The 57,224-nt window shown below is 45.1% G+C and carries 62 protein-coding genes, 1 tRNA gene and 1 pseudogene (2 of these 64 cut by a window edge); 55 read left to right on the top strand and 9 right to left on the bottom strand.

Going from position 1 to position 57,224, the window contains the following annotated elements; translation table 11 throughout:
- The 20 genes and pseudogenes from H8R94_RS02870 to H8R94_RS02780 form a co-directional block, all read left to right on the top strand.
- Nucleotides 1-1,037: the 3' portion of a phage portal protein gene (locus H8R94_RS02870; protein WP_186853820.1), read on the top strand. It extends 325 nt beyond the left edge of the window; only the last 1,037 of its 1,362 coding nucleotides appear in the window; its start codon lies beyond the left edge, outside the window; its stop codon occupies nt 1,035-1,037.
- Nucleotides 1,038-1,068: 31 nt separating this feature from the next.
- Nucleotides 1,069-2,193 (top strand): annotated as a pseudogene (locus tag H8R94_RS02865) (phage minor capsid protein); the annotation flags it as partial.
- A 54-nt stretch (nt 2,194-2,247) separates the two neighbouring features.
- A complete protein-coding gene (locus tag H8R94_RS12265; protein WP_330592982.1) occupies nt 2,248-2,718 on the top strand; it encodes a polymorphic toxin type 50 domain-containing protein in 471 nt (156 codons plus the stop codon).
- Nucleotides 2,711-2,920: a hypothetical protein gene (locus tag H8R94_RS02860; protein WP_186853818.1), complete on the top strand. Its 210-nt coding sequence runs from the start codon at nt 2,711-2,713 to the stop codon at nt 2,918-2,920. The genes H8R94_RS12265 and H8R94_RS02860 overlap by 8 nt, the downstream gene beginning before the upstream one ends.
- Nucleotides 2,921-3,031: 111 nt before the next feature.
- Nucleotides 3,032-3,196, top strand: a complete 165-nt coding sequence (locus H8R94_RS02855) for a cysteine-rich KTR domain-containing protein (RefSeq protein ID WP_330592974.1) — start codon at nt 3,032-3,034, stop codon at nt 3,194-3,196.
- A gap of 34 nt (nt 3,197-3,230) precedes the next feature.
- Nucleotides 3,231-3,301, top strand: a tRNA-Arg gene (locus tag H8R94_RS02850).
- 56 nt (nt 3,302-3,357) lie between these two features.
- A complete protein-coding gene (locus H8R94_RS02845) occupies nt 3,358-3,954 on the top strand; it encodes a phage scaffolding protein (RefSeq protein WP_186853817.1) in 597 nt (198 codons plus the stop codon).
- 12 nt (nt 3,955-3,966) lie between these two features.
- Complete coding sequence (locus H8R94_RS02840; RefSeq protein WP_186853816.1) at nt 3,967-4,836, top strand: hypothetical protein; 870 nt, start codon at nt 3,967-3,969, stop codon at nt 4,834-4,836.
- A 10-nt stretch (nt 4,837-4,846) separates the two neighbouring features.
- On the top strand, nt 4,847-5,047 hold the full coding sequence (locus tag H8R94_RS02835) for a hypothetical protein (RefSeq protein ID WP_186853815.1): 201 nt from the start codon (nt 4,847-4,849) through the stop codon (nt 5,045-5,047).
- 18 nt (nt 5,048-5,065) lie between these two features.
- Nucleotides 5,066-5,422, top strand: a complete 357-nt coding sequence (locus H8R94_RS02830) for a head-tail connector protein (RefSeq protein ID WP_186853814.1) — start codon at nt 5,066-5,068, stop codon at nt 5,420-5,422.
- On the top strand, nt 5,422-5,784 hold the full coding sequence (locus H8R94_RS02825; protein WP_186853813.1) for a DUF6751 family protein: 363 nt from the start codon (nt 5,422-5,424) through the stop codon (nt 5,782-5,784). The genes H8R94_RS02830 and H8R94_RS02825 overlap by 1 nt, the downstream gene beginning before the upstream one ends.
- A gap of 85 nt (nt 5,785-5,869) precedes the next feature.
- Nucleotides 5,870-6,142 (top strand): hypothetical protein, encoded by a 273-nt coding sequence (locus tag H8R94_RS02820; protein ID WP_186853812.1) that lies wholly within the window; start codon nt 5,870-5,872, stop codon nt 6,140-6,142.
- Nucleotides 6,139-6,549, top strand: coding sequence for a hypothetical protein (locus tag H8R94_RS02815; RefSeq protein ID WP_186853811.1), 411 nt, complete (start codon nt 6,139-6,141; stop codon nt 6,547-6,549). The genes H8R94_RS02820 and H8R94_RS02815 overlap by 4 nt, the downstream gene beginning before the upstream one ends.
- Nucleotides 6,527-7,039, top strand: coding sequence for a hypothetical protein (locus H8R94_RS02810; RefSeq protein WP_186853810.1), 513 nt, complete (start codon nt 6,527-6,529; stop codon nt 7,037-7,039). Before H8R94_RS02815 ends, H8R94_RS02810 begins: the two co-directional genes overlap by 23 nt.
- A 3-nt stretch (nt 7,040-7,042) precedes the next feature.
- Entirely contained in the window at nt 7,043-7,453 is a 411-nt protein-coding gene (locus H8R94_RS02805; RefSeq protein ID WP_186853809.1) for a hypothetical protein, read from the top strand.
- On the top strand, nt 7,450-7,986 hold the full coding sequence (locus H8R94_RS02800; RefSeq protein ID WP_186853808.1) for a Gp15 family bacteriophage protein: 537 nt from the start codon (nt 7,450-7,452) through the stop codon (nt 7,984-7,986). Before H8R94_RS02805 ends, H8R94_RS02800 begins: the two co-directional genes overlap by 4 nt.
- A 98-nt stretch (nt 7,987-8,084) precedes the next feature.
- Nucleotides 8,085-10,094 carry a phage tail protein gene (locus tag H8R94_RS02795; protein ID WP_186853807.1) on the top strand — a complete coding sequence of 670 codons (2,010 nt, stop codon included), beginning with the start codon at nt 8,085-8,087 and terminating at the stop codon, nt 10,092-10,094.
- Nucleotides 10,094-10,942: a phage distal tail protein gene (locus H8R94_RS02790; protein ID WP_186853806.1), complete on the top strand. Its 849-nt coding sequence runs from the start codon at nt 10,094-10,096 to the stop codon at nt 10,940-10,942. Before H8R94_RS02795 ends, H8R94_RS02790 begins: the two co-directional genes overlap by 1 nt.
- Nucleotides 10,943-10,944: 2 nt before the next feature.
- A complete protein-coding gene (locus tag H8R94_RS02785) occupies nt 10,945-11,982 on the top strand; it encodes a siphovirus ReqiPepy6 Gp37-like family protein (protein WP_186853805.1) in 1,038 nt (345 codons plus the stop codon).
- Nucleotides 11,983-11,995: 13 nt separating this feature from the next.
- Nucleotides 11,996-13,270 (top strand): phage baseplate protein, encoded by a 1,275-nt coding sequence (locus tag H8R94_RS02780; RefSeq protein ID WP_186853804.1) that lies wholly within the window; start codon nt 11,996-11,998, stop codon nt 13,268-13,270.
- A 13-nt stretch (nt 13,271-13,283) separates the two neighbouring features.
- Here the strand turns inward: H8R94_RS02780 and H8R94_RS02775 are convergent, their stop codons facing one another.
- Nucleotides 13,284-13,589, bottom strand: coding sequence for a hypothetical protein (locus tag H8R94_RS02775; protein ID WP_186853803.1), 306 nt, complete (start codon nt 13,587-13,589; stop codon nt 13,284-13,286).
- Between the two features lie 107 nt (nt 13,590-13,696).
- On the opposite strand from H8R94_RS02775, the gene H8R94_RS02770 reads away from it, so the two are divergent.
- From H8R94_RS02770 to H8R94_RS02760, 3 genes are read left to right on the top strand one after another with little or no spacing between them, the layout of a single operon-like run.
- Complete coding sequence (locus H8R94_RS02770; protein WP_186853802.1) at nt 13,697-14,131, top strand: phage holin family protein; 435 nt, start codon at nt 13,697-13,699, stop codon at nt 14,129-14,131.
- Complete coding sequence (locus H8R94_RS02765) at nt 14,118-15,263, top strand: GH25 family lysozyme (protein ID WP_186853801.1); 1,146 nt, start codon at nt 14,118-14,120, stop codon at nt 15,261-15,263. The genes H8R94_RS02770 and H8R94_RS02765 overlap by 14 nt, the downstream gene beginning before the upstream one ends.
- Nucleotides 15,190-15,855, top strand: coding sequence for a phage baseplate protein (locus H8R94_RS02760; RefSeq protein ID WP_186853800.1), 666 nt, complete (start codon nt 15,190-15,192; stop codon nt 15,853-15,855). The genes H8R94_RS02765 and H8R94_RS02760 overlap by 74 nt, the downstream gene beginning before the upstream one ends.
- A 13-nt stretch (nt 15,856-15,868) precedes the next feature.
- On the opposite strand, the gene H8R94_RS02755 is transcribed toward H8R94_RS02760, so the two are convergent.
- Entirely contained in the window at nt 15,869-16,213 is a 345-nt protein-coding gene (locus tag H8R94_RS02755) for a hypothetical protein (protein WP_186853799.1), read from the bottom strand.
- A gap of 278 nt (nt 16,214-16,491) precedes the next feature.
- On the opposite strand from H8R94_RS02755, the gene H8R94_RS02750 reads away from it, so the two are divergent.
- The 11 genes from H8R94_RS02750 to coaBC all read left to right on the top strand — a co-directional run bounded on the left by H8R94_RS02750 (nt 16,492) and on the right by coaBC (nt 25,604).
- Nucleotides 16,492-17,262: an adaptor protein MecA gene (locus H8R94_RS02750; protein ID WP_118534591.1), complete on the top strand. Its 771-nt coding sequence runs from the start codon at nt 16,492-16,494 to the stop codon at nt 17,260-17,262.
- Between the two features lie 106 nt (nt 17,263-17,368).
- Complete coding sequence (locus H8R94_RS02745) at nt 17,369-17,620, top strand: helix-turn-helix domain-containing protein (RefSeq protein ID WP_118280863.1); 252 nt, start codon at nt 17,369-17,371, stop codon at nt 17,618-17,620.
- 11 nt (nt 17,621-17,631) lie between these two features.
- On the top strand, nt 17,632-17,919 hold the full coding sequence (locus H8R94_RS02740; RefSeq protein ID WP_118280864.1) for a hypothetical protein: 288 nt from the start codon (nt 17,632-17,634) through the stop codon (nt 17,917-17,919).
- A 24-nt stretch (nt 17,920-17,943) separates the two neighbouring features.
- Nucleotides 17,944-19,383 carry an RsmF rRNA methyltransferase first C-terminal domain-containing protein gene (locus H8R94_RS02735; RefSeq protein WP_186853798.1) on the top strand — a complete coding sequence of 480 codons (1,440 nt, stop codon included), beginning with the start codon at nt 17,944-17,946 and terminating at the stop codon, nt 19,381-19,383.
- Nucleotides 19,384-19,610: 227 nt separating this feature from the next.
- A complete protein-coding gene (locus tag H8R94_RS02730) occupies nt 19,611-20,168 on the top strand; it encodes a DUF3793 family protein (RefSeq protein WP_243069514.1) in 558 nt (185 codons plus the stop codon).
- 39 nt (nt 20,169-20,207) lie between these two features.
- A complete protein-coding gene (locus tag H8R94_RS02725; RefSeq protein ID WP_186853797.1) occupies nt 20,208-20,630 on the top strand; it encodes a flavodoxin in 423 nt (140 codons plus the stop codon).
- Between the two features lie 663 nt (nt 20,631-21,293).
- A complete protein-coding gene (locus tag H8R94_RS12330) occupies nt 21,294-22,259 on the top strand; it encodes a Rossmann-like and DUF2520 domain-containing protein (RefSeq protein WP_330592972.1) in 966 nt (321 codons plus the stop codon).
- Nucleotides 22,234-23,061, top strand: coding sequence for a 3-methyl-2-oxobutanoate hydroxymethyltransferase (panB, locus tag H8R94_RS02715; protein ID WP_186853795.1), 828 nt, complete (start codon nt 22,234-22,236; stop codon nt 23,059-23,061). Before H8R94_RS12330 ends, panB begins: the two co-directional genes overlap by 26 nt.
- Before the next feature lie 19 nt (nt 23,062-23,080).
- Nucleotides 23,081-23,926 carry a pantoate--beta-alanine ligase gene (gene panC / locus H8R94_RS02710; RefSeq protein ID WP_186853794.1) on the top strand — a complete coding sequence of 282 codons (846 nt, stop codon included), beginning with the start codon at nt 23,081-23,083 and terminating at the stop codon, nt 23,924-23,926.
- Between the two features lie 13 nt (nt 23,927-23,939).
- On the top strand, nt 23,940-24,332 hold the full coding sequence (panD, locus tag H8R94_RS02705) for an aspartate 1-decarboxylase (RefSeq protein ID WP_118280870.1): 393 nt from the start codon (nt 23,940-23,942) through the stop codon (nt 24,330-24,332).
- A 72-nt stretch (nt 24,333-24,404) separates the two neighbouring features.
- Nucleotides 24,405-25,604 carry a bifunctional phosphopantothenoylcysteine decarboxylase/phosphopantothenate--cysteine ligase CoaBC gene (coaBC, locus tag H8R94_RS02700; protein WP_186853793.1) on the top strand — a complete coding sequence of 400 codons (1,200 nt, stop codon included), beginning with the start codon at nt 24,405-24,407 and terminating at the stop codon, nt 25,602-25,604.
- Here the strand turns inward: coaBC and H8R94_RS02695 are convergent.
- A complete protein-coding gene (locus H8R94_RS02695) occupies nt 25,558-26,334 on the bottom strand; it encodes a YdcF family protein (protein WP_186853792.1) in 777 nt (258 codons plus the stop codon). The genes coaBC and H8R94_RS02695 overlap by 47 nt on opposite strands.
- Before the next feature lie 362 nt (nt 26,335-26,696).
- On the opposite strand from H8R94_RS02695, the gene H8R94_RS02690 reads away from it, so the two are divergent.
- The 11 genes from H8R94_RS02690 to H8R94_RS02640 all read left to right on the top strand — a co-directional run bounded on the left by H8R94_RS02690 (nt 26,697) and on the right by H8R94_RS02640 (nt 39,888).
- On the top strand, nt 26,697-28,511 hold the full coding sequence (locus H8R94_RS02690) for an aminopeptidase P family protein (RefSeq protein WP_186853791.1): 1,815 nt from the start codon (nt 26,697-26,699) through the stop codon (nt 28,509-28,511).
- Nucleotides 28,492-31,254: a DNA polymerase I gene (gene polA, locus H8R94_RS02685; protein WP_186853790.1), complete on the top strand. Its 2,763-nt coding sequence runs from the start codon at nt 28,492-28,494 to the stop codon at nt 31,252-31,254. The genes H8R94_RS02690 and polA overlap by 20 nt, the downstream gene beginning before the upstream one ends.
- A gap of 40 nt (nt 31,255-31,294) precedes the next feature.
- Nucleotides 31,295-31,885: a dephospho-CoA kinase gene (coaE, locus tag H8R94_RS02680; RefSeq protein WP_118280875.1), complete on the top strand. Its 591-nt coding sequence runs from the start codon at nt 31,295-31,297 to the stop codon at nt 31,883-31,885.
- Between the two features lie 25 nt (nt 31,886-31,910).
- Complete coding sequence (locus tag H8R94_RS02675) at nt 31,911-34,100, top strand: cell division FtsA domain-containing protein (protein WP_186853789.1); 2,190 nt, start codon at nt 31,911-31,913, stop codon at nt 34,098-34,100.
- A 1-nt stretch (nt 34,101) separates the two neighbouring features.
- Nucleotides 34,102-34,899: an MBL fold metallo-hydrolase gene (locus H8R94_RS02670; RefSeq protein ID WP_118280877.1), complete on the top strand. Its 798-nt coding sequence runs from the start codon at nt 34,102-34,104 to the stop codon at nt 34,897-34,899.
- Between the two features lie 90 nt (nt 34,900-34,989).
- Nucleotides 34,990-35,274 (top strand): ACT domain-containing protein, encoded by a 285-nt coding sequence (locus H8R94_RS02665; RefSeq protein WP_118280878.1) that lies wholly within the window; start codon nt 34,990-34,992, stop codon nt 35,272-35,274.
- A gap of 11 nt (nt 35,275-35,285) precedes the next feature.
- Nucleotides 35,286-36,650 carry a PFL family protein gene (locus H8R94_RS02660; RefSeq protein ID WP_186853788.1) on the top strand — a complete coding sequence of 455 codons (1,365 nt, stop codon included), beginning with the start codon at nt 35,286-35,288 and terminating at the stop codon, nt 36,648-36,650.
- Between the two features lie 11 nt (nt 36,651-36,661).
- Nucleotides 36,662-37,534, top strand: a complete 873-nt coding sequence (locus H8R94_RS02655) for an N-acetylmuramoyl-L-alanine amidase (protein WP_186853787.1) — start codon at nt 36,662-36,664, stop codon at nt 37,532-37,534.
- Between the two features lie 155 nt (nt 37,535-37,689).
- Nucleotides 37,690-38,148, top strand: a complete 459-nt coding sequence (locus tag H8R94_RS02650) for an S-ribosylhomocysteine lyase (protein ID WP_118534618.1) — start codon at nt 37,690-37,692, stop codon at nt 38,146-38,148.
- 29 nt (nt 38,149-38,177) lie between these two features.
- A complete protein-coding gene (locus H8R94_RS02645; protein WP_118534619.1) occupies nt 38,178-38,864 on the top strand; it encodes a 5'-methylthioadenosine/adenosylhomocysteine nucleosidase in 687 nt (228 codons plus the stop codon).
- 43 nt (nt 38,865-38,907) lie between these two features.
- Complete coding sequence (locus tag H8R94_RS02640) at nt 38,908-39,888, top strand: diaminopimelate dehydrogenase (RefSeq protein ID WP_186853786.1); 981 nt, start codon at nt 38,908-38,910, stop codon at nt 39,886-39,888.
- 77 nt (nt 39,889-39,965) lie between these two features.
- Here H8R94_RS02640 and H8R94_RS02635 read toward each other — a convergent pair whose 3' ends face one another.
- Entirely contained in the window at nt 39,966-40,130 is a 165-nt protein-coding gene (locus H8R94_RS02635) for a hypothetical protein (protein WP_186853785.1), read from the bottom strand.
- Between the two features lie 207 nt (nt 40,131-40,337).
- Here H8R94_RS02635 and H8R94_RS02630 point away from each other — a divergent pair, with 207 nt between their 5' ends.
- From H8R94_RS02630 to H8R94_RS02615, 4 genes are all read left to right on the top strand, one after another.
- Nucleotides 40,338-41,495 carry a PucR family transcriptional regulator gene (locus H8R94_RS02630; protein WP_118280885.1) on the top strand — a complete coding sequence of 386 codons (1,158 nt, stop codon included), beginning with the start codon at nt 40,338-40,340 and terminating at the stop codon, nt 41,493-41,495.
- 144 nt (nt 41,496-41,639) lie between these two features.
- Nucleotides 41,640-41,870 carry a polya polymerase gene (locus H8R94_RS02625; protein WP_118280886.1) on the top strand — a complete coding sequence of 77 codons (231 nt, stop codon included), beginning with the start codon at nt 41,640-41,642 and terminating at the stop codon, nt 41,868-41,870.
- 153 nt (nt 41,871-42,023) lie between these two features.
- A complete protein-coding gene (locus H8R94_RS02620; protein ID WP_243238437.1) occupies nt 42,024-44,174 on the top strand; it encodes an ATP-dependent helicase in 2,151 nt (716 codons plus the stop codon).
- A gap of 293 nt (nt 44,175-44,467) precedes the next feature.
- The gene (locus H8R94_RS02615) at nt 44,468-46,099 is read left to right on the top strand and encodes a tetratricopeptide repeat-containing diguanylate cyclase (protein ID WP_158575144.1); all 1,632 of its coding nucleotides are present in this window, start codon (nt 44,468-44,470) and stop codon (nt 46,097-46,099) included.
- A gap of 25 nt (nt 46,100-46,124) precedes the next feature.
- Here H8R94_RS02615 and H8R94_RS02610 read toward each other — a convergent pair whose 3' ends face one another.
- A complete protein-coding gene (locus tag H8R94_RS02610; RefSeq protein ID WP_186853783.1) occupies nt 46,125-47,465 on the bottom strand; it encodes a carboxylesterase family protein in 1,341 nt (446 codons plus the stop codon).
- A gap of 216 nt (nt 47,466-47,681) precedes the next feature.
- On the opposite strand from H8R94_RS02610, the gene H8R94_RS02605 reads away from it, so the two are divergent.
- Nucleotides 47,682-49,097, top strand: coding sequence for an MFS transporter (locus H8R94_RS02605; RefSeq protein WP_158573022.1), 1,416 nt, complete (start codon nt 47,682-47,684; stop codon nt 49,095-49,097).
- A 230-nt stretch (nt 49,098-49,327) separates the two neighbouring features.
- Complete coding sequence (locus tag H8R94_RS02600; RefSeq protein WP_186853782.1) at nt 49,328-50,206, top strand: DegV family protein; 879 nt, start codon at nt 49,328-49,330, stop codon at nt 50,204-50,206.
- Between the two features lie 40 nt (nt 50,207-50,246).
- Here H8R94_RS02600 and H8R94_RS02595 read toward each other — a convergent pair whose 3' ends face one another.
- The 3 genes from H8R94_RS02595 to H8R94_RS02585 form a co-directional block, all read right to left on the bottom strand.
- Nucleotides 50,247-51,581, bottom strand: a complete 1,335-nt coding sequence (locus H8R94_RS02595; RefSeq protein WP_178009969.1) for a uracil-xanthine permease family protein — start codon at nt 51,579-51,581, stop codon at nt 50,247-50,249.
- A gap of 63 nt (nt 51,582-51,644) precedes the next feature.
- Nucleotides 51,645-52,226, bottom strand: coding sequence for a xanthine phosphoribosyltransferase (locus tag H8R94_RS02590; protein ID WP_118534628.1), 582 nt, complete (start codon nt 52,224-52,226; stop codon nt 51,645-51,647).
- 87 nt (nt 52,227-52,313) lie between these two features.
- Entirely contained in the window at nt 52,314-52,760 is a 447-nt protein-coding gene (locus H8R94_RS02585) for a DUF2383 domain-containing protein (RefSeq protein ID WP_118534629.1), read from the bottom strand.
- A 145-nt stretch (nt 52,761-52,905) separates the two neighbouring features.
- Between H8R94_RS02585 and H8R94_RS02580 the strand changes: the two genes are divergently transcribed.
- Nucleotides 52,906-53,562, top strand: a complete 657-nt coding sequence (locus tag H8R94_RS02580) for an HAD family hydrolase (RefSeq protein WP_118281354.1) — start codon at nt 52,906-52,908, stop codon at nt 53,560-53,562.
- Between the two features lie 137 nt (nt 53,563-53,699).
- The gene (galT, locus tag H8R94_RS02575) at nt 53,700-55,202 is read left to right on the top strand and encodes a UDP-glucose--hexose-1-phosphate uridylyltransferase (RefSeq protein ID WP_186853781.1); all 1,503 of its coding nucleotides are present in this window, start codon (nt 53,700-53,702) and stop codon (nt 55,200-55,202) included.
- Between the two features lie 340 nt (nt 55,203-55,542).
- Here galT and H8R94_RS12250 read toward each other — a convergent pair whose 3' ends face one another.
- Nucleotides 55,543-55,665 (bottom strand): hypothetical protein, encoded by a 123-nt coding sequence (locus tag H8R94_RS12250; protein WP_256386574.1) that lies wholly within the window; start codon nt 55,663-55,665, stop codon nt 55,543-55,545.
- A gap of 434 nt (nt 55,666-56,099) precedes the next feature.
- On the opposite strand from H8R94_RS12250, the gene H8R94_RS02570 reads away from it, so the two are divergent.
- Nucleotides 56,100-56,657: a TetR/AcrR family transcriptional regulator gene (locus H8R94_RS02570; RefSeq protein ID WP_118280896.1), complete on the top strand. Its 558-nt coding sequence runs from the start codon at nt 56,100-56,102 to the stop codon at nt 56,655-56,657.
- Between the two features lie 16 nt (nt 56,658-56,673).
- On the top strand, nt 56,674-57,224 hold the 5' portion of the coding sequence (locus H8R94_RS02565) for a glycoside hydrolase family 2 protein (protein ID WP_186853780.1). 1,894 nt of this gene lie beyond the right edge of the window; only the first 551 of its 2,445 coding nucleotides appear in the window; the start codon lies at nt 56,674-56,676; its stop codon lies beyond the right edge, outside the window.

The raw sequence follows: 57,224 nt of genomic DNA, 5'->3' as shown, positions 1-57,224 counted from the left end.
TGGAATCGGCAGACGGGACCGTGTCGATAAGAGGCGGTGATATCCGCATCAATTATTGCGATGCTGATTGCATTATCCCTCTTACAGTGGAAAACAAACTTGTCACAGAGTGCGCCTTTAGTGCAACGAATACGGTTAAAGGTAAAGAAAAGACTACGCTTGTCATTTTCACTCTTGAGAATGGCAGATACAAGGCAGATACGGTTGTATTTGATGAGTTTGGTCGGAAATTGGATGCGGAATCATCCAGCATTCAACTCGGAGATATCAAGCCATTTTCCATTATGACGAATGCGGATGTGAACAATCTCGACAATATGGATGGGTATGGATTACCGAAGATTTACAATTCCATCCCACTGTTTAAGGCGGTAGACCTTTGTTATAACATCCTGTATGGTGATTTGGACAAGGGCCAGAAGTTGGTATTTATCAATGAGTTACTTGCTTGCATCCAGAAGGATAAAGACGGAAATCCGTATTTGACAAAGCAGCAGAAAGAGATTTTCATTTTGCTCGGTGAAAATGGCGGAAAGTTTCCGGAGGAAAAGACGCTGGTGCAGGAGTATAACCCGGAGATTCGCGTGGAGCAGATTACAAAGGCATTTGAACTTGTATTGTCTCTCCTGTCGATGCAGTTCGGCTATGGCAGTAAGAAGTACACCTTCGAGAATGGGAAGATTACCACTGCAACGGAGTACATTGGCACAAAGCAGGATTCTATGCAGGAACTCAACAAACAGCGGAAACAGGCGAGCGATTATATAGAGGATATCATCCATGCAGCCATGTGGTTCTCCAACCAATTCTCTGGTACGTCATATGATGTAGAGGAAGAATTGTCTATTGAGTTTGATGATTCCTACGTTGAGGACAAGCAGACGAAACTGGAAGCCATGAGAGCAGATGCGATTTCATTTGTAGATGTGCCGATTTTAAAGGTGTGGTATCTTATGGAGAAATACAACATCCCGGAAGACGAGGCGAAGAAGTATATACAGTATACAGAGGAACCGGTTGACGATATGGAAGATTAAGGCGGTGATTTAAAGGGCATTATCAGAAGAACAGATTGATACTCTAATTGACAAGTACATAATGGGGCTATACCAGAATTTAGAGGATGAGGTTATTGCTGATATTGCCCGCCGTGTGAAGAATACCGGGAGATACACCGAGACCGCAGAACTTATGGCGAAATCTATGGTTGAGCAGGGGTACTCTGCCGAAAAGATACAGGCAGATGTCATGAAGATGCTCCGCGCAGACAAAAACTATAAGATGGCAGTTGCCGAAAACACCGCAGCCTATAAGCAGGAAGTGCAGGACATCATCAACAAGACCGTGAAAGAGGCAAAGGCCGCAGGTAATGACCTTGTTGCAGAAGCAGGCAATATGGCATGGAACAATGACCTTTCCATGTGGCAGGAGCATGGTGTTGACTTAAAGAAGCCGAACAGCATGAGTCAGTTGCTTTTGGCATTTCAGAAGCAGACGGCCGGCGAACTTAAGAACCTTACACGTACAATGGGATTTAAGAACACTGTGTTTGGTACGACTGGAGTTCTAAATGCGTATCAGCGAGAGATGGATCTGGCACTTCTTAAGGTAGCAACAGGGACATTCTCATATGATCAGGCAGTAAATGATTGTGTCCACCGACTCGCTCAAAGTGGATTGCGGTCTATTGATTATGCGAATGGCCGCTCTTATCAACTTGACACGGCTGCCAGAATGTCAGTGCGGACAGGGTTAAGTCAGTTGTCCGGTAAGATTATGGAGGAGAACCTTAAATCATCCGGGCAGGATCTTGTCATTACCTCACAGCACATGGGAAGCCGACCGGAGCACGCTGTTTGGCAGAATAAGGTTTTTTCGTATTCTGGTAAGAGCAAGAAGTACCCGGATTTCTTCAAAGAGACAGGATATGGGATGGCTACCGGTCTTAAGGGGGTAAACTGTACGCATGACTTCTATCCGTTCTGGGAGGGCGCATCAATTATACCGGATGATTTGGAAGAGCCTGATCCGGTCAAAATCAATGGCAGAGAGTATGACTATTACCAGGTATCACAGCAACAGCGGAAGATGGAGCGCGGCATCCGGGCTACCAAGCGTGAGATTGAAGCGCAGAAAGCCATCGGTGGTGAAACCGCGGAGTTACAGAGCAAATTACGGAAACAGAATTCGGATTATAAGCAGTTCAGCGCGGCGGCCGGTGTTAAGACTAAGAATAATAGGCTTAGAATTGCAAGTGGAAGTAGCGACCTTAACAAACAAATAAAAGGGTTCGATAAGGTAAAAAGTAATAAAGGACTGACAAGAATACCGCAAATTCCGGCAAGTAGCATTACGAAAAAGATTGAGATAGGAGAATATTCAACAAAACTCAAACAACAGGAATATCAAAAACACGTATATGGAACAGTTAAATATAAAGAGTATTTAGAGACTAGAACGTCCAAAGGTGGAAATCCACAGAGCATTTTAACAATTAGCCTAGAAGAAGCACAAAATATCATTGATAATAAGGCTGGAACTGGTATAATAAAGGTAGATAGAAATGGAAATCCAAGACCACAGGAGCAAATCACTTGCGATAATGTTATCGGTAGATATTATTGCAAAGGAGATTATATTGAGACAAAGAAAGCCGTGATTCATTATTCAAAGCGTGGTGCTCATATCGTTCCAATAAGGGGAAATAACTATGATTAATATATGGAATTTTGAGTATTGTGGAAAAGTGAAGATTGTTGATATAGATGGTAATGAGTTCACTGGAGAAGCGCAGGAGATTACAGATGAGAGCGAACGCTCAGATGACGAAAAAGCAGAAGATGGGATTACCATATTGTCAGATGGTAAACTCATAGAGTTTTATCAAAGTGATATTCAATCTATTGAGAAAGTTAACTGATATAATGCCATCGCAGGAATGCGGTGGCTTTTTCTTTGTCAACATACAAAAATAGATTTTTATTGCATTGTATATTCCACGGTATTACAATAATAAAGAGGAGTCATTCTAGTGAAATATACATACTTGTGGAAAGAGTGTCCACACTGTGGGAATCCAAAGATGATTCGATTGAGGTCGGACACTCAATTAAAAAATTTCCCAGCATATTGCAAATATTGCAAGCGGGAAAGCATAGTTACAATAGAGCCTAAGAGCCAAATAGTGAATTCTTGATATGAGAATTTGTTATTTGGCTCTTTTTTATTGCCGCGGATTGATGCAAAGGTAGCATATCGGCCTCCTAAGCCGACTATGGTGGTTCAAGTCCGCCGTCCGCAATTATCTGTGGGTGATTCCCCCACGTTAAATAAATCATCGTTAAAGGAGATAAGAGAATGAAGAGAGAAGACTTAGAAGCACTTGGATTGTCCAAGGAACAAATTGACAAGGTGCTTGATTTGCACCACGAAGAGTATGATCCAGTCAAAAAGGATCTGGAGCAGGCGCAGGAAGATTTGAAATCTGAAAAGGAAAAGACTTCCACGCAGTCAACCACCATTAAGGATTTGAAAAAGGACCTTGAAGAGTTCAAGGACGCAGATGTCAGCGGTATGAAGCAGAAGATTGCTGATCTGGAGCAGGACATCAAAGAAAAGGATGAGAATCACCAGAAAGAAATCGCTGACAGAGACTTCAACGACATTCTGAGAGAGGCTATCACATCTGCCAATGGAAAGAATGCAAAAGCAATTACGGCACTTCTCGATATTGATACCCTTAAGGCATCAAAGAATCAGAAAGAGGATATCACCGCAGCGCTTAAGGCACTGACAGAAGCGGAGGATAGTAAGATGCTGTTCGGGGAACCGGAGCCTAATGTTTTAGGCAAAGGAGATCCGATCGGATCAGTAACCAAGACGGGTAATCAGGACAGCGATGCTGCTATGCGCGCCGCTATGGGATTGCCGCCTGTAACAACAGAACAGAAATAGGAGGAAAACTAAATGCCAAACACAATCGCTTTAGCAAAAAACTATACCAGTTTGCTTGATGAGGTATACAGAAGTGCATCCGTAACAGCGGATTTGACTTCTGACGCGACTATGTCAAGGGCTGGTGCCAATGCAAATGAAATCGTATATCCGCAGATCAGCGTCACTGGTCTTGGCGAGTATGATCGTAACAGCGGCTATACCACAGGGGCAGTAGACCTCAAGTGGAAGACCGCCACATTCAACTATGACAGAGGTACAAAGATCTCTGTTGATGTTATGGACAATGAGGAATCCAGAAACCTTGCCTTTGGAATGGCAGGTGCAACGCTTATGCGCGAGAAGGTGGCGCCGGAGGCGGATGCGTTCACGTTTGCCACACTGGCATCTTTGGAAAGCATTTCAAAGGACACAGGGACGATTGACAATGCTTCACAGTTCTTGGACGCTCTGCTTACTGCATGGTCTAAGATGGACGAAGACGAGGTGCCGCAGGAGAGTCGTATCCTTTATGCAACCGCGACACTGCTTAACAGTGTTATGTCTCTCGATACGACAAAATCAAGAGAGGTTCTTGGAAAATTTGCTGTAAAGAAGGTCGTTCCGCAGGCACGATTCTATACAGCCATTGATTTGCTTGATGGTAAGACCTTAGGAGAGGAAGCAGGTCATTATAAGAAGGCTAGTAATGGTGCAGACATCAACTTTATGATCGTGCATAAGCCGGCAATTATCAAGTTTGACAAGCATACGGCCAGCAATATCATTCTTGCTTCAAGCAACCCAGATGCAGATGCAGATATTGTTAAGTATCGTAAGTATGGGATCGTAGACGGTTACGTCAACAAGCGCGCAGGTATTTACATGAACAGCAAAGCGTAGGAGGTGGCACATGAGAAGAGTAGGTGTAGGGGCTGAAAAGCCGGAGAAAAAGAGTACAGATGCAAAACTGAAAAAGGAAATTAAGGATCTTAAGGCTTTGAATGAGCAATTGCAGGCAGAAAATGCCACACTCAAAGAGGAAAATAAGAAGTTACAGGCAGAAAATGTCGCACTCAAAGAGGAGAATGAGAAGTTGCAGCCTAAGAAGTAAAAGAAAGGAGGGAGCGAGATGGCAAAAGTAACATGGGAGCAGTATCGCTCCCTTCATCATATTGTGAGCGAGGAAGAGTTTGATATCGCCGAAGCCATTGCGGAAAATGAAGTGCAACGTGTTATCGGTATTATTCGGTGGGGACAGATCACTGAGGAAACATACGGATATAGTCAGTTGCAGGAGTGCATCTGTAATGTCATTGATAAGATGGCGGACGATGCCAAGAGTGTCAAAGGGCAAGGCTTGGCATCCGTTAGTAATGATGGATATTCAGAAAGTTACGTGATTCAGACGGCAGAGCAGCTAAGAGAAGAGTTGCGAGGGTCGATATGTGCGTGGCTGTCTGGGACAGGGTTAGTAGGTGCGTATTGATGTTTGAAGATGTAATCACATTGTTCCATAAGGTGTCAGACATCGAATGGAAAAGGATAGTTATTCATGGTGTGCAATGGTCTGAACATACGGAAAAGACGGTAGATTCCAATGGAGTTGTAAATGTGGCACGAACTGTAACTATTACATTTCCAAAGGGGACGTATGAAGATATTGTACTAGATGCAACTAACGAAGAGGATTGCATTGTATATGGCGAGATAGCCTTTGATGTGCAGGATGTTAAGGGCAGCCGTATTTCTGATTTGAGAAAGCAATTTTCGAGAAGCGGAGCAATTAAGAGTGTTAATGACAATTCTAATCGTAGGTTTTTACAAAATGTAAAGGTGGTGCTTTTCTAGGGCGGCAGATTTATTTAGATTGAAGGCAGTCCAGTGCAATCCAACAGAGATTATCCATAAGCATGGATTGGGAGAATATGAGCGAGTGCAGCAGTATGTAGATAATGAGTGCCTGCGACTCTGTAAGCCTATGGTGCCAAAAAATGCCAATATCCTGATTAAGTCAGCTGAGACAAATACCATCGTTGGGAGCGGAGAGTTGCGATACCGGACACCATATGCGAGACGTTGGTATTATATGCCGGCTAATTTTCAGGAAGCACCAGAAAGAGGCAATTACTGGTTTGAGCGAATGAAGCAAAAGTATAAAAAACAGATTCTGGCAGGCGCACAAAAATTAGCGGAGGGAAAAGCGTGACAATAGCAAAGTATATCGTAGATCTGCTCAAAGAATATGGCAAGATGCAGATAGACATCAACCATGTGGCAGATGGTTCAGACAAATATGGTCTGTTTCGTAGTCCAAATAGGGATGTGCAAGAAAATAATGATGGCTCTTATGAAATCACAGAGGGTTATCAGTTTTTCGTAAGGCAATCAACAACATCGAAATCAGAACGCATGGAAGTGGATGAGTTCCTGGAAGAGTTGACCTATTGGGCTGATGACTTGGGTACTACATATGCATTTCCAAGTATTGATGGAAACAGACGTATTCTTCGGATAGAGATCACTGGCAATCCATATCCGATGGAAACAGATTCAAAGGACACGTTATATCAGTTATCATTATCTGTCACTTATGAACGAGAAAGAGAGGTATAAGACAAGGGCTTTAGAGAGATTAAAGAAGTATAAAACAATTCCATTCTTAAATACAGCAACAGATGTTGCTCCAGAGTATGCAAGAATTGGAAAATCAACCATTTTTGATTTGGTTTTGAATGCACAGACAGAGGAAAATGATTTTATTGAAAATGAAATGCCTACAACAGATGTGCAGTACTACAAACCAGAATTGGCGCAGGAATTACAGTGTAACAAAGGAGATGCTGCATTCGACTATTTGTATGATATGTTTATGAATTTGCCAACAGGCGAAGATGTAAAGAAAAATCTTTTGATTGTGTTTGCCGGCAATGTTGGAACAACAGATGCCGAGAAATTCAATGCATGGAATACAAAATCTACCTTGATTTTGGATCATTTTGATTCTGTTGCAGAAAAGATTTATTTCAAATTCAGTATCTACGAAATCGAGAGAGGAACATGTACCGTGTCAGAAGGGACACCGGTGTTTGCAAAAAAGGAGTAAGCGATGGTTTATACAGTTATTATCAATGATCGGTCGTATGATTTGCCGAGTAAGACGTTAAAAGTTGTTGAAGAAATGGAAAGAGTGTCAAGGATTGACGAGCAGAAAGGATTGAGCATCCGAGAAAAGTACAAGAAATTGTATGGATTTATCGTTGGTCTTGTTGGGACAGAGAATGCTAATGAAATTCTTGGTTCAGATAACATTGATGAGGTAGATTTGTGTGAGGTGACATTGACATTCAAAAAGATTATGGATGCCTATGACAAGCCTCTCGAAGAGTATCAGACACAGCAGATGGAAGATCACATGCGACGCATTCCAGTTGAACAAATGGCAGGAATTACACATGCACTTGACAGCATTGCAAGAAGTGGCATTGCGCAGGGCAATGTTACCCCATTTAGCCGATGATTGATTTAACAAGAAAGACCCTGCCAAACACAGTTACAGTGAATGGCAGGGCTTATTCCATACACACAGACTTCCGGATGTGGCTGAGGTTTTTTGAGGATGTAAAAACGATGAGAAGCGGGCAGTTGGTTGATGTGTCGTATCTGTTTAAGAATGATATGCCAATTCGATGCGATGTCGCATCACTTATGGAATTTGCATCGCCTCATAATGAGGTACCAAGAGGTAGTGGATCAGACGAAATTATTTTGGACTATAGGATAGATTCAGATTTTATCGTCGCAGGTTTCTGGGAACACTATCAGATTGACTTGACGAGTATAGAATATTTGCATTGGCACGTATTTCTGGCGCTTATGAGAGGCCTGACAATTCAATTACGAGATATCATGCAGTACCGGTCCTATAAAAAGGAAGATAGGAAAGATATTGATGTTTATGAGGAATTGAAAAGAACCTGGGAAATCATACCACCACTTACGGAAGAGGAGCAAGAAGAATTAGACGAGTTTAGTAAGACCTTCGGAGGGTAAAGAGAAGGGCTGATGGATCATTATTATTTGATACAAAATTAAATACAGACGGAGTTACTACCGGCTTAAAGAAGATCGGCAGTGTTGCTACGACCGGTATGGTGGCAGTCGGAGCGGCAGTAGGTGCAGCAGCAACCGGATTGGGAATATTGACCAAGCAGGCTGTGAGTGCTTATTCAGCATATGAACAGTTGACAGGTGGTGTAGATACACTATTCAAGACGGCATATGATCAGGTTATGCAATATGCAAATAATGCATATAAGACAGCCGGATTATCGGCGAATGCCTACATGGATACGGTGACATCCTTTAGTGCATCGCTGATTGCATCATTAGATGGTGATACTGCTGAGGCAGCAGAAAAGGCAAACGGTGCCATTACCGATATGGCGGATAATGCAAATAAGATGGGTACCGCTATGGAATCCATCCAGAATGCTTATCAGGGATTTGCCAAGCAGAATTATACTATGCTGGATAACCTAAAATTAGGTTATGGCGGCACGAAGGAAGAAATGGAGAGGTTGCTTGCTGATGCGGAGAAGATCACAGGCATTCATTATGATATATCTTCCTTTGCAGATATAACGGATGCCATTCATGTGATCCAGACCGAATTGGATATAACAGGCACTACTGCGAAAGAAGCGGCAACGACTGTCGAAGGTTCCATCAACATGACGAAAGCATCCTGGGAGAATCTGGTTACCGGCTTAGGTGATTCCAATTCGGATATTGAGAGATTGGTTAGTGAATTTACGACCTCTACAGAAACAATGCTATCCAATCTGTTGCCTGTGATTGAAAATATTCTACCCAAGTTATCAGTAGGAATCACGGAACTGGCGGCAAACCTGTTACCTAAACTACCACCGATCATATCTAGTCTGCTTCCAGCATTAGTTGACGGTGCAGTTAGTCTGATCAATAGCCTTGTTTCTATACTGCCAGCATTATTGCAGGCGGTGATCAATGTGATACCGAGTGTTTTGAGTGGAATCGCGACCATTATAGTACAGGGTGTGCCGACACTGATACAGGGCATTACACAAACGATACCTATGCTTGTTGAGGCACTGGCTAGTATTATGCTTCAGATTGCAGAGAGCCTGCCAGAACAGTTGCCGGTTTTTATAGAGCAGATGCTTACATTGATACAAGATCTGGCAACGACCATAGCAGAGAATGCACCGATACTGATCGATGTGGGTATCAAGTTGATGCTGGCATTGGCGGAGGGGATAGTAAAGAGTCTGCCAACTATTATAGAGATGCTGCCGACCATTATCACGACGATTGCTAATGTTATCAATGATAATATGCCGACGATCCTTATGGCAGGTGTGCAGATCCTCATGATGCTGATAGAGGGGATTATCCAGTCTATACCGGTGCTGATAGAAAATATACCCAAGATCATAGAAGCTATTGTGGCAGTGTGGTCGGCGTTCAACTGGTTGGAACTGGGGAGCAAGGCAATCACACTTCTAAAAAATGGTATTGTCGGTATGGTATCAGCATTGAAAGGTGCCGGAACAATGATTTTTGAGGCTGTAGAAGGGGCGATAAAGTCATTACCACAGACCTTAAAGAACATTGCAGCCAACGGCATCAAGAGTATGATCAGTGGCTTTATGGGAATGCTGTCAACCTTACTGAATACAGTTGGGACGTTATTGATATATATGGTCCAGACATTTGGCAGTGTCTCGTTAAAAGATATAGGCAAGAACGTGATCCAAGGATTTATTGATGGAATCCTAGGAATGGGAGGTATCTTGCTAAAAAGCGTGGGTGATCTCATGGGAAATGTGATCAGCAAGGTCAAAGGAGTCTTTGGTATCCATTCGCCATCAAGAGAGTTCAAATACATTGGTAAGATGTGCGTGGCTGGTATGGATGATGGTATGGAAGGTTTTGGAGATTCCATCGTAAATACAGCACAGGCAAGCCTTGGAACATTAAAAGCCAATGTGACAGGCAGATCCATGATGGGATATGGAAATAGCCAAACGTTTAACTTTTATGATACACAGACAAGCCCGGATGCTATCCGGCGCACGTTTGAAAATACAATGACATTTGGATTGGCAGGTGGAATTTGATGAAGACAACAACGGTACGATGCGTTAGAAGTGACAATAAAGAATTTACTATAGGTCTTTCTGATTGGAAGATAACCAAATTAGAGGGCGTTGATGCACCGAACATATCTATATTTTCAGATAAGAATGCGGTGGGTGATGGAGCAATCGTATCAGGAGATCGAGTTGATGATCGCGATATTTATGTTGAAGCGAAGTCACGTTTTCCCATGAGAAATGAAGAACTGCGTTCCAGAGCAGTGCGGTTTTTCAATCCGAAGTATACCTATAAGATACATGTGACATATCAAGGGGTAACAAGGTGGATTGAGGGGAAAATAGAAGGTTTCTCCATTCCGGCCGGGAATGTATACCGGAATATGACAATGAAGGTCAAATTCTATTGCGCTGATCCGTACTTTAGATCAGAGGACAACTTCGGCAACGATATTGCAAGTGAGACGAAAATGTTTGGTTTTCCGTTTATTCAAACGGCAAAGATTAAGACAGTTGCATCTGCATATAACTTTGCCAAGTTGGTACAGATCAGCAATGATGGAGATGTTGGTACCTATTGCACGGCAAGAGTGAAATTCAATGGCGATGCTACCAACCCAAAGATTGTGAAAGATGATTATTTTGTCCGAGTAATCGACAGTTTTGTCGCTGGAGATATTCTGGAGATTGATTTTTCCAACGCTACAATTCGTAAGAATGGAGAGAACATCATACAGAAGATTGATCGGCAATCTACATTCACATCTATGAATTTGGATGTTGGAACATCTCAAATCGGATTTGCGGCCGATACAGGAGATGCAAATATGTCGGTAACGATATATTATAACAAATTGTACTTGGGGGTATGATCATGCAGTTGTTGGCTTTAGATGCAGATTTTAATCCAATTGGATATATCAAATATCTGAATCTTCAATGGATTCGTAGGTATTATGAGCCGGGTGAGTACAGTGTTCAGATTCCAATTAAATACTATAAACCGAATATGGCATACATATACACCAATGAACGGCCGGAGACTGGGATTGTTCAAAAATCGGAGTACAAGACAGATTATCAAGGTGCGTATATGCAAGTGTCAGGGTACTTCCTCGAGTACAAATTGAATGACAAGATTATCTATCCTCGCTACATCAAAAGCGGAAAACTGGAGGATGTAGCGGTAGATATGGTTACAAAGTTCAAGGAAGATATTCCTTTGCTCCAGGTGTCGGATGGTGAACATCGCGGTGATACCATATCGATTCAATCCACCGGGAAGAATCTGGCATCCCAATTGTATGAGATGTTGCAGACGCAGGATATGTCATTCCGCACCCGGTATGACTACGAAAATAATCAGATCCGGTTTGAGGTGTGGCAGGGATTAGAGCGGACAATGGACCAGACGATCAATCCGTTTGCTGTCTTCTCTGGTCAACTTCGTAATATAAAGAATGAGAAGATTACAATTGATAATTCGGCTGCCAAGAACTATGCCGTTGTTGTAGGAAACGGACAGTATGAGGATGGTAACCAGATCGAGGTAATCATCGACCAATCGAATGGCGGCTATAAAAATAAGGTGTATCTGGATAAGACATCAATGAAATACGATTCAGATAGTCAGACGCTTGAGGAGTACAAGCAATCATTGGCGCTGGCCGGACTTGAAACGATGCAGAAATCATACAGCCAAGTTACCAGCATATCGGTTGAAACAGTCGATCGAGGAATTAAATATCTGGAAGACTATGATCTGGGCGATAAGGTTGAGATTGTGGTAGATGCATTGCAGACAAATCTGGCGACCAGAATCATAGAAGTGAATGAAGTATTTAAGGAAGGTCAACATACCGCTGTACCTACCTTTGGAACAAAAGTTCCGAAAGTATATAGAAAATTTTAAGGAGGTAATCACAATGCAATCATTTCCATTTACATCACAGGTAACATATGATGAAGCAGGATATCCAGAATATGATAGGGCAGTAGATTCTGATATTCTTAGAAATTTATTCAAAAATTATTATTCTAATGGGGTATTTCCAAACCCATCCACAAATTTTCAAGTGGTAGCAGACGAGGGTATGCAGGTTGTTGTTAAACCTGGCGCATGCCTTATTGAAGGTGCAACAGGCTATGAAACAGAGAGTAGAACGATGGTTGTTCAAGCTGCAGGTACTACAGACAGAATAGATAGTGTTGTACTTCGTTTAAATGACAATATTGATTTTCGTGATATCGACTTGTATGTCGTTAAAGGTAACTCTTCTACAGAGCCGCCGCAATTGACTAGAACAGGTGGAATTTACGAAATAGGTCTTGCCAATCTCTATGTCTCTGCAAATTCATCAACAATCACAACTGAACGTATTACCGATACACGACTGGTCACAGAACGCTGTGGCTATGCTATGCCAGTACAGGAGTTTGATACAACAGCATTGTTTGACCAATTACAGGCACAGGTAAATGAAAACATCGAGCTGATTCAAAGAGCAATTAATCAAACAGAGGCGGCACACTTGCAAGAACAGATTGATTCAATTAGTTCAGACATAGGAACGACAAGTATAGCTGGCATATCTGACGGAACAATCAAAGGTGCTGTGGCAAAGCATGAGCAGGATGTTAATTCACTAAACTTAAAGATGGAATTAGTCAGATCCCATGTTGGCATGATAGTCCAATCTACTACTCTTGATACCGAAGCCAAGGTAATCGCCATTTATGGCGGTACATCCTGGTCTAAGGTCGAGGGGAGATTTCTGCTTGGCACTTCATCTTCCTATGCTGTCAATTCTATCGGAGGTGAAGCCGCGCACACTTTAACAACGGCTGAAATGCCATCGCATACACATGGATTAAATGGACATACTCATAGCATTCCTGAGTTGAGTGGTTCAACGAGTGCCGCAGGTAGCCATGTTCACAATTCTAAAGATTACTATACATTTAATTCTGGAAATGGTACGAGAGGTATCATCAGTGTTAGTGGTGGTAGTGCAGCTAATCTATGCCTTGCGGACATAATGGATATAATGCATATAGCCGGAAATCATAATCACAAGGTAGTCACAAACCAAAGCACCACAGGTGGAAATAGTGGTAGTACATCCGCCAATGGCAGCGGAAATGCACACAACAATATGCCGCCATACAAGGCTGTGTATATTTGGGAACGTACAAAATAAATATATAGGATGTCTACAACTTTATATATCTTATCCGTGCACCAACGTACAAGGTATTTGTGTCAGTGGGGTGTGCATTAGTCACATCTATTTTCACATTGCCATTACCATCCAAGAAATGATTAGTAATATGTGCCAGTGCCTCACCGACAACATAAGGCTCAATACTGATTACAATGTAGTTTCCTGTAATGCCAAGCGAAATCGTAACTTCCTTGAAAGAGTACGGATTCACAGAGGTAGTAATCTGCACAGTTTTTGCCATGATATGAGATGTCAACCAGGTTGCAATATTATTGGTTGTAATAGCGGATTCCATCTTTAAGTTTAGTGAATAAAAAAGGAGGAAAAGCAAATAAAAAACATAATGCCTTGAAAAATAGGTTTGATCGAATAGATAAAAAATAGAAAAGGAGAGAAGTACTTATGAAAGGAATTATATGTACAGCCGCGGGAATCGTGGGCGCAGCAATCAGCACAGCCTTTGGAGGTTTGGATGCTGGAATCAAGACACTTATCATTTTTATGGCAATCGACTATATCACCGGGTTAATCGTTGCTGGAGTTTTCAAACAGTCAACCAAGACAAAGACCGGAGCCTTGGAGAGCAAGGCAGGTTGGAAGGGCTTGTGTCGAAAATGTGCAACACTTGCACTGGTGCTGGTGGCTTATAGGTTGGATCTAGTGATTGGGACAAACTACATACGAGACGCGGTGATTATAGCGTTTATCGCGAACGAGACGATTTCAATAGTTGAAAACGCAGGACTAATGGGTGTCCCTATGCCACCGGTAATCATAAAAGCAATTGATATTTTAGAGACAAAAGCAGAAGGAGGAAAAAAGAATGAGAGTGATTGATTTATCAAAATACAACACTGTGACAGATTGGAGCGCTGTGGCGCAGAATGTATCAGGTGTTATTATCAGATGTGGCTACAGAGGATATGTGGTTGGTGTGATTTCAGAAGATAACAAGTTTAGAATGTATGCAGAACAGTGTAAGGCTGCAGGAGTTCCGTTTGGTGTGTATTTCATGTCACAGGCTATAACAGAAGATGAAGCGAGAGAGGAAGCTGATTATGCGGTAAGCATGGCAACAGCATATGGAGCAACCCTTCCTATTTTTATTGATTCAGAGGATGGTGATGGTACTGCAAGGGAAGTACGTGCAGATGGATTATCACAGGATCAGAGAACAGCAGTTGTAAGAACTTTCTGTAAACAGGTACGTTCACATGGATTGCAGGCAGGTGTTTATGCGTCTGAAAGTTGGTTTAAGACAAGGCTTCATTATGAGATGATAAAAGGCAATTTGATTTGGGCGGCTAAGTACGGAGTAAACGATGGAACGGCACACGATCAGCCGGCGCTTGAAAAGGTAGATATGTGGCAGTATTCTAGCCGTGGAACTGTTCCGGGAGTAGCAGGATCAGTAGATGTGAACGAATGCTATTTTGAATTGCCATCAGTTGCACCGGTGCAGCAGCCAGAGGTCTTACCAGCAACAAATACATCAGTAGATGCTTTTTATCGTGTTGCTGTAAAGGACAAAGCAACAGGAAAGGTCTCATGGCTTCCGGAAGTTAAGAACCTGGAGGATTATGCAGGGCTTAATGAAAAGAAAATTATTGTAGGTATTATGGCAAAAGCATCACAAGGTCAGATACGTGTGCAGGCACATGTCAGAGGTAAAGGCTGGTACTCAGTGGTTACTGGTTATGATGTCAATGATAGAAAAAATGGCTTTGCCGGAGATCTAGTGAACGAAATTGATGCAGTGATGATGTATTACGTTACACCAGATGCATTACATAGAGCAATCGGAGGCTATAAAAAAGCAAAGTACAGCGTATCAGTTGATAAGAACAGCAACTTTTACTCGTGGCAGTACGACAATGAAACAGGAATTTCCCCAGATGGAAAGAAACAAGATGGTTATGCCGGAACCTATGGCAAACCTATTGATGGAGTGTATTTGTGTTTTGTGTAAGATACAGGAGAGGGCTTCGGTCCTCTCTTTTTCATTACTAAACTTAAAGATGGAATTAGTCAGATCCCATGTTGGCATGATAGTCCAATCTACTACTCTTGATACCGAAGCCAAGGTAATCGCCATTTATGGCGGTACATCCTGGTCTAAGGTCGAGGGGAGATTTCTGCTTGGCACTTCATCTTCCTATGCTGTCAATTCTATCGGAGGTGAAGCCGCGCACACTTTAACAACGGCTGAAATGCCATCGCATACACATGGATTAAATGGACATACTCATAGCATTCCTGAGTTGAGTGGTTCAACGAGTGCCGCAGGTAGCCATGTTCACAATTCTAAAGATTACTATACATTTAATTCTGGAAATGGTACGAGAGGTATCATCAGTGTTAGTGGTGGTAGTGCAGCTAATCTATGCCTTGCGGACATAATGGATATAATGCATATAGCCGGAAATCATAATCACAAGGTAGTCACAAACCAAAGCACCACAGGTGGAAATAGTGGTATTACATCCGCCAATGGCAGCGGAAATGCACACAACAATATGCCGCCATACAAGGCTGTGTATATTTGGGAACGTACAAAATAAATATATAGGATGTCTACAACTTTATATATCTTATCCGTGCACCAACGTACAAGGTATTTGTGTCAGTGGGGTGTGCATTAGTCACATCTATTTTCACATTGCCATTACCATCCAAGAAATGATTAGTAATATGTGCCAGTGCCTCACCGACAACATAAGGCTCAATACTGATTACAATGTAGTTTCCTGTAATGCCAAGCGAAATCGTAACTTCCTTGAAAGAGTACGGATTCACAGAGGTAGTAATCTGCACAGTTTTTGCCATGATATGAGATGTCAACCAGGTTGCAATATTATTGGTTGTAATAGCGGATTCCATCTTTAAGTTTAGTGATATAAAAAATATAATTTGCCCCATTTTTGCCCCATTTCGAAAAAAAGTGAACAATAAAATCGCTGAAACCATTGATTTTACTAGGGTTTAGGAGAAAGTGTGTTCTGCCCACCGCCGGCATTGTATTATAGAAACCTCGAATCCAAATGGGTTCGGGGCTTTTTTTCTATAAGGGGCTGGAATTTCAGTGGAATTTTTGCGGTAAACTCTATGATCCGAAGACAAGAGTGTTATATATTGCATTTTTTATACATATCAATTATTATATTGTTATTTGAAGAGACAGGAAAGTAGGTGAGCATATGCAGTTTCGCAAGATTGATGAACACAAGATCCATTGCATAATTTCGCAGGAAGAGATGAGCCAAAAGGGCATCCAGATTGAAGATTTCCTAGATCATCGAGACAAGACAGAGGCGTTCTTGCGTGAGATTCTTGCAGAGGCTAAATATGAACTGAACCTTGATGAGGATATGGGACGCTGTTTTAGTGTTCAGATGGCGGTTATGCCGGAAGGTGATGTTTCGCTTGTCATTAGTGGCGAAGATCACGGTAGCACCGAGGAGACGCTGACAGAGTTCGGCAAACGTCTGCAGGATTTCAAGGAGATCATGGAAGAAGCCAAACGAAAGTTAGATGCGAAAAAGGAAAAACTGCAAAAAGAAGCAGATGCGCTCGAAGGTGTTGAGACAGAGGAAGCCGGGCTGACAGCAGAGGAAGAAAAAACAACAGAGACCAGCCCGCAGGAGCAGGCACCACAAGAGGCGAAAAAGGAGAGGACGGTCTTAAATACACCGATCTGGGTCGCTTTTTCTAATTTAGATGATTGTATTAGTGCCTGTCATCATTTACAGTCACAAAAGGGGCTTTCCAGTGCTGCATACAAATATAAAGATACATATTATCTGCGTTTTCAGTTTTCAGAGGAAGAACATCAGGTGGCAGGTGTGATTCTGGTGGTGTCAGAGTATGGCAAGGAGATCCTGACGGATGATCATGGTGGAGCCGTGATCGCTGAGCATGGAAACATACTTTGCAAGGAAAATGCGGTCGAGACATTGGCTCGTTTATAATGCATGATAAGAGGTGGAGAAATGGCGAAAACACCGCCGTTTTCTCTATCTTTTTTATTGACAGAATGTTATCATATATGATAATATAAAAGAGGCTGGTGATGAAATGAAAAAGAGATACGAAGATGGCATAGTGCCACAGATGAATCAGGATATTCGAGCAGATTTTGCCAGACAGATCCGTGCGATCCGACAGAGTCAGCATTTGACGCAGCAGGTCTTGGCAGATCGTGTCGGCACGAAGAAATCCAATATTTCCCGGATGGAGAGCGGCCGATACAATCCTTCTTTGGATTTTATGGTACGGGTGGCTGCCAGCATGGGGAAGCAGGTTACGATCACAATAGAGGATGAGTAGAGGATATTTACATGAGACAGAGAGCACCAAAATTGGATAAGCATGTAGACAAGGATGTTGTTTTATGCAGCACGACGAACCGACGCGTGAGTAATCACACGACAGATATTTTATTGCAGGATGCGATTCCTTTTACCAAGAACTGGAAGCGGATCCCTTTTTACAAACGCGAGGAATATCGAGGTGCGGATCAGATCTGTGTCTTTTCGATCAACCGCAATCTGTACGGCAGGGCGAGACGCAGTATTTCGCAGTTGGATCGTATGGATCGCAATCGTTTGCTTTTAAATGTGATATAGGGCTTGTTGGGATAGGAGCAGATTATGTTACCACTTGCATTTTGTGAGAGAATGAGGAGAATGTTAGGGCAGGCAGAGTATGAAGCTTTTTTGAAAAGTTATGATGAGAATAAATACCAGGGCTTGCGCTTTAATATAGGAAAGGGAAAACAGGAGGATTTTCTGGCATTAGCAGAGGATGCGTTTTCTCTGGAAAAGATCCCGTGGGCAGAGCATGGATTTTATTATGGTGCGGAGGCTGCACCGGGCAAGCATGCTTACCATGAGGCGGGTGTCTATTATATACAGGAGCCGAGTGCTATGGCACCGGCGGCTTATCTGCAAGCCAGACCGGGTGAGCGAGTGCTGGATCTTTGCGCAGCGCCCGGTGGTAAGACAACGCAGATCGCGGCACAGATGCGAGGGGAAGGACTGCTCGTGACCAATGAGATCCATCCGGCAAGAGCTAGGATCTTATCCGAGAATGTGGAACGCATGGGTGTGAGAAATGCCCTTGTCACCAATGCGGCTCCGGCAGACCTGCGCAGGCATTTTGGTATGTTTTTCCATCGGATCATGGTGGATGCGCCTTGCTCCGGTGAGGGCATGTTCCGCAAGCAGGAGATGGCGGTAGATGAGTGGTCTTTGGAAAATGTGAGGACCTGCGCAGCGCGGCAGGACGAGATCCTGGAGGAAGCATACGCTATGTTGCTGCCGGGTGGGCGGATGGTCTATTCGACCTGTACCTTTGCACCGGATGAAAACGAGGGCAGTATCAGCCGCTTTTTAGCGATACACAGCGACATGCATCTGGTGGAGGTGCCAAAGTATGAAGGCATGAGCCCGGGACGGGCAGACTGGTACGAGGATTTTGCTATCCGCGAGAGCGCGTTTGCACCGGATCCCGAGGAAGTACTTCCGGTGGCAGAGCATCTGGAGCGTTCGATCCGTCTTTGGCCACATCTTTTACATGGAGAAGGACATTTCGTGGCAGTGATGGAGAAGGACGGAGCGTGTCCGCTCATAGACTATAAATGGGAAAAGACGGCTACATACAAAGAACAGAAAGAATTGCAGAAATTTGCAAAGGATTGTTTGGCAAAGGACTGGATGGAGACACTTGCGCAGGGACAGTATCTTACTTTTGGCGAGCAGTTATATCTTGTGCCAAAGGATATGCCGGCTTTAAAAGGATTGAAAGTTTTGCGCCCGGGACTGCATTTGGGAACATTAAAGAAAAACCGCTTTGAACCATCACATGCATGGGCACTTACTTTATATAAGGAAGATGTTCGGCACGTGACGGATCTTTCGTCAAAGGACGAGACGGTCTATGCTTATCTGCGGGGAGAGACTTTTACGGCAGACGGCGAGCCGGGATGGCATCTGATCACAGTGGATGGTTATGCGCTCGGTTGGGGCAAACTAACCGGAACGACCATGAAAAATCATTATCCGAAAGGGTTGAGGATTACATATAAATAATTTAAAAAAATATAAAAAAGTACTTGACGAAACACTTCGGTAAGATTATACTATCAGTAGTTAGTAAGAACTAACCATGAAAATAAAAAACAGCAGGATATCGCGCAGAATCCATTTGAAATCGTATGCCAACTTTTTCTCCTCTCGTGCGGACTGCTTTTTTTATGGCATACGAGTTAGAGACAACTAACTGCATAATCCGACGAAATGGAGCACATACTAAGCACATGAAAGAGATGGAACAATATCTGATTTGCCACTGTTCTCCGACACTGGCATCGATCAAGACGGCAAATTTATTTTCCTGTTCCTTTGAGAGGCAGGAGGACTTCGCGGAATGTATCGCCTACTGGAACAAGCAGATGCATCCCAAGGGAATTGCAGTCACGGTTTTACAGCAGAAACCGAATTGGGCATTGGTCTATGTGTATCGTATGGCACAATTACAAAAGGATTTACAAAAACCGGGCGTTTCCTGTTTCTTAGAACAATATGGATATGTTGATCTGTGTGTGGAGAAGGCATTGGAACATTTGCAAAAGCGGATTGCAGCCAGTGATGGTTTCCCACATGAGATTGGTATTTTCCTGGATTATCCCTTGGCTGACGTGATCGGGTTTATCGAAAATCAGGGATGTAATTGTAAGTGCAGTGGCTGTTGGAAAGTATATCAGAATGAAGAAGATGCCTTGGAGACATTTGCCCGCTATAAAAAATGCACCCGGATCTACATGGAATTGTGGATGCAGGGGCGCAGCATCAATAAACTGACAGTTTCAGCGTAAAGGGCAGACTTGGCACGAGATCAGAATGGAGGATATGAGATGAGCAAAGTAGCAGTCGTATATTGGAGTGGCTCTGGCAATACAGAGGAAATGGCAAAAGCAGTTGTAAAGGGTGCGCAGGATAAAGGCGCAGACGCAGAATTGATCTATTGCAACGATTTTTCGGCAAGTAAAGTAGCTGATTATGATGCCATCGCCTTTGGCTGCCCTGTAATGGGAGCAGAGGTTTTGGAAGAAAGTGAATTCCAGCCGATGTTTGATGAAGTAAGTGCAGCACTCGGCGGCAAAAAGATCGCTTTGTTTGGCTCCTATGGCTGGGGCACAGGCGAATGGATGGAAAACTGGGAAAATGACTGCAAGGGCGCAGGTGCAAGTCTTGTCTGTGACAGTGTGATCTGCAATAACACCCCAGATGATGAAGGACTGATGCAGTGCGAGGCACTCGGTGCAGCATTGGCATAGTCAGATGCCTGAAATAGGCAGATTTAATTTGTCATAAATGGATAGTTTCCGCTATTCATTTATATATAGTTCTTCCATAGGTAATGGAAGACTCCCTTTTCTTAATACTTATGTGTAAATAATCCTTCCGGAGTGTGGCCGGGAGGATTATTGCGTTGTGACTAACCATAAATAGCGTGGGCTGACAAGCGTTAGAACCCAGTAACCACGCTGGTTTGTGGCATTTTTGTGAAATGATGGGATTGTATGAGAGAAGGTACAAAAACCCCCTTTTTTTGACGTTGATAGGCAAAAAATAAGTGCTAGGATAGTTCATAAATAAAAATGCAATGTGCCATATAAAGAGCATTATATGGCAGGAAAATAAGAAAGAGAGGTATATGATTATGAGCGCAGGTAAAGGATGGGCAAAATTGTCCTTGGTATCCTTGGTATCTTGCAACCGACCACATCCGCACTTTTGCACAATACATCGACCTTATTGATTGGATTGCATTCCATGAAAGATGTATCGTAAATTATAATGTATGAAAAGAAAAACAAGAACTATGTGAAATGTTTAACATGGTTCTTGTTTTTTTATACCCAGTATGCTACATTTTCCTTTGAGCGGTATTCATGGTATGAAACTGCATCAGATGATAGTGTGTTATCACAAGTGATGTGAGAAACAAAGGTAGCCGGTGGCACCAAAGCGAGAAACATCAAAACGACGGGTTCGTTTTAAAGGAAGGTGATGACATGAAGATAGGAATTATTGGTTCCGGTCGTGTAGGCTATTCCATGGGAAAGTACATGCAGGATCACGGGATCAGGGTGACGGGATTTTATGACCGGCACCGGGAGCGCGCACTTGATGCGGCACAATTTACAGGTACGGACAGCTTCGATAGGATCGAAGACCTGGTAGCAGCAAGCGATACCCTTTTTCTTACCACTTCTGATGGTGAGATAGCAAACGTATGGGATTGCATTCGGCATCTGTCTATTCAAGGAAAAATCATTTGTCATTTTAGTGGCTCATTATCATCCGATCAATTTCAGGGAATCGAAAAGACGAGGGCTTATGGTCTGTCGATTCATCCAATGTTAGCGTTCAGCGACAAATATACATCCTACAAACAATTACAGAATGCATTTTTTACCTTAGAAGGTCATGCGCAGGCACTTGCAGTCATGGAGCCTTTATTGCAAAAAATGGGAAACCCCGTGCAGAGGATCGCGCCGGAGCAAAAGGCATTGTATCATACGGCGGCAGCAACACTGAGCAATCAGGTCGTGGCACTTCTGGCGAGCGGTTATGAGATGCTGGAAGCCTGCGGCTTTGACACAGAAAATGCGCGCCGGGCATCAGCGGCACTGGTGCGGGGTAATGTGGAAAATGTCATAGCGTCTGGCTGTGTGCAGGCTTTGACAGGACCCATAGAGCGCGGAGATCTTGTCACGGTAGAAAAGCACTTGCAGGTCATTCCTGCGCAGGGGAAAGAGATGTATATGGCTTTGGCAAGGGAGCAGATCAGGCTCGCAAAAAAGAAAAATCCGCACAGGGATTATACAGACATGGAATGTCTGTTGGCGGATGAAAAGAGAAGGAGACAAAACAATGAAGAATACGGTCGTAACATTTAAGGAAGCAAAGGCAAAGGGCGAAAAACTCACCATGCTCACTGCCTATGATTATTCTACAGCAAAGTTGGTCGATGGCGCAGGCATCAATTCCATCTTAGTGGGGGATTCTCTGGGAAATGTAGTTTTGGGCTATCCTGACACGATCTCAGTGACCATGGAAGATATGATTCACCACTGTGCAGCGGTCAGCCGCGGTATCAAAGATACACTTTTGATTTGTGACATGCCATTTATGTCCTATCAGGCAAGTGTTTACGATGCTGTTGTAAACGCAGGACGCCTCATGAAAGAAGGACGTGCGCATGCCGTCAAACTGGAGGGCGGTGTAGAGATGGAAGAGACCATCCGTGCCATTGTAAATGCCTCCATTCCGGTCTGCGGACATATTGGTCTGACCCCGCAATCCATCAATGCTTTCGGTGGCTTTAAGGTACAGGGAAAGGGCGAGGCGGCAGCGCAAAAACTTCTGGATGATGCCAGAGCCGTAGAGCGTGCAGGAGCATTTGCTGTTGTCCTGGAGTGTGTTCCGGCAGCATTGGCAAAGCGTGTGACAGAGGAGATCTCCATCCCGACGATCGGCATCGGTGCAGGCGCAGACTGCGACGGACAGGTGCTGGTCTATCAGGATATGCTGGGCATGTTTACGGATTTTAAGCCAAAGTTTGTCAAACATTTTGCAAATGTAGGGCAGATCATGACAGAGGCTTTCAAGGCTTATGATGCCGAGGTCAAGGCAGGAGAATTCCCGGCAGCAGAACATACCTACAAGATCGACGACAGTATTATTGAAAAATTATATTAATATAAGGAAGGAAAGAAAAATGGAAATTTGTTATACCGTAGCGGAGGTCAGAAAACAAGTAAAAGAATGGAAAAAAGAGGGATTGACGATCGGTTTTGTACCGACCATGGGATATCTGCATGAGGGACACAAAAGTCTGATGGAAGAAGCCCGCAAGGAAAACGATAAGGTCGTTGTCAGCATTTTTGTCAATCCGATGCAGTTTGGACCGACAGAGGATCTGGAGTCTTATCCGAGAGATTTGAAAAAGGATGCGGCTCTTTGCAAAGAGGTTGGCGTCGATCTGATCTTTCACCCGGAACCGGAAGAAATGTATCCGGAGGGTTTCTGCTCTTATGTGGATATGAACGGACTGACCACCGAACTCTGTGGCAAGAGCCGCCCAATCCACTTCCGCGGAGTGCAGACCGTTGTTTTAAAACTCTTTCACATTGTCTGCCCGGACAATGCATATTTCGGACAAAAGGATGCACAGCAGTTGGCAGTCATCAAGCGTATGGTCAAGGATCTGAGCGTGGATATCACCATTCACGGCTGCCCGATCATCCGCGAGCAGGATGGGCTGGCAAAGAGTTCCAGAAATACCTATTTAAATGAAGAAGAAAGACAGGCTGCCCTGATCTTATCAAAGAGTCTTGCGCTTGGAAAACAGATGATCGCTGAGGGCGAAAAGGACGCGGCTACCATCAAAAAGGCAATCGCAGACAAGATCGAAACCGAACCTTTGGCAAAGATCGATTATGTCGATGTCGTTGATTTTGCTACGATCACGCCGATCGATCAGATCGCAGGAGAGACACTGGTTGCCATTGCGGTCTATATCGGAAAGACTAGACTGATCGATAATTTTATTGTTGAGGCATAAGAAAGGCAAAAAAATGGAAATCACAATGTTAAAAGGAAAGATCCATCGTGCTACCGTGACCCAGGCAGAATTGAATTATGTGGGGAGCATTACGGTCGATACCGAACTTTTGGAAGCGGCAGGCATTATGGAATACGAGTATGTGCAGATCGTCGATGTGGAGAACGGAAACCGTTTTGAAACCTACACGATTGCAGGAGAGGCGGGCAGTGGCATGATCTGTCTCAATGGTGCAGCAGCCAGACAGGTCATGGTCGGCGATCATGTCATCATCATGTCTTATGCATCCATGAGCCCGGAGGAGGCAAAAGACCACAAGCCGCATGTTGTTTTTGTGGATGATGCAAACCGGATCCAGCGGACCTCCCGCTATGAAAAACATGGGCTTTTGTCCGATAATCTGTAACGGGCGGGGCTTTTCTTTCTCGGACAGATGCGGTATAGTAAAGAAAAATATTTGATTAGGTAGGAAATGGATATGTTAGAGGGAAAGTGTATTGTGCTTGGCGTGACGGGAAGCATTGCAGCCTATAAGATCGCAAATCTGGCAAGTATGCTGAAAAAACAGCATGCGGATGTGGAAGTCATCATGACAAAGAATGCAACAAATTTTATCAATCCGATCACGTTTGAAACGCTGACAGGAAATAAATGTCTGGTAGATACCTTTGACCGCAATTTTTCTTTTTCGGTGGAGCATATTGCGATCGCCAAAAAAGCAGATCTGTTTCTTGTGGCACCGGCATCTGCCAATGTCATCGCCAAAATGGCACATGGTATCGCAGATGATATGCTGACAACAACGATCCTGGCATGCAAATGCCCAAAGATCATTTCCCCGGCGATGAACACCGGTATGTTTGAAAATCAGATCGTACAGGATAACTTAAAGACCCTGAAAAAATATGGCATGCAGGTGATCGAGCCGGCCAGTGGCTACCTTGCCTGTGGCGACTCCGGTGCCGGAAAGATGCCGGAACCGGAAGTGCTCTTGCAGTATATCCTGCGTGAGGTCGCATACGAAAAAGACCTTGCCGGAAAGCATCTTTTGGTGACAGCGGGACCGACCAGAGAAGCCATTGATCCGGTGCGTTTTATCTCCAATCATTCGACCGGCAGAATGGGCTATGCCATCGCCAAAATGGCTATGCTGCGCGGGGCGGACGTGACATTGGTCAGCGGTCCGGTAGCATTGGAACCGCCTATGTTTGTAAAGACGGTCGCGGTGGAAAGTGCACAGGAGATGTATGAAGCCGTGATGGCAGAGGCGGATGATGCGGATATCATCATCAAATCTGCGGCTGTGGCAGATTATGCACCGGCTGAGGTCAGTCAGGAAAAGATCAAAAAAGCACAAGGCAACGCTGTGATCCCGCTTGTCCGTACAAAGGATATTTTAGCGGCATTAGGCGAAAAAAAGCGCGAAGATCAGTTTATCTGCGGTTTTGCCATGGAGACGGAGCATTTGCTGGAAAATGCAAAAGCCAAACGGGAGAAAAAGAAGGTCGATATGATCGTTGCCAACAGCATCCGCCAGAGCGGTGCCGGATTCGGCGGTGATACAAATGTAGCAACTTTGATCACAGGAGAGGGCATGCGATCCCTGCCCCTGATGAGCAAGGAAGCGCTGGCTATGGAGATTTTGGACGAAGCAGCCCGAGGTCTTCATTTACGATAGCAAGGATCTCTCTTGTAAAGTAGGTGGGAAAGAGCCACCAGGCAGTCTTGGCAGGGATCCCGTAGGCAGAAAAGCCGAGTCTTTTGGCAATGCAGAGACTGCGGTAAAGATGAAATTCATTTGAGACAAGGGCGAGATGTGGATCGAGCCCTTGTTTTTTTATGATGGCGGAGGAAAACAAGAGATTTTCCTGCGTGGTCCGTGACCGGTCCTCCATAAAAATACGGCTTTTGGGGATGCCATGACAGATCAGATATTGCTGCATACAGGCAGCCTCGGAAATGCCTTCATCCTCCCCCTTGCCGCCGGAAACAATGCATTTGCTGTCCGGATTGGCACGCAGATAGGCGATGGCGGCATCCATGCGTTCTTCTAGCATAAGGCTTGCCTTTGTGCCGTAGACCTTGCAGCCTAAAACAATGAGCGTGCATGACTGCCGGGGATGCGCCTTTATGGCGGATAAGATGCGGCAGGCATTGATAAGAAACAGAAGGCAGGTAAGAGCAAGCAGGGCGAGAAAAAGGGCGCAGAGCAGGCGAGAAAATCCGGGCTGCGCGAGCGCCGCGGTCATGCCCTGCCGGATCTGCCTTGGAAAAATTCCGTAAATCATCAGCAGGACGGAAAAGATAAGTCCGGTCACATTGCCGGGATTTAAGATTCTTTTGGTAAAAAAGGGCATGAGAAACCAGATACAAAATAGGATTCCTATAAAAAACAATAAAACATGCATATGTCGTGATCTCCTTTTCTGCAAGCATCATATCATATTTGGATTTTAAACGGAACTTTGGAAAATAAAATACTATATGCAATGAGACAATAATGGTACATGCTATGTGCTACCCTAAGGTCAACAAAAAAGACAGGTTGATCGAAAAGAGGAGGCAGCACAATGAAAGGATACACAGTAGGAAGCGGATTTATGGGATATGTAGATGGGGAATACATTTTATTTGCAAGTGAGGCGGATTACTACGAATTTATGGAAGAGGCGGCTTAGTTGTGGTATAATACATCAGTTAGATTTTATGAGTGGAACATGGCAGAAGTGTCATGTTTGCCTAGTGCAATAGAAAAGGAGATGTATGTATTATGAGCAAAAAAATCGATCCACAGGTCATCAATGAAAGACTGCGTGCTCTGCGCCGCCTGATGCAGGAAAAGGGGATCATGGTCTATGTCGTTCCGACTTCCGATGATCATATTTCCGAGTATGTCGGAGAACACTATAAGTGTCGTGCTTATATCACAGGTTTCACAGGATCTGCTGGTACGGCGGTGATCACTTTAGAGGAAGCCGGTGTATGGACAGACGGACGTTATTTTGTGCAGGCGGCTGCACAGGTGGCAGGCAGTGATGTGACCTTATACCGTATAGGAGAGCCGGAAGTGCCGACCGTCATGGAGTTTGTAGAGGAGCATCTGAAAGAGGGCGCTACGATCGGTTTTGACGGTGCCTGCATGGCAGCGGGAGAAGCCAAGGAGTTGCGTGGGATCGCTGAGAAAAAGTCCGGCAAGATCGCCATGGATGAGAATCTGATCGCCGAGATCTGGGAGAATCGTCCTGCCCTTCCACAGGAGCCGGTCTTTGTTTTACGTCAGCAGTATGCAGGGGAGTCTACCCAGGATAAATTGGCGCGTATCCGTGCAGAATTAAAGAAAAAGGGAGCAGACAGCCATCTGGTCGGCAGCCTTTATGATATTGCATGGATCACCAACTTGCGTGGCGGTGATATTTCGCATGTACCTGTATTTTTGTCTTTCCTCTTTTTGACGGGACAGGATGCTATCCTGTATGCCTTCTATGAGAAGTGGCCGGAGGAAGTCAGAGATTATCTGGCAGAATGTGGTTTTACACTGCGTCCGTATGATGCAGTTTATGATGAGTTGCCTCAGCGCGTGCAGGAAGCAGGAGGAAAGGTTCTCTTAAATCCGGGAACTATCAATGCCAAACTTATGAGCCTTGTCAGTCAGGATCAGATCCTTGAGGGACATGATCCATCAGAACTGATGCGTGCCATCAAGAATGAGACAGAGGTTGCAAACACGATCGAGGCCCATATTTATGATGGTCTTGCCGTGACTAAGTTTATTCATTATCTCAAGACCAATGTCGGCAGCGAACCAATGACAGAGATCAGTGCGTCTGATTATCTGCAGGAGCGCAGAGAGGAACAGCCGGGATTTTTGGATCTGAGTTTCGATACCATCAGTGCATATGGTGCCAATGCTGCCATGATGCATTATTCAGCAACACCGGAAGATCATGCAACACTTGCACCGGAAGGCATGCTGCTTGTGGATTCCGGCGGACATTATCTGGGGGGTACGACTGATATTACCAGAACCATCGTCTTAGGACCGATTTCCGATGAGATCAAAAAGATGTATACGCTGGTATTAAAGGGACACCTGCGTCTGGCACATGCAAAATTTCCAAAGGGCGTATCTGGGACCAATCTGGATGCGATCGCCAGAGGACCGCTCTGGGATTTGGGCTTAGATTACCGTTGTGGAACCGGACATGGCGTAGGCCATATCTTAAATGTGCATGAAGGACCAAATGCATTCCGTTGGCGCACGACTGATATGTTCCCATCCCAGGAGTTGATCCCGGGCATGATCACAACGGATGAGCCGGGCTTCTATGAAGAAGGCGGTTATGGTATCCGCATCGAGAACGAACTTCTTTGTGTCGAGGCAGAAAAGACAGAGTATGGTCAGTATTATCAGTTCCAGAACCTGACCTTTGCCCCGATCGATCTGGATGCAGTACTGCCGGACATGATGACAGACAAAGAGAGAGACTGGCTCAATACTTATCACAGACAGGTCTATGATACCCTGAGTCCATATTTAGATGACAAGGAAAAGGAATGGCTACAGTATGAAACAAGAGCAATCTAATAAGTTATTACTCATAGATGGACACAGCATTTTAAACCGTGCTTTTTTTGGACTGCCGGATCTGACCAATGCAGCAGGACAGCATACCAATGCGGTCTATGGATTTTTAAATATCATGTTCAAGATCATGGACACGGAAAAGCCGTCCTATCTGACCGTAGCCTTTGATGAGCATGCACCGACTTTTCGTCACAAGATGTTTGCAGAATACAAGGGCACGAGAAAGCCTATGGCAGATGAACTGCGTCAACAGGTTCCTATGATGAAGCAGATGCTTACCGCAATGGGGATCACGGTGATCTCCAAAGAGGGACTGGAAGCGGACGACCTTCTGGGTACTATGGCGCGCCTTGCTGAAGATCAGGGCATGGAAGTCACGATCGTCTCCGGCGATAGGGATCTTCTGCAACTGGCAACAGACCATACCAAGATCAGTATTCCAAAGACCAAAAAGACGGGTACGGAGATTGAGAATTATTATGCAGCCGATGTGGCAGAGCGTTATCTGGTGACACCGACGGAGTTTATCGATGTCAAGGCTTTGATGGGAGATACTGCGGATAACATCCCTGGCGTACCGGGGATCGGTGAAAAGACGGCAACAGCCATCATTTCCCAGTATCATTCGATCGAGGCAGCACATGAGGCAGCAGATCAGTTACGCCCGCCGCGTGCCGCCAAGAATATCGTGGAGTTTTACGATCAGGCGGTCATGTCAAAGGAATTGGCGACCATTGAGGTGCACGCGGACATCACCTATGATTTGCAAGCGGCAAGACTTACGGATATCTTTACCCCGGAGGCATATGCGCTGTGCAAGGAATGGGAGTTCAAGAATCTTTTAGGCAGATTTCAGATCCAGGCACCAAGGAATGTAGCGGAAGATGCCTTCTCACAGGCAGAGGATACACAGAGCCTGACTGCTTTTGCAGAGGAATTGGCGAAGGGGCAGGCATCTTATATTGGTCTGTATCTGGCATGGAGACAGCGCAGTGCCAAGGAGTGGGAGGATGCGTCACTTGCCAAGGACGGCGATGGGCAGTTATCCCTCTTTACAAGTCAGAAAATATCGGAAGATGCCTGTCAGGAATACGAGATTTACGGTATAGCACTTTCAGATGGAGAAAAGAGTCTGTGGGCACCGATGGATGATATTTCCTGCATAACGCAGGTCTTAGAGCATCTGATAGCACAGGGAAAGCGTCTGGCATGTATGAATGTCAAGGAAGCCATAAAGATCTGTACACCGCATTTGCAGGAGCGGTTTTTACATTATGAGAATGTCTATGATGTGGCAGTGGCAGAGTATCTGTTGCAGCCGCTCAAGAATACCTATGTAGCAGAAGATCTGGCGAGCGAATATCTGGGTATCAGTGTGCCGGGCTATGGGGAGACCTTTGGCAAGAGAAGTCTGGCGCAGGCATTGGAAGAAATGCCAAAGGAATTTTGCTCCTATGCCTGCTATGAGGCATATATCTGCAGCCGTGTGGCTGGTATGCAGTGGGAAAGCCTGAAAGAAAAGCAGATGGATGATCTGTATCGGGATGTCGAACTGCCGCTGATCTTTACACTGGCAGATATGGAACTGGAAGGCATTGTGATTGATGCTAAAGCCTTGGAAGAATATGGCGGACGGCTGATGGGACGTCTGGTGGAATTAGAGCAAAAGATCTATGACGAAGCCGGAGAAGAGTTCAACATCAATTCGCCAAAGCAGTTGGGACTTATCCTTTTTGAAAAGATGGGGATGCCGGGTGGCAAGAAGACAAAGACTGGCTATTCTACGGCGGCAGATGTCTTAGAAAATCTGGCACCGGACTATCCGATCGTGGCAGACATTTTAGAATACCGCCAACTGGCAAAACTGAAATCGACTTATGCAGAAGGACTTTCAAATTGTATTGCGCCGGACGGACGGATCCATTCTTCCTTCCAGCAGACCGTTACGGCAACCGGCCGTATCAGCAGTACGGAGCCAAATTTACAGAATATACCGATCCGCATGGAACTAGGCAAGTTGATCCGCAAGGTCTTTCATCCAAAGGATGGTTTTGTCTTTGTGGATGCAGATTATTCCCAGATCGAACTGCGTGTCTTATCCCATATGTCAGGGGATCAGAACCTGATCCATGCCTTTTTGCAGGGACAGGATATCCACAGGTCTACAGCGTCACTGGTATTCCACACAGCCTTTGAGGATGTCACAGAATTACAAAGACGCAATGCCAAGGCGGTCAACTTTGGTATCGTCTATGGGATCAGTGCCTTTGGACTGAGCCGGGATCTCGGTATCAGCAAGAAAGAGGCTGGCAAGTATATCGATGATTATTTTCTGGCTTATCCGCGCATGAAAGAATTTTTGGATGGGCTGGTAGCAGAGGGCAAGGAAGCAGGAGAGGTCAAGACCATGTATGGGCGTATCCGGCCGATTCCGGAACTTTCATCCAGCAATTTTATGCAGCGCCAGTTTGGTGAACGTATCGCGATGAACTCTCCAATCCAGGGAACTGCGGCGGATATCATCAAGATCGCCATGGTGCATGTGCATGACCGTTTACAAAAAGAAGGCTTGGCATCCAGACTTCTTTTGCAGGTGCATGATGAACTTTTGATCGAGGCAAAAGAGGAAGAGTTGCCGGTGGTAAAAAAGATCCTGCAGGAAGAGATGGAAGGTGCTGCAAAACTGGTAGTGCCGTTGACGATCGATATGCATACCGGCTATACATGGTATGATGCAAAATAACTTTGTTTTGCCTGTAGAAAATGATACAATGGAGTAGATTATGAAGTTTATAGGGATCACCGGAGGTGTCGGTGCCGGAAAGTCGACGGTACTGGCGTATTTGAAGGAAAATTACAAATGTCACATTGCTTTAGCAGATGATCTGGCGAAGTCATTGATGGAGCCAGGGAGCATCTGCTACGGTGCGCTGGTAGACCTGCTAAGTCCTTATCAGGTCTTTGATGGAGCCGGACGGATAGAAAAAGAGAGCATGGCGCGCCTGCTTTTTTCAAAAGAAGAGGTGCGCGCACAGGTCAATGCCATTGTCCATCCTGCGGTCAAGGAATGTGTATTGGCACAGGTCAAAGAGGCGAGAAATCAAGGCAGGTTGGACTATTTTTTCTTCGAGGCAGCGCTTCTTTTAGAGGATCATTACGAGGAAGTCTGTGATGAATTGTGGTATATCTATGCTTCAGAGGACGAGCGGAGGATGCGTCTGAAACGTGACAGAGGTTACACGGACGAAAAGATAGATCAGATCTTCGCCAGCCAGATGCCGGAGAAAGCCTTTCGGCAGGCATGTGCCCATGTGATCGACAGCAGTGGAAGTATGGAAGGGACGCAGGCACAGGTACGGCAGATCTTAGGATAGGAAAGTGATAGAGGAGAGCAGATTTATGAATGAAAAGAATCCATTGGAAGATATCATTTTTGGACTGGATATCGGAACGCGAAATGTCGTCGGAACGGTGGGCTATCAGGCGGACGACGGCTTTCATGTGATCGCCCAGTGTGTGAGGGAACACCAGACAAGATCCATGTTGGACGGACAAATCCATGACATCGGGCGCGTGGGAGATACCATCCGTGAGGTCAAGGAGGTCTTGGAAGAAGCGATCGGGACAAGCCTGACACAGGTATGTATCGCGGCGGCTGGTCGTGTCCTGCGTACGGTGACAACACAGGTGACCTATGAATATCCGGAAGAAACGGTTGTTACGGGCGAAGACTTACATACCTTGGATCTGATGGGGATCGATCAGGCGCAGCAGGAACTGCTTGCTGAGGGCGATAACAGATACAAATTCTATTGTGTCGGTTATTCTGTCATGAAATATTATCTGAATGATGAATTGTTCTCCAGTCTGGAAGGGCATAAGGCAAACAAGATCGACGAGATCATCATTGTGACTTTCCTGCCGGAAGATGTTGTAGATGGATTGTATTCTGCGGTAGAGCGTGCAGGACTACAGGTGGCAAACCTGACCCTCGAGCCTATTGCTGCTATCAATGTGGCAATCCCAGAGAATTTTAGGATGTTAAATATCGCACTGGTGGATGTGGGCGCCGGTACTTCCGATATCTGTATCACCAGAGACGGAAGCATCATCGCCTATGGCATGATCCCGTTTGCGGGTGATGAGTTGACGGAAGTGATCGTACAGGCATATCTGGTCGACTTTGCTACCGCAGAGCAGATCAAGTTGGATTCCAGTACTTTAGACGAAGTGACCTATGAGGACATCATGGGGATCTCCCATACTGTATCTGCAGAGGAAGTATGGAAACTGACTGAGGTCGTGCGTGAGAAAATGACGACAGAAGTAGCAAACAAGATCCGCGAACTGAATGGCGATAAGTCTGTTAGTGCGGCATTTATCGTTGGTGGTGGTGGCAAGATCCACGGCTATACAGAGTCCCTTGCCAAGAAACTGGATATCGTACCGGAGCGTGTTGCCCTCCGTGGCGAGGAAGTCATGAAGAATATCATTTTTGAGCAGGAAGGCATCAAAAAGGATCCGCTGCTTGTGACACCGATCGGTATCTGCCTCAACTATTATGAGCAGAAAAACAACTTTATCATGATCCATTTCAACGGAGAAATGATGAAGTTATATGACAATGGTCATTTGACAGTCGTAGATGCCGCTATGCAGGCAGGATTTACGACAGAGGAACTATTCCCGCGCCGTGGCCGTGAAATCCATTTTACGGTCAATGGAACGCCTCGTATGGTGCGTGGCGGCGAGGGCGAGTCTGCTGTGGTCAAGATGAATGATGTGACTGTCGGTATGAATACGCCGCTTGAGTTTAACTGTTTTATTACCATAGAGCCGTCAACGGCAGGAGAGGAAGCAGTCTGCACGATCGAGGAATTGGACGAGTATGCCGGCAATACCATGGCATTTGAAGTCTGTGGCAAACATGTGATGTGTCCGAAGTTCATGGAGGTCAATGGTTCATTAGAGCCGGGCTCTTATGAGATCCAGGAGGGTGATGTGATCGAGACCCGTAGTTTTTATACCGTAGGTCAGTTGGCAGAGTTTATGGATGTGGAGGTCGACCCGGATCGTGAGATCCTGGTCAACAACCGACCGGCTACGCTGGAGTCTTTGATCTATGAGAATTTCTCGATCGACTGGACGGTACTTGCTTTTGGTGCAGCGCCGGTACAGGCAAAGGAGACAGGAAGCCAGGCGAGCAATATCTTAGATCAGTTAAAACATGCCAGCAAATACGGCTTTGGTTCTGAGGCACAGGCAGATGGCGGCACGCAGGCAGAAGCCCCTGACGAGGCAAAGCAGGCGGGCGCAGGTGCATCCGGCGGAGATAGTCCGGCAAAGGAAACCGTCGCAGAGGAAAAAGCACCTGAAGAAGCCGGGCTGCATGTAACAGTCAACCATGAACCGGTATATTTGAGTGGCAAGAGCAGTTATATTTTTGTAGACATCTTCAATGTGATCGATTTTGATGTGCACGCGGGTGGCGGCAGACCGATCGTAACGACGATCAATGGCGCGCCGTGCGGATATTCAGACGAACTTCACGAGGGGGATGATATCTTAGTTTATTGGAAAGAGTCATAAGATGGATTTTTTTAGTGTAGCCAGTGGCAGCAGTGGCAACTGCATCTGTCTGGGAAGCGATCAGTGCCACGTGATGATAGATGCCGGGATCAGCGGCAAGCGTATTGAGGAGGGAATGAATACATATGATTACACCACATCGGATATGGATGGGGTGCTGATCACACATGAACATAGTGACCATATACAGGGCTTGGGCGTGGTCGCGCGCAAATACGGACTGCCGATCTATGCGACAAAGGGGACGGCAGATGCCATCCTGCAATCATCATCGGTTGGAAAGATCGATCCGTCTTTATTTCATGTGATCGAGGCGGGCAAGACCTTTTTCATTGGAAATCTGGAGATCTATCCTATGTCGATCTCACACGATGCAGCAGATCCGGTCGCCTATCTTGTCTCAGATGGCAGACATCGTGTGGGCGTTGTGACAGATCTGGGCTATTATGATGCTGATATTGTCTCACATATGGAGGGCTTGGATGCCCTGCTGCTTGAGGCAAATCATGATATCCATATGTTGCAGGTGGGGGCTTATCCCTATCCTTTAAAGCAGCGCATCCTGGGTGAGCGGGGACATCTGTCCAATGAGACCAGCGGACAGTTATTGGGACAGATCCTTCACGATGGCATGCAGCATATTTTATTGGGACATCTGTCCAAAGAAAATAATTATGATGAACTGGCATATGAGACTGTCCGCTTAGAGATCTCCTTAGGGGATAATCCGTACCGGGGCAATGATTTCCCTATCGAGGTGGCAAAGAGGGACAGACCATCCAGTCTGATCCGGCTTTAGATAAAGACAGATTTTATTTGGCAGAAACTGAAATTGATGTTATAGTTTATACAACTATAATCATAGATCAAAAATAAAAGGAGAATTGACATGGAGAAAAACACACAGAAAACAATTATCACAGTAGTAGGCAAAGATACCGTAGGCATTATTGCAGGAATCTGCACATACTTGGCAGAGAATGGCATCAACGTACTGGATATTTCACAGACCATCGTACAGGATTATTTTAATATGATGATGATCGTGGATTTTGCTGCATGTCAAAAACCTTTTGCAGAGTGCCAGGCAGATCTGCGTGAATTGGGAGAAAAGATTGGCGTTGATGTAAAATGCCAGCGTGAAGAGATTTTTGAAAAAATGCATAGAATCTAAAGGAGAGTATCATGATTAATTTTGGTGAAGTCAACGAGACAAACAAAATGGTAGAACAGGAAAATCTGGATGTGCGTACGATTACCATTGGTATCAGCCTTTTAGATTGTATGGATTCGGATCTGGATCAGTTAAATACCAACATCTACAATAAGATCACGACCGTAGCAAAGGATCTGGTCAAAGTCGGTAAGGAGATCGAGAACGATTATTGCATTCCGATCGTAAACAAGCGTATTTCCGTTACCCCGATCGCACTGGTTGGTTCCGCAGCATGTAAGAGCCCGGAAGATTATGTGACGATCGCAAAGACCTTGGATCGCGCGGCAAAGACCGTGGGCGTGAACTTTATCGGTGGCTATTCCGCACTGGTATCCAAGGGGATGACGCCTGCAGAGGAAAATATGATCCGTTCTATTCCACAGGCATTGGCATGCACAGATTTCGTGTGTAGTTCCGTGAATGTGGGATCTACTAAGACCGGTATCAATATGGATGCTGTCCGTCTGATGGGACAGATGGTAAAAGAAACCGCACAATATACCAAGGAACAGGATTCTCTTGGTTGTGCCAAACTGGTGGTATTTTGTAATGCACCGGATGACAATCCATTTATGGCAGGGGCTTTCCATGGTGTGACCGAGGCAGATGCTATCATCAATGTCGGTGTCAGTGGACCGGGCGTTGTAAAGACAGCCTTGGAAGCTGTGCGTGGCGAGAGTTTTGAAGTCCTTTGTGAGACCATCAAAAAGACAGCTTTTAAGGTGACGCGTGTAGGACAGTTGGTCGCACAGGAGGCATCCAAGCGTCTGGGTATTCCGTTTGGTATTATCGACCTGTCCTTAGCACCGACACCGGCGATCGGTGACAGTGTAGCAGGGATTTTAGAGGAGATCGGTCTGGAGTATGCAGGAGCACCGGGAACAACAGCAGCGCTTGCTCTTTTAAATGATCAGGTCAAGAAGGGGGGTATCATGGCATCTTCATACGTTGGTGGTTTGAGTGGTGCCTTTATTCCGGTTAGCGAAGATCAGGGTATGATCGATGCAGTTACCGCAGGTGCGCTTACATTAGAGAAGTTGGAAGCAATGACCTGTGTCTGCTCCGTAGGACTTGATATGATCGCCATTCCGGGCGATACCAAGGCAACGACGATCTCTGGTATCATCGCAGATGAGATGGCGATCGGTATGATCAACCAGAAGACGACCGCTGTTCGTCTGATCCCGGTTATTGGCAAGGGCGTAGGCGAGACCGTAGAGTTTGGTGGACTTTTGGGATATGCACCGATTATGCCGGTCAATCCGTATGGATGTGATGCCTTTGTAAACCGCAAAGGACGCATTCCGGCACCGGTACATAGTTTTAAGAACTAGAAAATGTGAAAATGATGATAAAGAAAAAACGATGGATCCCGTTAGTTATATTGCTTGCCATTGTATGTGCGATACTGCTGGCTGGCTTTGCCTATAAAAAGTATAAGGGGATATTGCCGGAAGAGGATACCTCCGAACAGGCAGATGATTCTGTAACAGAAGAGGATAAGACAACATCAGACCAAACGGATACCGATAAGGAGCAAAAACAGGACGATATGGCATCTGACATGACGACCGAAGAACCTGCCGCCAATTCCCATGTGGTTGTGATCGATCCGGGACACCAGGGCAGAGGTGATTCTTCCACAGAGCCAAATGGACCGGGCTCATCCACGATGAAGGCGCGTGTGACAGGCGGTACACATGGTACGACCACAGGTGTCTATGAGTATCAGTTGACCCTTGTTATCTCCCAGCAGTTGCAGGCGGAACTGGAAAACCGGGGCTATACGGTCTATATGACACGCACATCCCATGATGTCAATATCAGCAATATGGAGCGTGCGCAGTACGCAACAAGTGTAGGTGGTGAGATTGCAGTTCGCATCCATGCCAATGGGGTGGATAACGCTTCTGTCAGTGGGGCTTTAGCACTAGCACCATCGTCTTCTAATCCTTATATTGCATATTTATCAGACAGTAGTTGGAATCTGAGTAAGTGCATTTTGGATGCCTATTGTGCTGCTACCGGCATGCGAAATCAAGGTGTCAGCACCAGTGATACCATGACGGGCATCAACTGGAGTACAGTTCCGGTTACGATACTGGAGATGGGCTACATGACAAATCCGACAGATGATGTCAACATGGAAGATCCAGCCTATCAGGCACGCATGGTGCAGGGAATCGCAGACGGGATAGACGCGTATTTTGGTTTATGATAAGAATAGGAGAAGCAGGGATGGATCTTTAAAGATCTATCCCTGCTTTTTTATTGCTAACTGTCTTTGTGAAAAAATATACAAAAAAAGTAGGATATCTATACAAATCGTGTTATAATCATTCACGGATAAAATGTAGTAGAAAGGATGGAAAAATGGAAAGAATCAAGAGTTTTACCATAAATCATGATATTTTGATGCCGGGATTTTATATTTCCCGTGTCGATGGCGACATTACCACATACGATATGCGGACCAGACGACCCAATATGGGCAATTATATGTCAGATCTGACCATGCATTCTGTGGAGCATATGTTTGCCACATATATTCGTAATTCCGAGATCGCGGATGATGTGGTCTATTTTGGACCTATGGGATGTCAGACCGGCTTTTATCTGCTGATCCGTAATGCGGATGATAAGCAGGTCTTTGAGATCACCAAAAAGGTCTTGCAGGAGATCCTTGACCATGAAGGACCGGTCTTTGGCGCATCAGCTGTAGAATGTGGAAATTACCGCAATCTTGAGCTTGCAGCAGCCAAGGAGGAGTGCAGGACTTATCTGGAAGTTCTGAAAAAGCAGACAAATATGGAATTTACCTATCCACAATAGGAAAACAAGAGAAATGGAGTAAAGGCAATATGAAAATTGGTATTATCGGAGCAATGCAGATCGAAGTTGACAATTTAAAAGCACATATGGAAGATGTGTCAGAGGAAGTTGTCAGTGGTGTTACTTTTACTAAGGGTACGATCGGTGGAAAAGAAGTGATCGCGGCGGTCTGCGGCGTTGGAAAAGTATTTGCAGCCATCTGTGCAGAGGCAATGATCCTGACTTATCATGTGGACTGTGTGATCAACATTGGTGTAGCAGGAACTTTGTGTGATGAACTGGGTGTTATGGATGTTGCCATTGCAAGCCGGGTTGTGCAGCATGACATGAACACATCAGCACTTGGAGATCCGGTTGGACTTTTATCCGGTTTAAATGAAGTATATCTGTCGGCAGACGAAAAGATTTATTCTGTTATTGAAAAATGTGTGGCAGCCAAGGGCATCAATCATAAAGTCGGCACAATAGCAACCGGTGATCTTTTCTTATCAAAGGAAAGCACCAAGAACCATCTGCACGAGCAGTTTGGTGCCATTGCAGGAGAGATGGAAGGCGGAAGTATCGGACAAGTATGTTATGTCAATCAAGTGCCATTTGCTATTTTGCGCAGTATTTCAGATGGAAAAGGCGCAGAAATGGACTATGCTACTTTTGCAGAAAAGGCAGCACAGGTCGGCATTGAAGTGATCCTTGATGTGATCGCAGAACTTGCCTAAGACAAAGATAGCATAGATAGAAATAGAATACGGAGGTAACAACATGAAAGTAGGAATTTTAGGTTATGGTAATCTGGGACGTGGTGTAGAAAGTGCGATCCGTCAGAATGATGACATGGAGTTGACCTGTATCATTACAAGACGAGATCCAAAGTCCATCACACCCGCAACGGAGGGAGTAAAAGTATATTCTGTAGACGAGATCGAAGATTTAAAAGACCAGATCGATGTACTGGTGCTCTGTGGTGGTTCCGCAACAGACCTGCCAAAACAGACACCGGAATATGCAAAGTATTTTAACGTGATCGACAGTTTTGATACACATGCAAGAATCCCGGAACATTTTGCAGCAGTTGATAAAGTGGCAAAAGAAAATGGACATGTGGCATTGATCTCTTGTGGCTGGGATCCAGGCATGTTCTCTTTGATGCGCTTATATGGTGCCAGCGTCTTACCGGAAGGTCAGGACTATACTTTCTGGGGCAAGGGCGTTAGCCAGGGACACTCTGATGCGATCCGTCGTGTTGCAGGTGTAAAAAACGGCAAACAGTACACGATCCCGGTAGAGAGTGCTTTAGAGGCGGTTCGTGCAGGCAAGAATCCGGAACTCTCCACACGCGAAAAACATACCAGAGAATGTTTTGTCGTACCGGAAGAAGGGGCAGATCTTGCAAAAATCGAAGAAGAGATCAAGACGATGCCAAACTATTTTGCAGATTATGATACCACGGTACATTTTATCACGGAGGAGGAATTTGCAAGAGATCATGCAGGCATCCCACACGGTGGATTTGTCTTCCGCACAGGTGTGACAGGGCTTGAAAAAGAGCACAAGCATGTAATCGAATATAGTTTGAAATTGGATTCCAATCCGGAATTTACATCTTCTGTTATCCTGGCATTTGCCAGAGCCATCTATCGTTTGTCAGAAGAAGGGGGAAGCGGATGTAAGACCGTATTTGATATTGCTCCGGCATATCTGAGCCCACTTTCTGCAGAAGAATTACGTGCACATATGTTATAAGAAGACAATGCAAAACGCCTGACGGTTTATCCGTCAGGCGTTTTTATTAAAGGAAAAAATATTAAAAAGATGTGAAATTAGCGAAATAATTTAGAAAAGAACGCCGATAGCATCTGCATAAAATTCTCCTTTTTTGCTATCAACTGATCGCAATAATCATAGCGCTCAGTTTTTACCCACTCAGGAGTAGGAGTACGAAATCCAAGTTCTGACAAACTATCAATGTAACCTACAGTAAGCATACCAAACACCTCCATCGATCTTCCTTCAACTTTCGTTGAACCTCTTTTCTGTTTACATCTATATTGTAGCACAAGAAATAGAGAAGACCATGGGTTGAAATCTTGAAAAAAAGCAAGAATTTTGTGACGATGGCACAAAAAGGTGCTATACTATAGCAAGAAGTAGGAAAACGCAGGACAAAAGAGACGATCTTTGGGAGAACACAAATGGGATTTACAGTGGAAGATATGCTGATCATTGCCAGAGACAAGTATAAAATGGAATTGGTGGCAGGGCAAAATGGCTGGGCAAATTCGATCTCCTGGCTCTTGATGGTAGAAGATACGACCATTATGGAGAATTTTAAAGGCAAGGAATTGGCGGTTACCATGGGGGCGGGCTTTCGCACGGAGCAAGATCTGCTTTCCCTCGTGGAGATCTTGGACAGGCATCATGCAGCAGGACTTGTGGTAAATACCGGATATTATGTAAAGGAAATACCGGCAAGTGTGCGCGCCTACTGCAATGCCCATGATCTGCCTTTGCTACAGGTTCCCTGGGTGATCGAGATGTCCGAGATGATCAAGGATCTGACGGTGCGGATCTTTTTGCAGACGGAGACAGATGAACAGATTTCGTCTGCCTTTATCAAATCCATCGAGAGTCCACAGCGCATCGAAGAATATCGTGAAAGATTATCGGCATCCTTTGATGTAGACGGGAAATTTCAAGTCGTGCTCATTACAACGGAGGGCTTGGACAGCATGGATACGCTGGATCGCAAGAGAATTGGCTACCGTTTGCAGATTTATATGGAAAATGTATCACATAATGCGCATTTCTTTTACTACAACGGCTATTTTGCCGTCATCATGAACGAAGTTAGCGAAACGCAGAAAGAAGACATCATACAGGGCTTTCTCATGCGGACGAGACACCGTATGCCGGATAAAACGATTTATTGTGGGGAAGGATCTGCCGTTTTGGATGTGGCAAATGTGCATATTTCCTTCGACAGAGCGGAATATGCCCTAAGATCAGCCATGCAAAGAAAACAGACCTTTTTACAATTTGACAAACTGGGCGTCGAGCGGATCCTGTATTCGGTAACGGATGAACTACTCATGCAGCAGATGGGGAGTCAGACATTACAGCCTCTTTTGGACTATGATGCAGGACATCATGCAGATCTTGTGGAGACACTCTTTTGTTATCTGAAAAATAATGGTAGTGTGAAAGCGGTCGCGGATGAGATGTTCATTCACAAAAATACCATCGTTTACCGTATGAGCAAGATCAAGGAATTGCTGCAGGCTGATCTGGAGTTGGGTGAGGAGCGCATGGCTTATTATCTGGCATGCCTGATCGTGAGAAAAAATCATTGACACTTTCTTTCATGATTTCAAAGACAGAAAACGAAGATTTATCAGAAAAAAGGTGAATTTTTATACGAAATGTAGAAAATGTGTACTTGTATTTTATTTGCCTGCATTATGATATAGAAAACGAAGTGCAGAGGAGGAAAAAAGATGCATGATTTAAAAGATGGCGCTGATATTGTGCAGTTGATCAAAAAGACAAAGGAGTGTGCCGGTGAAGTCATTCTTCATACAGGTGAGGGGGATAAGTTGAACTTAAAATCTACATTATCTCAGTATGTATGTGTGGCAATGGTTGCAAAGCCTGAGATTCTCTTGAGAAGCAGCATTGAATGCTCTGAGGAGGACGCAAAGATTTTGGCTGACTTTGTAGAGGCATAATCAGACACAGTGCATTAGATATCGCCCGGGGCAGAATGAAACTCCCCGGGCGGTATTTTTATGTGCAAATGCATGCTTTTTCATTTAGTGAGAAGTATGCTATAATTCAAAAATATGCTTACACTAGACGAATTTATCAAAGAATTTCATATTATGTTAAATGACCAGCAACTGGCGGCGGTGCAAGCCATAGAAGAACCGACCCTGCTCCTGGCGGTTCCGGGATCGGGCAAGACGACAGTCCTTGTGACCCGCATCGGTTATATGGTCTACTGCAAGGGGATCGCACCGGAAGAAATATTGGTCGTTACCTACAACGTTGCCGCCAAGAGCGACATGCAAAGACGCTGTAAAAAGATGTTTGGTGAGGATTTATCCATGCGCGTGGAATTTCGTACCATCAATGGCATTTGTGCAAAGGCGATTGCCATGTATAGCCGTATGGTAGGGAAGCAGGCATTTGAACTGCTGAGTGATGAGGGAGAAAAGGCGCGGATCCTTGCAGGGATCTATCAGCGGATCGAACACGATTTTCCAAGTGAGAATGACTTGTCAGATCTGGCAACCCGCATCACCTATATCAAGAACCGCATGCTGTCTAAGGAAGAAATTGCCCGTCTGAATGCAGAGTGCGACTATGATCTTGCCAAGATCTATGAGGCATACCGGCGGGAAATGCGCGCACGCAGTCTCATGGATTTTGACGACCAGTTGGTCTATGCCTACACCATGTTTCGCAGTGCCCCGGCACTCTTGGATGCCTTCTGGGATCGTTATTCTTATATCATGGTGGATGAAGCCCAGGATACCTCCAAGATCCAGCATGCCATCATAGAACTTCTGGCAGGCAGGGAGCATCATCTCTTTATGGTAGGGGATGAAGATCAGAGTATCTATGGATTTCGTGCCGCCTATCCGGAGGCACTGCTTTCCTTTGAAGATCGCTATCCGGGGGCGCGTGTCCTTTTGATGGAGACCAATTACCGGTCGGATGCCGGTATTGTCGCGGCGGCGGATGCCTTTATCCGGCAGAATTCACTGCGTCACGAAAAACATATGCGTCCTTGGCATCAGGAGGCAGGCACGATCCGTACGATCGACATAGCCCGCAGAAAAGGGCAGTATGGATATCTGCTCAAAGTGGCACGGAACCTGATGGAAAAGGATGCGGGGGATCAAAAAACGACGGCGGTACTTTATCGCGATAATGAGAGCGCACTGCCTCTGATCGATCTTTTGGAAAAGCAGGAGATCCCTTACCGCATCAAGAATGCTGAGATCTCTTTTTTCTCTCACCGCATTGTAAATGATATCAGAAATATCATCCTCTTTGCCGCAGATACGACCAATGCGGAACTCTTTTTGCAGATTTACTATAAATTACAGTTCTTTATCAAAAAGGCGGATGCGGAAGCCATCTGCGCCCAGGCAAAAAGAGAGGAGATCAGTGTCTTTGATGCGGCACTTTCTTATTATGGCGAGGGCGATTGGACGGCAGGAAAAGTCAAAGCTATGCGCACCCATATGGCAAATATGATGCGGGAGCCCGCAGATAAGGCACTGTTCCGTATCCTAAATCCCATGGGATATCTGGACTATGTCGAGCGTTCCGGATTAAAAAATACCAAGACGGAGATCTTACAGATGCTAGCACAGGGAGAAAGATCACCTTTGGCATTGGTAGAACGGCTGGATGCATTGGCAGAGATCCTGCGCAATAAGGAAGATGATAAAGAGGCAAAACTGGTCTTATCCACGATACACTCCAGCAAGGGCTTGGAATATGACACTGTCTATCTTCTGGATGTGGCGGATGGGATCTTCCCGGAGACAGTCCTGACATCTTACCGCAGTGCTGACAAAGAGGAGATTGCGGCGTATGAGGAAGAAAGAAGGCTCTTTTATGTGGGGGTCACGCGGGCAAAAGAAAATCTGATCCTCTTTCATGCAAAGACGAAATCGACTTTTTTAGAGCAGTTTCTGCCGGATCTGCGTGGAAGTGAGGCGGAGGCAGAACATATAGCCAAAAGACCCAATCCAAAGAAAACAAGTCTACAGGCAGATGGACAAAAGGCACTGGCGCGTTTTGCGTCCAGCAGAGAGTCCTATTCCAAGCAGGGCATCGTCCCTACCGTGCATCCGGGCGACATCGTGCTCCATAGCAAATACGGCAGGGGCGAGGTTGGAGCCCTTTTGGAAAAATCAGGAAAGATCCGTGTGTCTTTTGATGGCATCAACAAGACCTTTGCTTACCCCGGGGGCTTTTTGAACGGCAATCTGGTCGTGGAGGAGGACGAACTATAGTATATCAGGAAGGTCGCAGGCACTTTTTCTTCCATAAATTCGGTAAAATTTGCAAAAAGTTCTGCCTGGATCTTCTCTGCAACCGCATATTTATCGGCAAAATGATTACGATCCAATAGAGTAGAGAAATCCTTGAAAAATGTGAAAATAGTGTTATCATAGCTATAGATGACTAATTCGGGGGGAAATGGATTAGGAGCAGCAGGAATATGTGAGATCATGGGCGGTCTTTGGGTGTTCCTGCTGTTTTCGTACTATTTTTACATAAGATGAGGAAGGAAACAAACGGTATCATGGAAAGGTTTGAACCGGAAATCGAGGCATGCGTTGCAGAGGTAAAAGAGAGATTTCCAATGATCTTTACCCCTTTGTATCGGCAGTTTCGCAGATATTGCGAAAAGTTGTTTGAGTATGCGGCGAGAGAACAGTCTGATTATCTCTTCGCGCTTGCGTATTTTTACATGATGGAGTATTATGCCTCGGACAATGACTGTGTCAACGCGATCAGTTGTGGGCATGAGGGTATCAAATACCAGTTGGCAACGCAAGAGTATGAGTTGGTGGCACGGACATACAATGTACTTGGTGTATGCAATTTTGTCATGGGAAATTTTACCAAGGCGGTCGATTATTATTTATCCAGCATTGATTACAGCAAGGAATATCGTTTCGCGCAGATCCATGGGATGGCAGCATCCAATCTGGCAGATCTTTTCCGCTACAACAATGTCTACGAGAGAGCCATGTTCTATTATGCAGAGGCTGAGGAGTACATCATAAAGAGCGGGGAAGCGGAGACCAAGGAAACGACCTTTAATAATATGAACTGCATGCTTTGTAATAAGGGCTACTGCCTTTTGAACATCGGCAAGATCGATGAGGCGACTGAATGCGGTGAGCGCATCATAGACAATATTTACAAGAACCCGGATATTCCTTATGTCCAGTTTGGCGTACACACCTTTTTGGCGACTCTCTATCTGGCGCGTGATGAGCGGAGCAAGGCAGAGTTTCATCTTGGCATGGCGCAAAAGGATTTCCACCAGAGTGATAATTACACGGATTATCTGGATGATATCCGCGCCTATATTCAGGTATATATGGATCTGGAACAGTACGATGAAGTGACAAGGATCCTCAATTATTTCATCAAAAAGTGCGAGCAGGACAATGCGTCTTTCTTTATCTATAGTATGTTTATGGAAAAACGTATTCGTTGTGCCGCTATCCTAAAGGACCAGGTCGGCTATCTGGAATATACCAAGTGTTTTCTGGAAAGTTACTGGGAGCGTGGCATCTACAATCTGGAAGCCGTCGTGCAGGCGGAGAGTGCGCACAATGAGCACAAGCGCATCATGCATATGCAAAAGGAGATCACAGAGCAGAATGAAAAACTCATGATCAAGTCCAACCATGATGCCCTGACTGGACTGCCCAACCGTGCTTATTGGCACAGTTATGCAGAAGATGCGTTGGCAAAGGCGATCCGCAATGGTACGACTTTTGGCGTTGAGATCTTGGATATTGATTTCTTCAAATCGGTCAATGATACTTACGGACATATCGATGGCGATCATTATCTGGTGCATGTGGCAGATGCTCTCAGCAGTCTGGTGCAGGAAAATGAGGATGTATTTGCCGCACGTTACGGCGGGGATGAATTTGTCCTTGTCTATACCGGCAAGACAGACGAGGAGATCTGTCAGATGATGGCACATCTCAAAAGCAACATGGAGCGTATCGCACTGCCGGGCACAAGCCCTGTGGGCGTAGATTATATCACCTTATCGCAAGGATGTTGTCACTGCGTGCCGGAGACAAAGAACCGTTTGTGGGATTATCTGGCAACGGCGGACAAACTCCTGTATCAGGTCAAAAAAGACGGCAAGAATAATTATAAAGTAGGACGTTGGATAACAGAGTAGTTTCTGACAAAAAGGAGGCGATCCCTTATTTGGGATCGCCTTTTGTTAATGTATTATGCAATAATTTGAACCAGTTGGTCGGACCCATGGCAATAGCACCTGCCGGTTTTTTGATATGCAGCGCATGACGACCGGCAGGCTTCCAGGTTGGAAGATGGTCTGTATTTGGATCGCCTGTTTTGGCAAAAGCAACGATATAGGAGATCATTGCCTCAGAGACCTTGGTATCCTCGGCGTCGTAAGGTCGGTGGGATGCGTTCAGGGTTCCAAAGACATAACGAAGGTCGCTGGAATGGAAAGCACCATTATGGTCATTGCCGGGAGCATCAATGTCAAAGTAGTAAAGATAGGCGTGATTTGTCTTGGCATATTTGTGGGAGATATGTCCCATGATGATGGCATACATATCATTATTGGTGTAGCCCAGCATGTAGTCGATCGGCAGAGGGTGATCGATCAGAGTATCCACAGGTGCGCTGATCAGATAGCCGTCCACGACCGGCATGGTGTTGTAGGTGTTGTCCTTGCGACGGGATTTCAGTTCCTCGATCGCGGTAAAGATGGTCTTGGTATCTAAGACCTTTAGTTCATCTAAGGTTGAAACACCGGCGGTCGCCATCAGATCTTCCCAGTATTCATGGGTGTTTTCCGATGGGCGTGGCAGGGCAAATTTCGGGAACATGCCGCCACCGGATAACATGATGGCACGCTGGTAAAGTCCCTGGCATTTTGGACTGAGGCTTAAGTACTGGATGGAAATAGCACCGGCACTCTGTCCCATGACAGTGATGTTGTTGGCATTGCCCTTGTAATCAGCGATGTTTGCCTTGATCCATTGCAGGGCGGTGAACTGATCGTCGAGTCCAAAGTTGCCGTCACGTCCGTATTTTTCCCGGATGTCCGGATGCGTCAGATAACCGAAGATGCTGACACGGTAGTGGATCGATACAAAAACAATGCCGCGTCTGGCATAGGCAGCACCGTCGATCGCACTGTCATAATTGGCACCGGAATCAAAGCCGCCTCCGTGGATAAAGACCAGTACCGGGAAAGGTCCGTCGCCGGCAGGGGAAAAGATGTTGAGGTTCAGGCAATCCTCGTCATAGTGGAAGGTCTGCCCCTGACGGAATTCATTGTGATAGAAAAGCCGTTCCGGGATTTCTAAATGTTCGTAAAAAGTGCGGTTCTGCGGACATACATTGCCGTAATGGGTGGCATCGTAAACGTCGTCCCAGTGTTCTACCGGCTCGGCATAGGCAAAACGCTCGGCGCTTGCGTAGCGGATACCAAGGTATTTATCGTAGCCGTCGCAGTGGATGCCACGGATCTGACCGCATTTGGTCTGGGTTGTGATAAAGTTCTCCATAATCGTCTCCTTATTTATACTCCTAAATTTGGATCTGTCTGTATTCTAGCACGAAAAGCCCAGTGCGGACAGGATTTTTTAAAAGAATTAAAAAATGTTAAAAAATTGCACAAAGTAACTTGCCATATGGAAAGAAACGTAGTAAAATGTAATAAATTAAATGAGTTAAATAATACAACTCGCGACATTATATTATTACAAAAAAGGAGAGTTATAATGGGGGAACAAAAAACACATGGTCTGACGACCAAGGAGAAAATGGCATATGCCTGCGGTGACTTTGGCGGGGTTTTGACTTTTTCTCTGATTTCATCTTTTTTAACAATGTTTTATACGGATTGCCTACATATTCCGTTGGCACAGATTACCATTCTGATGTTTGTGGCAAGAATTTGGGATGCAATCAATGATCCACTCTGGGGGGGCTTTATCGATTCCAGAAAGCCGACAAAGTGGGGGCGCTTCCGTCCTTATGTTATGTGGGCATCCATCCCACTGGCAGTAGCAGCGGTACTGATGTTTGTCAAGATTCCCGGACTGACGACCAACCAGTATCTGATCTACGCATATGTGACTTACATCTTATATGGTATGATGTATACAGGTGTCAACATCCCTTACGGATCTTTGGCATCCGTTATGACCGATGATCCGATGGAGCGTTCGTCTCTTTCTGTATGGCGTTCCGTAGGTGCAGGATTTGGTAATATCCCATCCATGATCTTACTGCCGCTTTTGGTATATTCTACTGTGATCGGTGCAGATGGTACCGAAACAAAGGTCTTAGATCCGACCAAGTTAGGATTTGCCGTACTTTGTATCGCAGTGGTATCTATTGGTATTTACAGCCTACATTTTAGAAATGTAAAGGAACGTATCACAGTTCCGCCAAAGCAGAAGCAGGAAGGTATGCATGTATTCCGTACCGTTGGGGATCTTTTTAAGAACCCGCCGTTCATTTTTCTATGTCTGGTATCCATGCTTTTGATCGCATTCCAGATGTACACACAGACGACTTACAACTACCTCTTCCTGAACTTCTATGAGAAGCCGGGACTTTACAGTTTTGTGACCGTTTGTACTTATGTACCGATGGCATTGTTCTTACCGATCATTGGTAAGTTAGTCCGCAAGTTTGGTAAAAAGGAGATCTGTGCATTTGGTCTTGCTTTTGCCGCTGTTGTAAACTTTATCATGTATTTCCTCAAGTTTACACCGATGGTAAACAACCCATATGTCTTTATGATCCTCCTATTCTTCTCAGGTGCAGGACAGACATTCCTGACACTGGAAGTATGGGCATTGGTTATGGATGTTATCGATTACCATGAACTTCTTTCCGGCAGACGTGAAGAAGGTACATCTTATGCATTGTATTCTTTCACCAGAAAGTTAGGTCAGACCTTAGCAGGTGTTGGTGTACCGATCTTACTTGCAGTGATCGGCTACAATGTAGATGCAAGCAAGCAGTCAGCAGAAGTTGTTGCAAAATTATATGATATGGCAACACTGGTTCCGGCGATCGTGCTTTTGGTTATGTTCTTATTACTGACATTTGGCTATAAACTTTCAAAAGAAAAACTGGTTGATGTCTACGCAGAACTTGCAAAGCGCAGAGAGCAGGAAAATTAATAAATCTTTTTTGAGGGGCAGTCCCGAGTGAGGTATCTCACTCGGGACTTTTTGAGTGTAGAAGGGAAAGCGAGGAAGGGGGAGGCATTAGCCGGTCTGCCCCCTATCACCTCCCCCCCTTCCTCGCTTTCCTTACCGCCATATTTATGTCATCGACTTGACAGCCTCATCTCCTTTGGTTATACTAGCACGAGTGATACACAAAATATCAAAAGTGAGGTATAAATACCATGATTAAGATAATTACAGATTCCGGATCGGATATTTTACAGGAAGAATGTGACAAGGTGCGGGTCCTTCCATTACATGTTTCTTTCGGAGATGAACATTACCGTGATGGCGTTGATCTTTTACACGAGACCTTTTATGAAAAACTGATCGAGACTGATGTTTTGCCAAAGACCAGCCAGATCAGTCCTTATGAATTTATGGAGGCTTATCGGCAGGAACTGGATGCTGATGCATCGGCAGGAGGGGGACAGATGAGCGACAAGCAGATCCTTGTTATCACGCTTTCCTCCAGGTTATCCGGTACTTACCAGAGCGCCTGTATCGCGGCAGAGGAATTTGAAGGTCAGGTCTATGTCGTAGACAGTGAAAACGTCACGGTGGGACAAAAATGCCTTGTCATGCGTGCGGTAGAACTGGTCGAGGCTGATTATGGGATAGATGAGATCGTAGGGATTTTGGAGGAGGAAAAGAAACAGATCCAACTGATCGCATTATTGGATACACTGGAATACCTGAAAAAGGGTGGACGGATCTCGGCAGCATCTGCTGCACTTGGTAATGCATTATCGATCAAGCCGGTTGTGGGAGTAGGTGCAGGAGAAATCCTTGTACTTGGAAAAGCGCACGGATCAAAGAATGGAAAGAACCTGCTGATGCAGCGGACCAAGCAGGCGGGAGGAATTGATTTTTCACGTCCTTTTTATTTAGGATATACCGGGCTTTCGGATAAGTTGATCTGCAAGTATATCGAGGATAGTCGTATGCTTTGGGAAAAGGCACACACAAAAGAGGAATTGCCGATCGTTTCCGTCGGGGCGGCGATCGGTACCCATGTAGGACCGGGAGCGATCGCGCTGGCATTTTTCGCACCGCAATAAAAAAGAATGTGCCAAAGCACATTCTTTTTATACATAATTTTTACGCCTCGGTATGGGCTTCCATATTCTTTGGCAAAACAAGATTTAAAATGATGGAAACGATAAATACGACGGCAACGCAGTTTTCTGCAAACACGGTCTGGATGATCTGCGGGAAAATAGCAAAGATTTCCGGTACCTGTGTAAAGCCGATGCCGACACTGAGTGAGAGTGCGGCGATCGTGATATTTCGCTGTGTAAAACCGGCTTTGCCCATCATTTGCAGACCGCTGATGACAATGTTACCAAACATCATCAGGGTACAACCGCCAAGTACGGCATCTGGCAGTGTGGCAAGCACAGAACCAAAGATCGGGAAGATACCGGCAAGGATCATGATCACAGCACCGGTAGCAATGGCAAAGCGGTTGACAACTTTTGTCATAGCGACCAGACCAACGTTCTGGCTGAAAGATGTGATTGGCATACAGCCGAAAAGACCGGAGAGTGCGCTGATGAACCCGTCGCAGGCGATGGAGCCGGAGGTCTCTTTTAAAGTGGCTTCGCGGTTCAGACCGGAAGCGGCAAGTGCGGAGGTATCGCCGATCGTCTCGGTAGCGGACACCAAAAAGATCAGGGTCGTTGAAATAATGGCGTTGATATTAAACTCCGGTTTGAATGGCATGAGTGACGGGAAAGCAATGATCGCTGTGTTCTGCAGAGAAGAAAAATCAACTGCGCCCATAGCAATGGCAATCAGATAACCAACCACAAGTCCGAACAAAACAGATAACTGTTTGAAATAAGATTTTGCAAAAATATTAAATAGGATACAACATAAAAGTGTGATGCTTCCTAAGATCCAGTTTGTAGCGGAACCGAATGTTTCGCTGCCACTGCCACCGCCGAAAGAAGATGCTCCGACAGAAAGCAGGGAAAAGCCGATAGCGGTCACGACGGTCGAAGATACGATCGGTGTGATCAGTTTGATCCAGTATTTTGCCAGCAGTCCGAGAATTCCTTCGATGATACCGCCGACAATGACGGCTCCGACAATGGCATTATAGCCATAGGCGACGCCCAGATAGGTAAAGACAGAAACAAAGGTAAAACTGATCCCCATGACGATCGGAAGACCGGATCCAACCTTGTGGAAGATCGGGAACAACTGGATCAGTGTACCAATACCGGCGATCAGCATGGCTGACTGGATGAGCATGGCGGTATCCTGGGAAGAAAGTCCGCTGGCTCCGGCAACGATAAAGATCGGTGCGATATTGGATACAAACATGGCAAGAATGTGTTGCAGACCAAATGGTACTGCCTGCTTTACGGAAATCTTGCCATCAAGATGGTATAAATTTTCAATAGACGGGGTTTCTTTTGTAGATGTCATTTCTTATTATATATGGAACAATTCCATACAAGTCCTTTCTCTTAGTGTATTTGTTTGCTTATCCTACTGCTGACGAAAGACGATCTCTCCGCTTGTAGCGTCCATGCTCTCCACGATGGCGAGGGATTCCAGATGGAAACCGAGATTGCGAATGATGCGTCCGCCGTTCTGGAAGCCCTTTTCAACAGCGATACCGATGCCTTCTACGGTTCCGCCGGCTTCGTTGACAATGGAGATGAGTCCCTGCAGGGCACAGCCATTTGCCAAAAAGTCGTCGATGATCAGCACATGGTCATCCGGCCCCAAAAACTTGCGGGAAACAATGACGTTGTTCTTACATTTATGTGTGAAAGATTCGACCTCTGCCTTATAGACGTCGCCGTCGATGTTGATGCTCTTGGATTTTTTCGCAAATACGACCGGTACGTTAAAATGTCTTGCAACAATACAGGCGATACCGATACCGGATGCCTCGATGGTCACGATCTTATTGATATTTGCGTCGGCAAAGCGTTTCTTGAATTCAGCACCCATTTCATCAAAGAGGGCAATGTCCATCTGGTGATTCAAAAAACTGTCAACCTTTAGGACATTGCCTTCTTTTACAATTCCGTCTTTCACGATTCGTTCTTCTAAAAAGTTCATGATATCTTTTGTTCCTCCTGTTATGAACATTTTACAATTTCTTTGCTAAAAACAGACTATCAAAAAAAAGAGGAAAAAACAATCATTTTACAAAAATGCCTTCAACTGATTGCGCAGTTCTTCCTCGGCAGAAATGATCTTGCGGCAAAGATCTTTGATCTCGTCCCCGGCGCGTTCATATTCGTTCAAATATTTGCGCAGGGACTTGATGCCCATGTCACAACCGTCTGTGAGCAGGTCGGCGATGGTGGTGTCCTCGGCATCCAGTGCAATCTTGAGATTGGTGGAAAGGTAGGACATGCCGGAGAGGAGGGGATTCGGCGCGTCGCTTTCCTGCCCGTATTTTTGCAAGAGGGACTGTATTTTATCCTTCAGGTTCTCATGCGTATTTCTGCTTTTTTCTAAGACGGAGCGAAACTGGTCGTCACTGATCTTATCTGCCACCTGATGCATGGCAGAAAGCCCCATCTGTATGCCTTTGTCACATTCATGTAAGAGTTCGATGCTATCCTGTGAAATATTTTCTTGATCCATTTGATTATCCTCCAAAAAAATCTGTGATTTGTGTTATACTAAGACTACATATGGTTAATTTGTTACCAATGATGGAAAATTATACATGATAGCTCGCGCAAGTTGGGACAGGATGCGCGCAAATATAGAAATGAAAGGGAATAAGATGCAATATACAACAGTGCTTTTTGATCTGGACGGCACGCTGACAGAGTCGGCACCGGGGATTGTCAATTCGGCGGCGCATGCCTTGGAAAAATTTGGAATACATGTAGAAGACAAAAATGACCTTTTGTGCTTCGTGGGACCACCATTGATCGAGTCTTTTCAGAAATATTATGGATTAGATGAGGTGCAGGCAGTTCAGGCTGTTTCCTATTATAGAGAGTATTACAGCACCAAGGGCTTGTTTGAAAACAAACTGATCGACGGCATACCGGAACTTCTGCTTACCTTAAAAAGTGCAGGAAAGCAGTTACTGGTTGCGACAAGCAAGCCGGAGTTCTTTAGTGAGCAGATCATATCCCATTATGGGATACGTCCGTATTTTACCTATGTTGCGGGGGCAACGATGGATGAGACCAGGACGGCAAAGAGCGAAGTGATCGCCTATGCGATGGAGCAGATCCCGGGTGTGGCAAAGGAAAATATCGTCATGGTCGGAGACAGACATCATGATGTTGACGGAGCGATCGCCAATGGACTGGACAGCATTGGGGTGACCTTTGGCTATGGAGACCGGGCAGAACTTGCAGATGCAGGTGCCACCTATATCGTGGATTCCGTCGCAGAACTTCAGAATCTGCTCTTGCAAAATTCGTAGGATTTAAGTATAGTTAAGCATATGGAAACGAAATTTTAGGATTTAGTTTCTTGTTGGCAATCATAAAGTAATCTAATTTACCCAATACACGTCAAAATACATTGTTATCTAAGCAATAAAAAGGAGGAGGAATAAATATGTTACAAGAAAGTATTAAAAAGTTGGTACAATACGGCATCAACACAGGATTGACCCCGGAGTGCGAGCGCATTTACACGACCAACCTGCTTTTGGATGTCATGAAGGAGGATGAGTACACGGATCCGGATTGTGATCTGTCTGACATTGTATTGGAGGATGTCTTAAAAGATCTTCTGGATGCGGCAGTAGAAAAGGGACTGATCGAGGATAGCGTTGTTTACCGCGACCTTTTTGATACACGTCTGATGAATTGTCTGATGCCACGTCCGGCGACTGTGCAGGCAAAATTTGCCGAAGAATACAAAAAGTCACCACAGGCAGCCACCGACTATTTCTTTAAACTCAGCCAGGACAGTGATTATATCCGTCGTTACCGTGTAAAGAAAGATAAGAAGTGGACCGTGGATACCAAGTACGGCACTCTGGATATCACCATCAATCTTTCCAAGCCGGAAAAGGATCCAAAGGCGATCGCGGCAGCTAAGAATGCCAAGCAGTCTGCTTATCCCAAGTGCCTGCTTTGCATAGAAAATGAGGGATATGCAGGACGCGCCAATCATCCTGCCAGAGAGAACCACCGTATCATCCCGCTGACTATGAACGGCAGCAGATGGGGATTCCAGTATTCTCCATACGTGTATTACAATGAGCACTGCATCGTTTTCAACGGTCAGCATACACCGATGAAGATTGAGCGTGCGACTTTTGTGAAATTGTTTGATTTTGTAAAGACATTTCCACATTACTTCTTGGGCTCCAATGCAGACCTGCCGATCGTAGGCGGATCCATTCTCAGCCATGACCATTTCCAGGGCGGTCACTATACCTTTGCTATGGAAAAGGCACCGATCATTGAAGAATTTATGGTAAAAGGTTTTGAAGATGTCAAGGCAGGCATTGTGAAATGGCCGCTTTCCGTGATCCGGCTTTCCTGCAAGGATGAAAAGCGTATCATTGATCTGGCAGATCATATCTTGGGATGCTGGAGAACTTATACTGACGAAGATGCTTTCATTTTTGCCGAGACTGACGGAGAGTTACATAATACGATCACACCGATCGCCAGAAAACGCGGTGATATGTTTGAACTGGATCTGGCTCTGCGCAATAACATTACGACAGAGGAACATCCGCTTGGGGTTTATCATCCTCATGCCAAGTTGCACCATATCAAAAAGGAAAATATCGGTCTGATCGAAGTCATGGGTCTTGCTGTACTTCCTTCCCGTCTGAAAGGGGAGATGGAAGCCCTTGCGGATGCGATCGTAAATGGTAAGGATATCCGTGCAGATGAGACCTTGAAAAAGCATGCAGACTGGGTAGATGAATTTACTGCCGCATATGAGAAGCAGGGCATTAATATTGATGCGACCAATGTTGATGGCATTTTGGAACAGGAAGTTGGCAAGGTCTTCTGTCAGGTTCTGGAAGATGCCGGTGTCTTCAAATGTGATGAAAAAGGACTGGAAGAATTCCGTAGATTTATTGCTGTTCTTTAGGATAGAGTGAGGGACACTCCTTGTGGCAAAAGGAACGTCCCTCACGCACTTTTTACGCACAAAAATAGACCTGGCGATCTGCCGGGTCTTCTTAGGTTTATCAGATGAACGGCTTGCGCCGATTGTTTTCTAAAGTAGGTGCTTTTGGTAAATTACATATTACCAAAAGCATACTTGAAGAATGATACTGCATCTTCGCCGTTCTTTTCCTGTGCCTCTACATACTTATTGTAATTGTAAACTACATATCCAAGACTATTTGAGAATTCCATAATTCATATCTCCTTTCAAATCATGCTTTTAAAATTGAATCAAATCATACTGTAACTTTTCGTATCTCTTAGAACTGTCCTAAAGCAAATTTTAAGAGTGAAACTGGCTTCTGACCATTTGCGCTTGTTTTGTTAGCGTATGTGTTGTACTGGCTGAACAATTCACCGAATGCATCAAATTCGTTATACATATCTTTTCTCTCCTTTCGTTTTTTCTTTTTCAAAGGTGCTTTCCTTTGATGACCTTACTATAGCACCGTCTATAGGTAATGTCAACAAAAACTTTATGTTAAAATTGTGTAATGTGCATAAAAATAGGAGCGTTTACAAGCAAGATAACAAGTGGGGGAAAAATCACTGTGGTAAAAATGCACAATATAGTAGTGCATAAATTGTGCATAAACACAATAATAGATACGAAAACCGGAAAGGCTGTGAAAAAGAAAACGAGGAATTCGTACATTTTGCATAAAAATTTATTCTTTGAAATAATTGCCAAAAAAGGGGCGTTAAATTTGTAATATATGCTATGTTGCGGCAGGAGCAGACCGGTGTTACAATATAGGAAACGAAGAAACTGATTTTAGTTTTCTGGTTTCCTAAAGAGGAAAAGGGAGGACGCGGGATGGAGAAACGTATTATAGAAGGCGCTTTACATATTGTAGAAAAGCAGGGGGTCAAATTTACCATGGACGAGTTGGCATCGGAACTCGGCATGAGCAAGAAAACGATCTATACCGTTTTTCGAGACAAGAACGAACTTTTGATAGCAATGGTCGATTACGTCTTTGATTATATTAAGGAAAGCGAAGCTTTGGTCATGGAGGATAAGCACTTATCCCTCTTACAGAAGATTCGCAAGATCTTAGGTGTGATGCCGGAGAATTATACGGATTTTGATTTCACCCAGTTTTATGTTTTGCGGGATAAGCACCCGGAAGTCTATGAACGCGTCAGACAGCGTTTGGAGAGCGGATGGGAGATGACCAACCGCCTATTGGAACAAGGCGTAGAGGAAGGCTTGATCCGTTCGGTCGATTTCCGGGTTTTCCAGTTGGTATTTGAGTCTGCGGTAGAGCGCTTCATTATGGGAGACGAACTTGAACGCGAGGAAATCGACTACATGCAGGCATTAGAAGAACTTGTGACCATTATGGTTGATGGAATTGTGGTACACAGATAGAAAGAGGATGGCAAATATGAAAGATCGCATCTATTTGATGAGGGATTGGTTTTTTACCGAAGAATTTACAGAAGACATGATCGTCGATACCATGGATGTTTCCCTGGCACAGACCGTTTCTCTGCCACACACCTGTAAGGAAACACCTTATCATTATTTTGATGAGCATACCTATCAGATGGTATCCTGCTATCAAAAGATCTTATACGCACCGGAAGGCTGGCAGGGCAAACGCCTGCTTTTGACTTTTGAGGCGGTAGGACATGAGGCAGAGGTTTATGTCAATGGCAAAAAGATGGCAGAACACCATTGTGGCTACACCGCCTTTACGATCGATATATCAGAAGCCTTGAATTATGGTGCCGACAATCTTTTGACGGTGCGGGTAGACTCCAATGAGACATTGGATCAGCCGCCGTTTGGATTTGTGATCGACTATATGACCTATGGCGGTATTTATCGTGACGTTTATCTGGAAGTAAAGAATTCTATTTATATAGAAGATATTTTCTTAAAACCAAAGTTTGCAGAGACTGTAACGACCAAGGGTATGGATGCCAAGGCAAT

The sequence above is a fragment of the Roseburia lenta genome (assembly GCF_014287435.1).
In the GTDB taxonomy this organism is placed as follows: domain Bacteria; phylum Bacillota; class Clostridia; order Lachnospirales; family Lachnospiraceae; genus Pararoseburia; species Pararoseburia lenta.
The sequence above is the reverse complement of the archived record's forward strand: the minus strand, read 5'-3'. Positions and strand labels throughout refer to the sequence as shown.

Excerpts from the sequence above, each read along its gene's own strand:
- H8R94_RS02780 (WP_186853804.1), top strand. The coding sequence starts at position 11,996 with ATGCAATCATTTCCATTTACATCACAGGTAACATATGATGAAGCAGGA.
- H8R94_RS02770 (WP_186853802.1), top strand. The coding sequence starts at position 13,697 with ATGAAAGGAATTATATGTACAGCCGCGGGAATCGTGGGCGCAGCAATC.
- H8R94_RS02810 (WP_186853810.1), top strand. The coding sequence starts at position 6,527 with ATGAACGAGAAAGAGAGGTATAAGACAAGGGCTTTAGAGAGATTAAAG.
- H8R94_RS02570 (WP_118280896.1), top strand. The coding sequence starts at position 56,100 with ATGGAGAAACGTATTATAGAAGGCGCTTTACATATTGTAGAAAAGCAG.
- H8R94_RS02750 (WP_118534591.1), top strand. The coding sequence starts at position 16,492 with ATGCAGTTTCGCAAGATTGATGAACACAAGATCCATTGCATAATTTCG.
- H8R94_RS02745 (WP_118280863.1), top strand. The coding sequence starts at position 17,369 with ATGAAAAAGAGATACGAAGATGGCATAGTGCCACAGATGAATCAGGAT.
- H8R94_RS02605 (WP_158573022.1), top strand. The coding sequence starts at position 47,682 with ATGGGGGAACAAAAAACACATGGTCTGACGACCAAGGAGAAAATGGCA.
- H8R94_RS02695 (WP_186853792.1), bottom strand. The coding sequence starts at position 26,334 with ATGCATGTTTTATTGTTTTTTATAGGAATCCTATTTTGTATCTGGTTT.
- H8R94_RS02655 (WP_186853787.1), top strand. The coding sequence starts at position 36,662 with ATGATGATAAAGAAAAAACGATGGATCCCGTTAGTTATATTGCTTGCC.
- H8R94_RS02845 (WP_186853817.1), top strand. The coding sequence starts at position 3,358 with ATGAAGAGAGAAGACTTAGAAGCACTTGGATTGTCCAAGGAACAAATT.
- H8R94_RS02840 (WP_186853816.1), top strand. The coding sequence starts at position 3,967 with ATGCCAAACACAATCGCTTTAGCAAAAAACTATACCAGTTTGCTTGAT.
- coaBC (WP_186853793.1), top strand. The coding sequence starts at position 24,405 with ATGTTAGAGGGAAAGTGTATTGTGCTTGGCGTGACGGGAAGCATTGCA.
- H8R94_RS02690 (WP_186853791.1), top strand. The coding sequence starts at position 26,697 with ATGAGCAAAAAAATCGATCCACAGGTCATCAATGAAAGACTGCGTGCT.
- H8R94_RS02825 (WP_186853813.1), top strand. The coding sequence starts at position 5,422 with ATGTTTGAAGATGTAATCACATTGTTCCATAAGGTGTCAGACATCGAA.
- H8R94_RS02835 (WP_186853815.1), top strand. The coding sequence starts at position 4,847 with ATGAGAAGAGTAGGTGTAGGGGCTGAAAAGCCGGAGAAAAAGAGTACA.
- H8R94_RS02800 (WP_186853808.1), top strand. The coding sequence starts at position 7,450 with ATGATTGATTTAACAAGAAAGACCCTGCCAAACACAGTTACAGTGAAT.
- H8R94_RS02635 (WP_186853785.1), bottom strand. The coding sequence starts at position 40,130 with ATGCTTACTGTAGGTTACATTGATAGTTTGTCAGAACTTGGATTTCGT.
- H8R94_RS02600 (WP_186853782.1), top strand. The coding sequence starts at position 49,328 with ATGATTAAGATAATTACAGATTCCGGATCGGATATTTTACAGGAAGAA.
- H8R94_RS02615 (WP_158575144.1), top strand. The coding sequence starts at position 44,468 with ATGGAAAGGTTTGAACCGGAAATCGAGGCATGCGTTGCAGAGGTAAAA.
- polA (WP_186853790.1), top strand. The coding sequence starts at position 28,492 with ATGAAACAAGAGCAATCTAATAAGTTATTACTCATAGATGGACACAGC.
- H8R94_RS02645 (WP_118534619.1), top strand. The coding sequence starts at position 38,178 with ATGAAAATTGGTATTATCGGAGCAATGCAGATCGAAGTTGACAATTTA.
- H8R94_RS12250 (WP_256386574.1), bottom strand. The coding sequence starts at position 55,665 with ATGTATAACGAATTTGATGCATTCGGTGAATTGTTCAGCCAGTACAAC.
- panD (WP_118280870.1), top strand. The coding sequence starts at position 23,940 with ATGGAAATCACAATGTTAAAAGGAAAGATCCATCGTGCTACCGTGACC.
- H8R94_RS02580 (WP_118281354.1), top strand. The coding sequence starts at position 52,906 with ATGCAATATACAACAGTGCTTTTTGATCTGGACGGCACGCTGACAGAG.
- H8R94_RS02595 (WP_178009969.1), bottom strand. The coding sequence starts at position 51,581 with ATGACATCTACAAAAGAAACCCCGTCTATTGAAAATTTATACCATCTT.
- H8R94_RS02765 (WP_186853801.1), top strand. The coding sequence starts at position 14,118 with ATGAGAGTGATTGATTTATCAAAATACAACACTGTGACAGATTGGAGC.
- H8R94_RS02725 (WP_186853797.1), top strand. The coding sequence starts at position 20,208 with ATGAGCAAAGTAGCAGTCGTATATTGGAGTGGCTCTGGCAATACAGAG.
- coaE (WP_118280875.1), top strand. The coding sequence starts at position 31,295 with ATGAAGTTTATAGGGATCACCGGAGGTGTCGGTGCCGGAAAGTCGACG.
- panC (WP_186853794.1), top strand. The coding sequence starts at position 23,081 with ATGGAAATTTGTTATACCGTAGCGGAGGTCAGAAAACAAGTAAAAGAA.
- H8R94_RS02630 (WP_118280885.1), top strand. The coding sequence starts at position 40,338 with ATGGGATTTACAGTGGAAGATATGCTGATCATTGCCAGAGACAAGTAT.
- H8R94_RS02625 (WP_118280886.1), top strand. The coding sequence starts at position 41,640 with ATGCATGATTTAAAAGATGGCGCTGATATTGTGCAGTTGATCAAAAAG.
- H8R94_RS02620 (WP_243238437.1), top strand. The coding sequence starts at position 42,024 with ATGTTAAATGACCAGCAACTGGCGGCGGTGCAAGCCATAGAAGAACCG.
- H8R94_RS02735 (WP_186853798.1), top strand. The coding sequence starts at position 17,944 with ATGTTACCACTTGCATTTTGTGAGAGAATGAGGAGAATGTTAGGGCAG.
- H8R94_RS02795 (WP_186853807.1), top strand. The coding sequence starts at position 8,085 with ATGGTGGCAGTCGGAGCGGCAGTAGGTGCAGCAGCAACCGGATTGGGA.
- panB (WP_186853795.1), top strand. The coding sequence starts at position 22,234 with ATGAAGAATACGGTCGTAACATTTAAGGAAGCAAAGGCAAAGGGCGAA.
- H8R94_RS02755 (WP_186853799.1), bottom strand. The coding sequence starts at position 16,213 with ATGGGGCAAATTATATTTTTTATATCACTAAACTTAAAGATGGAATCC.
- H8R94_RS02585 (WP_118534629.1), bottom strand. The coding sequence starts at position 52,760 with ATGGATCAAGAAAATATTTCACAGGATAGCATCGAACTCTTACATGAA.
- H8R94_RS02610 (WP_186853783.1), bottom strand. The coding sequence starts at position 47,465 with ATGGAGAACTTTATCACAACCCAGACCAAATGCGGTCAGATCCGTGGC.
- H8R94_RS02665 (WP_118280878.1), top strand. The coding sequence starts at position 34,990 with ATGGAGAAAAACACACAGAAAACAATTATCACAGTAGTAGGCAAAGAT.
- H8R94_RS02775 (WP_186853803.1), bottom strand. The coding sequence starts at position 13,589 with ATGGAATCCGCTATTACAACCAATAATATTGCAACCTGGTTGACATCT.
- H8R94_RS02740 (WP_118280864.1), top strand. The coding sequence starts at position 17,632 with ATGAGACAGAGAGCACCAAAATTGGATAAGCATGTAGACAAGGATGTT.
- H8R94_RS02640 (WP_186853786.1), top strand. The coding sequence starts at position 38,908 with ATGAAAGTAGGAATTTTAGGTTATGGTAATCTGGGACGTGGTGTAGAA.
- H8R94_RS02805 (WP_186853809.1), top strand. The coding sequence starts at position 7,043 with ATGGTTTATACAGTTATTATCAATGATCGGTCGTATGATTTGCCGAGT.
- H8R94_RS02590 (WP_118534628.1), bottom strand. The coding sequence starts at position 52,226 with ATGAACTTTTTAGAAGAACGAATCGTGAAAGACGGAATTGTAAAAGAA.
- galT (WP_186853781.1), top strand. The coding sequence starts at position 53,700 with ATGTTACAAGAAAGTATTAAAAAGTTGGTACAATACGGCATCAACACA.
- H8R94_RS02650 (WP_118534618.1), top strand. The coding sequence starts at position 37,690 with ATGGAAAGAATCAAGAGTTTTACCATAAATCATGATATTTTGATGCCG.
- H8R94_RS02730 (WP_243069514.1), top strand. The coding sequence starts at position 19,611 with ATGAAAGAGATGGAACAATATCTGATTTGCCACTGTTCTCCGACACTG.
- H8R94_RS02760 (WP_186853800.1), top strand. The coding sequence starts at position 15,190 with ATGGAAAGAAACAAGATGGTTATGCCGGAACCTATGGCAAACCTATTG.
- H8R94_RS02660 (WP_186853788.1), top strand. The coding sequence starts at position 35,286 with ATGATTAATTTTGGTGAAGTCAACGAGACAAACAAAATGGTAGAACAG.
- H8R94_RS02830 (WP_186853814.1), top strand. The coding sequence starts at position 5,066 with ATGGCAAAAGTAACATGGGAGCAGTATCGCTCCCTTCATCATATTGTG.
- H8R94_RS02860 (WP_186853818.1), top strand. The coding sequence starts at position 2,711 with ATGATTAATATATGGAATTTTGAGTATTGTGGAAAAGTGAAGATTGTT.
- H8R94_RS02675 (WP_186853789.1), top strand. The coding sequence starts at position 31,911 with ATGAATGAAAAGAATCCATTGGAAGATATCATTTTTGGACTGGATATC.
- H8R94_RS02785 (WP_186853805.1), top strand. The coding sequence starts at position 10,945 with ATGCAGTTGTTGGCTTTAGATGCAGATTTTAATCCAATTGGATATATC.
- H8R94_RS02790 (WP_186853806.1), top strand. The coding sequence starts at position 10,094 with ATGAAGACAACAACGGTACGATGCGTTAGAAGTGACAATAAAGAATTT.
- H8R94_RS02670 (WP_118280877.1), top strand. The coding sequence starts at position 34,102 with ATGGATTTTTTTAGTGTAGCCAGTGGCAGCAGTGGCAACTGCATCTGT.